The sequence below is a fragment of the Rahnella sp. JUb53 genome (assembly GCF_004346065.1).
Taxonomy (GTDB): Bacteria; Pseudomonadota; Gammaproteobacteria; order Enterobacterales; family Enterobacteriaceae; genus Rahnella; species Rahnella variigena.
The window spans coordinates 173,015-230,685 of record NZ_SLYT01000007.1 but is presented as its reverse complement, the minus strand read 5'-3'; the positions used below and the strand labels follow the sequence as shown (position 1 = coordinate 230,685).

Annotated in this window: 56 protein-coding genes and 1 other RNA gene (2 of these 57 running past the window's edge); 45 read left to right on the top strand and 12 right to left on the bottom strand. The window is 50.4% G+C overall.

What is annotated here, in order from left to right; all coding sequences use genetic code 11:
* Positions 1-826, top strand: the 3' portion of a protein-coding gene (locus EC840_RS17600; RefSeq protein WP_132966363.1) for a fimbrial protein. It extends 146 nt beyond the left edge of the window; only the last 826 of its 972 coding nucleotides appear in the window; the start codon falls outside the window, past its left edge; it ends in the stop codon at positions 824-826.
* Between the two features lie 66 nt (positions 827-892).
* Here the strand turns inward: EC840_RS17600 and EC840_RS17595 are convergent, their stop codons facing one another.
* Together EC840_RS17595 and EC840_RS17590 are read right to left on the bottom strand one after the other, a co-directional pair.
* Positions 893-1,918 carry a M48 family metallopeptidase gene (locus EC840_RS17595; RefSeq protein ID WP_132966361.1) on the bottom strand — a complete coding sequence of 342 codons (1,026 nt, stop codon included), beginning with the start codon at positions 1,916-1,918 and terminating at the stop codon, positions 893-895.
* A gap of 3 nt (positions 1,919-1,921) precedes the next feature.
* Positions 1,922-3,112: a DUF898 family protein gene (locus tag EC840_RS17590; protein WP_132966359.1), complete on the bottom strand. Its 1,191-nt coding sequence runs from the start codon at positions 3,110-3,112 to the stop codon at positions 1,922-1,924.
* A 257-nt stretch (positions 3,113-3,369) separates the two neighbouring features.
* On the opposite strand from EC840_RS17590, the gene EC840_RS17585 reads away from it, so the two are divergent.
* The 4 genes from EC840_RS17585 (at position 3,370) to EC840_RS17570 (ending at position 7,834) form a co-directional block, all read left to right on the top strand.
* Positions 3,370-3,873: a GNAT family N-acetyltransferase gene (locus EC840_RS17585; RefSeq protein ID WP_120162208.1), complete on the top strand. Its 504-nt coding sequence runs from the start codon at positions 3,370-3,372 to the stop codon at positions 3,871-3,873.
* 42 nt (positions 3,874-3,915) lie between these two features.
* Positions 3,916-4,656 carry a MurR/RpiR family transcriptional regulator gene (locus EC840_RS17580; RefSeq protein ID WP_112289436.1) on the top strand — a complete coding sequence of 247 codons (741 nt, stop codon included), beginning with the start codon at positions 3,916-3,918 and terminating at the stop codon, positions 4,654-4,656.
* A gap of 147 nt (positions 4,657-4,803) precedes the next feature.
* Positions 4,804-6,336, top strand: a complete 1,533-nt coding sequence (locus EC840_RS17575) for a PTS transporter subunit EIIC (protein ID WP_113876755.1) — start codon at positions 4,804-4,806, stop codon at positions 6,334-6,336.
* Between the two features lie 64 nt (positions 6,337-6,400).
* Positions 6,401-7,834 (top strand): 6-phospho-beta-glucosidase, encoded by a 1,434-nt coding sequence (locus EC840_RS17570; protein WP_113876754.1) that lies wholly within the window; start codon positions 6,401-6,403, stop codon positions 7,832-7,834.
* A gap of 117 nt (positions 7,835-7,951) precedes the next feature.
* Here the strand turns inward: EC840_RS17570 and rraB are convergent, their stop codons facing one another.
* Positions 7,952-8,371 carry a ribonuclease E inhibitor RraB gene (gene rraB / locus EC840_RS17565; RefSeq protein ID WP_132966357.1) on the bottom strand — a complete coding sequence of 140 codons (420 nt, stop codon included), beginning with the start codon at positions 8,369-8,371 and terminating at the stop codon, positions 7,952-7,954.
* 168 nt (positions 8,372-8,539) lie between these two features.
* Between rraB and argF (EC840_RS17560) the strand changes: the two genes are divergently transcribed.
* Entirely contained in the window at positions 8,540-9,547 is a 1,008-nt protein-coding gene (gene argF, locus EC840_RS17560; RefSeq protein WP_132966355.1) for an ornithine carbamoyltransferase, read from the top strand.
* A gap of 175 nt (positions 9,548-9,722) precedes the next feature.
* Positions 9,723-11,525, top strand: coding sequence for a sugar phosphorylase (locus tag EC840_RS17555; RefSeq protein WP_132966353.1), 1,803 nt, complete (start codon positions 9,723-9,725; stop codon positions 11,523-11,525).
* Here the strand turns inward: EC840_RS17555 and EC840_RS17550 are convergent.
* Positions 11,506-11,976 (bottom strand): YhcH/YjgK/YiaL family protein, encoded by a 471-nt coding sequence (locus tag EC840_RS17550; RefSeq protein WP_113876795.1) that lies wholly within the window; start codon positions 11,974-11,976, stop codon positions 11,506-11,508. The genes EC840_RS17555 and EC840_RS17550 overlap by 20 nt on opposite strands.
* A 714-nt stretch (positions 11,977-12,690) precedes the next feature.
* On the opposite strand from EC840_RS17550, the gene arcA reads away from it, so the two are divergent.
* The 12 genes from arcA (at position 12,691) to EC840_RS17490 (ending at position 24,163) form a co-directional block, all read left to right on the top strand.
* On the top strand, positions 12,691-13,911 hold the full coding sequence (gene arcA, locus EC840_RS17545) for an arginine deiminase (RefSeq protein WP_132966351.1): 1,221 nt from the start codon (positions 12,691-12,693) through the stop codon (positions 13,909-13,911).
* A 22-nt stretch (positions 13,912-13,933) separates the two neighbouring features.
* A complete protein-coding gene (gene arcC, locus EC840_RS17540; protein ID WP_132966349.1) occupies positions 13,934-14,845 on the top strand; it encodes a carbamate kinase in 912 nt (303 codons plus the stop codon).
* A 33-nt stretch (positions 14,846-14,878) separates the two neighbouring features.
* Positions 14,879-15,886 (top strand): ornithine carbamoyltransferase, encoded by a 1,008-nt coding sequence (gene argF / locus EC840_RS17535; RefSeq protein ID WP_132966347.1) that lies wholly within the window; start codon positions 14,879-14,881, stop codon positions 15,884-15,886.
* 53 nt (positions 15,887-15,939) lie between these two features.
* Positions 15,940-17,343 carry a YfcC family protein gene (locus EC840_RS17530; protein WP_132966345.1) on the top strand — a complete coding sequence of 468 codons (1,404 nt, stop codon included), beginning with the start codon at positions 15,940-15,942 and terminating at the stop codon, positions 17,341-17,343.
* A gap of 62 nt (positions 17,344-17,405) precedes the next feature.
* Positions 17,406-17,912, top strand: a complete 507-nt coding sequence (locus EC840_RS17525) for an ArgR family transcriptional regulator (protein ID WP_113876747.1) — start codon at positions 17,406-17,408, stop codon at positions 17,910-17,912.
* 245 nt (positions 17,913-18,157) lie between these two features.
* A complete protein-coding gene (pyrB, locus tag EC840_RS17520) occupies positions 18,158-19,093 on the top strand; it encodes an aspartate carbamoyltransferase (RefSeq protein ID WP_112288103.1) in 936 nt (311 codons plus the stop codon).
* 18 nt (positions 19,094-19,111) lie between these two features.
* Positions 19,112-19,576: an aspartate carbamoyltransferase regulatory subunit gene (gene pyrI, locus EC840_RS17515; RefSeq protein ID WP_013577172.1), complete on the top strand. Its 465-nt coding sequence runs from the start codon at positions 19,112-19,114 to the stop codon at positions 19,574-19,576.
* A 55-nt stretch (positions 19,577-19,631) separates the two neighbouring features.
* Positions 19,632-20,018 carry a 2-iminobutanoate/2-iminopropanoate deaminase gene (gene ridA / locus EC840_RS17510; RefSeq protein ID WP_056776488.1) on the top strand — a complete coding sequence of 129 codons (387 nt, stop codon included), beginning with the start codon at positions 19,632-19,634 and terminating at the stop codon, positions 20,016-20,018.
* A gap of 208 nt (positions 20,019-20,226) precedes the next feature.
* Entirely contained in the window at positions 20,227-21,678 is a 1,452-nt protein-coding gene (locus EC840_RS17505; protein ID WP_112288102.1) for a circularly permuted type 2 ATP-grasp protein, read from the top strand.
* Positions 21,672-22,613: an alpha-E domain-containing protein gene (locus EC840_RS17500; protein ID WP_132966343.1), complete on the top strand. Its 942-nt coding sequence runs from the start codon at positions 21,672-21,674 to the stop codon at positions 22,611-22,613. Before EC840_RS17505 ends, EC840_RS17500 begins: the two co-directional genes overlap by 7 nt.
* Entirely contained in the window at positions 22,613-23,407 is a 795-nt protein-coding gene (locus tag EC840_RS17495) for a transglutaminase family protein (RefSeq protein WP_132966341.1), read from the top strand. The genes EC840_RS17500 and EC840_RS17495 overlap by 1 nt, the downstream gene beginning before the upstream one ends.
* Before the next feature lie 24 nt (positions 23,408-23,431).
* The gene (locus EC840_RS17490; RefSeq protein WP_132966339.1) at positions 23,432-24,163 is read left to right on the top strand and encodes a proteasome-type protease; all 732 of its coding nucleotides are present in this window, start codon (positions 23,432-23,434) and stop codon (positions 24,161-24,163) included.
* 24 nt (positions 24,164-24,187) lie between these two features.
* Here EC840_RS17490 and EC840_RS17485 read toward each other — a convergent pair whose 3' ends face one another.
* From EC840_RS17485 to uxaC, 4 genes are all read right to left on the bottom strand, one after another.
* On the bottom strand, positions 24,188-24,751 hold the full coding sequence (locus EC840_RS17485) for a YgjV family protein (protein ID WP_112288098.1): 564 nt from the start codon (positions 24,749-24,751) through the stop codon (positions 24,188-24,190).
* Positions 24,752-24,847: 96 nt separating this feature from the next.
* Positions 24,848-26,338, bottom strand: coding sequence for an altronate dehydratase family protein (locus tag EC840_RS17480; protein WP_132966338.1), 1,491 nt, complete (start codon positions 26,336-26,338; stop codon positions 24,848-24,850).
* Between the two features lie 10 nt (positions 26,339-26,348).
* Positions 26,349-27,800 carry a tagaturonate reductase gene (locus EC840_RS17475; protein ID WP_112288096.1) on the bottom strand — a complete coding sequence of 484 codons (1,452 nt, stop codon included), beginning with the start codon at positions 27,798-27,800 and terminating at the stop codon, positions 26,349-26,351.
* A 168-nt stretch (positions 27,801-27,968) separates the two neighbouring features.
* Entirely contained in the window at positions 27,969-29,381 is a 1,413-nt protein-coding gene (uxaC, locus tag EC840_RS17470; RefSeq protein WP_129638100.1) for a glucuronate isomerase, read from the bottom strand.
* Between the two features lie 959 nt (positions 29,382-30,340).
* Here uxaC and EC840_RS17465 point away from each other — a divergent pair.
* From EC840_RS17465 to EC840_RS17420, 10 genes are all read left to right on the top strand, one after another.
* Positions 30,341-31,633: an MFS transporter gene (locus tag EC840_RS17465; protein WP_112288094.1), complete on the top strand. Its 1,293-nt coding sequence runs from the start codon at positions 30,341-30,343 to the stop codon at positions 31,631-31,633.
* A 189-nt stretch (positions 31,634-31,822) separates the two neighbouring features.
* Positions 31,823-32,599, top strand: coding sequence for a transcriptional regulator ExuR (exuR, locus tag EC840_RS17460; protein WP_112288093.1), 777 nt, complete (start codon positions 31,823-31,825; stop codon positions 32,597-32,599).
* A gap of 409 nt (positions 32,600-33,008) precedes the next feature.
* Positions 33,009-33,692, top strand: coding sequence for a DedA family protein (locus EC840_RS17455; RefSeq protein WP_132966336.1), 684 nt, complete (start codon positions 33,009-33,011; stop codon positions 33,690-33,692).
* Positions 33,689-34,072 (top strand): EnvZ/OmpR regulon moderator MzrA, encoded by a 384-nt coding sequence (gene mzrA, locus EC840_RS17450; RefSeq protein WP_132966334.1) that lies wholly within the window; start codon positions 33,689-33,691, stop codon positions 34,070-34,072. The genes EC840_RS17455 and mzrA overlap by 4 nt, the downstream gene beginning before the upstream one ends.
* Before the next feature lie 140 nt (positions 34,073-34,212).
* Complete coding sequence (locus EC840_RS17445) at positions 34,213-34,590, top strand: DUF1090 domain-containing protein (RefSeq protein WP_112288090.1); 378 nt, start codon at positions 34,213-34,215, stop codon at positions 34,588-34,590.
* Positions 34,591-34,748: 158 nt separating this feature from the next.
* Entirely contained in the window at positions 34,749-35,051 is a 303-nt protein-coding gene (locus EC840_RS17440; RefSeq protein ID WP_013577208.1) for a YqjD family protein, read from the top strand.
* Between the two features lie 2 nt (positions 35,052-35,053).
* Positions 35,054-35,461 carry a phage holin family protein gene (locus EC840_RS17435; RefSeq protein ID WP_112288089.1) on the top strand — a complete coding sequence of 136 codons (408 nt, stop codon included), beginning with the start codon at positions 35,054-35,056 and terminating at the stop codon, positions 35,459-35,461.
* Positions 35,458-35,742, top strand: a complete 285-nt coding sequence (locus EC840_RS17430; protein WP_113876740.1) for a YqjK-like family protein — start codon at positions 35,458-35,460, stop codon at positions 35,740-35,742. The genes EC840_RS17435 and EC840_RS17430 overlap by 4 nt, the downstream gene beginning before the upstream one ends.
* Before the next feature lie 238 nt (positions 35,743-35,980).
* A complete protein-coding gene (locus EC840_RS17425; protein ID WP_112288087.1) occupies positions 35,981-36,373 on the top strand; it encodes a DoxX family protein in 393 nt (130 codons plus the stop codon).
* A 165-nt stretch (positions 36,374-36,538) separates the two neighbouring features.
* Positions 36,539-37,522, top strand: coding sequence for a glutathione S-transferase family protein (locus EC840_RS17420; protein WP_132966332.1), 984 nt, complete (start codon positions 36,539-36,541; stop codon positions 37,520-37,522).
* 43 nt (positions 37,523-37,565) lie between these two features.
* On the opposite strand, the gene EC840_RS17415 is transcribed toward EC840_RS17420, so the two are convergent.
* A complete protein-coding gene (locus EC840_RS17415) occupies positions 37,566-38,471 on the bottom strand; it encodes a LysR family transcriptional regulator (protein ID WP_112288085.1) in 906 nt (301 codons plus the stop codon).
* Positions 38,472-38,581: 110 nt separating this feature from the next.
* Here EC840_RS17415 and EC840_RS17405 point away from each other — a divergent pair, with 110 nt between their 5' ends.
* From EC840_RS17405 to EC840_RS17345, 13 genes are all read left to right on the top strand, one after another.
* On the top strand, positions 38,582-39,286 hold the full coding sequence (locus EC840_RS17405) for a pirin family protein (RefSeq protein ID WP_129638097.1): 705 nt from the start codon (positions 38,582-38,584) through the stop codon (positions 39,284-39,286).
* Positions 39,287-39,884: 598 nt separating this feature from the next.
* On the top strand, positions 39,885-40,613 hold the full coding sequence (locus EC840_RS25685; RefSeq protein ID WP_132966330.1) for a type IV pilus major pilin: 729 nt from the start codon (positions 39,885-39,887) through the stop codon (positions 40,611-40,613).
* Between the two features lie 70 nt (positions 40,614-40,683).
* A complete protein-coding gene (locus tag EC840_RS17395; RefSeq protein WP_132966328.1) occupies positions 40,684-42,351 on the top strand; it encodes a prepilin-type N-terminal cleavage/methylation domain-containing protein in 1,668 nt (555 codons plus the stop codon).
* 55 nt (positions 42,352-42,406) lie between these two features.
* Positions 42,407-42,871, top strand: a complete 465-nt coding sequence (locus EC840_RS25545; RefSeq protein ID WP_232829847.1) for a TcpQ domain-containing protein — start codon at positions 42,407-42,409, stop codon at positions 42,869-42,871.
* A gap of 22 nt (positions 42,872-42,893) precedes the next feature.
* On the top strand, positions 42,894-44,342 hold the full coding sequence (locus EC840_RS17385) for a type II and III secretion system protein (protein WP_132966326.1): 1,449 nt from the start codon (positions 42,894-42,896) through the stop codon (positions 44,340-44,342).
* Between the two features lie 18 nt (positions 44,343-44,360).
* Positions 44,361-44,918, top strand: a complete 558-nt coding sequence (locus EC840_RS17380) for a pilus assembly protein (RefSeq protein ID WP_132966325.1) — start codon at positions 44,361-44,363, stop codon at positions 44,916-44,918.
* A gap of 4 nt (positions 44,919-44,922) precedes the next feature.
* Positions 44,923-45,771: a hypothetical protein gene (locus EC840_RS17375; RefSeq protein ID WP_132966323.1), complete on the top strand. Its 849-nt coding sequence runs from the start codon at positions 44,923-44,925 to the stop codon at positions 45,769-45,771.
* Entirely contained in the window at positions 45,753-46,253 is a 501-nt protein-coding gene (locus tag EC840_RS17370; protein ID WP_132966321.1) for a hypothetical protein, read from the top strand. Before EC840_RS17375 ends, EC840_RS17370 begins: the two co-directional genes overlap by 19 nt.
* Positions 46,250-47,779, top strand: coding sequence for an ATPase, T2SS/T4P/T4SS family (locus EC840_RS17365; RefSeq protein WP_132966319.1), 1,530 nt, complete (start codon positions 46,250-46,252; stop codon positions 47,777-47,779). Before EC840_RS17370 ends, EC840_RS17365 begins: the two co-directional genes overlap by 4 nt.
* Positions 47,763-48,809 carry a type II secretion system F family protein gene (locus EC840_RS17360; RefSeq protein ID WP_132966317.1) on the top strand — a complete coding sequence of 349 codons (1,047 nt, stop codon included), beginning with the start codon at positions 47,763-47,765 and terminating at the stop codon, positions 48,807-48,809. The genes EC840_RS17365 and EC840_RS17360 overlap by 17 nt, the downstream gene beginning before the upstream one ends.
* Positions 48,810-48,820: 11 nt before the next feature.
* On the top strand, positions 48,821-50,158 hold the full coding sequence (locus EC840_RS17355; protein ID WP_132966315.1) for a hypothetical protein: 1,338 nt from the start codon (positions 48,821-48,823) through the stop codon (positions 50,156-50,158).
* Positions 50,159-50,186: 28 nt separating this feature from the next.
* Complete coding sequence (locus EC840_RS17350; protein ID WP_132966313.1) at positions 50,187-51,017, top strand: A24 family peptidase; 831 nt, start codon at positions 50,187-50,189, stop codon at positions 51,015-51,017.
* 3 nt (positions 51,018-51,020) lie between these two features.
* Positions 51,021-51,830, top strand: coding sequence for a M23 family metallopeptidase (locus EC840_RS17345; protein ID WP_132966311.1), 810 nt, complete (start codon positions 51,021-51,023; stop codon positions 51,828-51,830).
* Between the two features lie 96 nt (positions 51,831-51,926).
* On the opposite strand, the gene EC840_RS17340 is transcribed toward EC840_RS17345, so the two are convergent.
* The 3 genes from EC840_RS17340 to rsmI form a co-directional block, all read right to left on the bottom strand.
* Entirely contained in the window at positions 51,927-53,558 is a 1,632-nt protein-coding gene (locus tag EC840_RS17340) for a methyl-accepting chemotaxis protein (protein WP_132966309.1), read from the bottom strand.
* A gap of 256 nt (positions 53,559-53,814) precedes the next feature.
* Positions 53,815-54,193: RNase P RNA component class A (gene rnpB, locus EC840_RS17335), an RNA gene on the bottom strand.
* Between the two features lie 25 nt (positions 54,194-54,218).
* The gene (gene rsmI, locus EC840_RS17330; protein WP_112288072.1) at positions 54,219-55,088 is read right to left on the bottom strand and encodes a 16S rRNA (cytidine(1402)-2'-O)-methyltransferase; all 870 of its coding nucleotides are present in this window, start codon (positions 55,086-55,088) and stop codon (positions 54,219-54,221) included.
* Between the two features lie 61 nt (positions 55,089-55,149).
* Here rsmI and EC840_RS17325 point away from each other — a divergent pair, with 61 nt between their 5' ends.
* From EC840_RS17325 to diaA, 3 genes are all read left to right on the top strand, one after another.
* On the top strand, positions 55,150-57,177 hold the full coding sequence (locus tag EC840_RS17325) for a penicillin-binding protein activator (protein ID WP_132966307.1): 2,028 nt from the start codon (positions 55,150-55,152) through the stop codon (positions 57,175-57,177).
* Positions 57,178-57,240: 63 nt separating this feature from the next.
* The gene (locus EC840_RS17320) at positions 57,241-57,609 is read left to right on the top strand and encodes a YraN family protein (protein ID WP_113876735.1); all 369 of its coding nucleotides are present in this window, start codon (positions 57,241-57,243) and stop codon (positions 57,607-57,609) included.
* A 30-nt stretch (positions 57,610-57,639) separates the two neighbouring features.
* Positions 57,640-57,671, top strand: partial view of a DnaA initiator-associating protein DiaA gene (diaA, locus tag EC840_RS17315; protein WP_013577230.1) — the 5' end (the start) only. It continues 559 nt past the right edge of the window; only the first 32 of its 591 coding nucleotides appear in the window; the start codon lies at positions 57,640-57,642; its stop codon lies beyond the right edge, outside the window.

The window sequence follows — 57,671 nt, the reverse complement described above, 5'->3', positions numbered from 1 at the left end:
GACCGTGGATCGCCAGATTACGGCCATACAAAGCCAGCCAGTAGGCACCATACTCGGAAGTTACACCTATAACCAGCAGGTTGTACTGGCCAACAACTGTGCCGGTGAATACAATAAAGCCAATATTGCAAATACCTCTGCTTATTTACCCTTATCAGATAGCATGACGTATGAAAGCGGGATCGAGGGGGTCGGAATACGAGTCGCAATAGATGGTTTGTCCGTTTTCCGAGGATTTATTTACAATACCGTTGAAGGGGATGGTACCTCGCCAATTTATCTTACTAACGTAAAAGTTGATTTCGTTAAAACGGGCAATATCGTTCCCGGCAACGCGATATCGGGTAACCTGGTTTATATTCGCATGCAGGACAGTAAAGGCGAAGAAACTGTCTTTGACGTGAACATTGGCACCGTCGTGGTTAAGCAGGCATCCTGCGAAATCACGGGCAACAGTGCGATCCCTGTACCGATGGGGATTGCGAAGAAAGAAGATTTTACGGGCAAAAATTCCACGCTCAAGCCGGTGAATGTACAGATCCCTTTGCAATGTTACGCTGACACCACGGTGAATATCAGTTTCGATGCGGCCTCGACACTGGGCAATGGCATTATTGATCTGACTAAAGGCGGGGCTGAAGGTGTAGGCATCCAACTTAAGATGAATGATAAAGTAGTCGTTTTCGATCAGAAAACCTTTGTCACCAAGACCACGCAAGAGGGGGCATTCAATATTCCACTGACCGCCGCCTATATACAAACCGCCGATGATATTGCACCTGGTCCAGCCAATGCGGTGGCTAACTTCACCGTAACCTACGAGTAAGCGTTACCGTCTGACGGGTTCTTTGCCCGAATCCGTCAGACACTTTTACGGACAACATCTACTTCTTCACTTCTTCTCAGCCTCCCTGATATGTTCTATTCGCGACGCCATAGCCGGATGCGTACTCAGCCAGTCTGGTAGATATTCATTCGCTTTCTCATTCTGCGCCTCTGCGGACAAACGACGGTAAATCTCAGCCATTTTTTCCAGCGAGCGCCCTTCCCGCTTCATTTCCACAATCGCCCAGTCATCCGCCTCACGCTCCATCCCGCGCGAAAACTGCAATTCATTCGCCAGCGATGCAGTCTGCAATAACGTATCCCCGATACCGCTGACATCACCGGTCATCCACAACAACGTCAGTGATACCAGCGAAGAACGCACCAGCATGCGCATCGGATGCCGGTAAGCGTGATGACCCATTTCGTGCAGCATAACACCCGCCAGGGCATCATCTCCGGGGCTCAATGTCACCAGTTTGTCGCTGAGGATCAGCGTGCCGTCCGCCAGCATAAACGCGTTGGCGACGTCCGGAATATTCATCAGTTTCAGTCTGACCGGGGTACGGTCATGGCGTAATGAAGGTGGCGTCACCTGTTGAAAGAGCTGCTGAAGGGCTTTCTGCTTTTCTTCAGGCAACGTCGAATCCTGGAAATCACTGGCTCTCAAAAGTGTCAGCGTGTGATGCCCGAGATTTTGTTCAATCGTCGTCGGTATTCGCTGCGCAATGACATTGCTTACCCACGGCAGCACGCCCCAGATATAAAAGGCCACCAGCACGCAGGTCGCTGCCAGTGTGAGAAGCACACCGCGTTTATGGCTTTCCATGCGGTATATCCAGCCCGGCCTGCGATGCTGCCGCAGCCAGCGCCGGAACACACTGTCATCGGCAGGCACAAAACGGCTTCCGTCGGGGAAAGTCAGAAACAGGGGAATGGAACCCAGCGCGTCAGAAACCTCGATATCGCGCAGAGAAAAAACCTGAATTGCAGGTGGCGCATCAAGAGTCAGACGCTGATCGTCGTCCAAAAAAAGGCGGGCAGCCTCACGTGCTGCCCGTCCCGCAGGCTGATAAAAGCCTTCGATGATCATGTTTTACATACCGATGCCGAGGTCAAACGCCTGCGCGACTTCTTCTGCTACCGCTGTATTGGCCGCGTCATGATGAGCGTTGATGTCAGGTAAGGACAGATCGCCTACCACCGCAGTGCGCTCCGCCATATATCGCGCCGCACGAACATGCGCCACCGGCGTTGCCAGACCCAGCGAGAAGACCACAATCAGCGCATTGGTGAAAAGCAGTCCCAGATAAGAGGCCGTTTTCATGGATGAACGCAGTTTTACGCGCTCACCGATTTGCGTCTGATTTAAGACATAATTGCGCACAGCGACCACCTGATAGCTGGCCACGACCAATGCACCGACGATAAGCACGACGAAAGCCATGAGGAAGCTGAACAAGTTACTTAACAGCATTGCACCGGCCATATCATCAGACATCGCCCCCATCGCAACCATCTGGTACATCGTGGTGAAGAACGAGCCCATCAGCCAGAACGCCACAATCAGGAAAGGCAGGAATAATACGATGGCTAATAAGCTGTACTTAATAAAGGTCGACTTTTTCAGCTCTGCGCGGAAAGCAGTATTTCCGAAAAAGTGATTATTGATGTACAAGTCATGCGTCATCGCGCTGATAATACCCTGAACCGCCGCAACGCCCGGAACCAATGCCACGACAACTATTACGACGCTTATTAATATGGCGCTAATACTGGCCATCTGAACTGCAATCAACACCACGGCAGTAATCGGAATATACAACGCCAGCATTAATAAAATCGGGCACAGATACATTGTCCAGTAAGCACGCCCCACTTTGCAGTGATAGTTGAAACGCACACCGCGGAAGCTGGTCATGATCGCGTTATAGCGCCAGCTGCGGATAACCACCCACGGCAGTAACGCCAGAAAAGCCAGCGCAATCAACAATGCTAACTGAGGGAGTATCGCCGCCAGAATATAGAAAACAATAATGCCGCCGATCACCAGCAGACGCCCTTTCAATATTTGAATGGGCTTTGCGTGATAGTCAAAACGATCTCCGTTAATTTCGGTATTACCTAAAAAATAACGGCGACGACGAACGGTCGCCCAGGCAGAATAAATCCCCAGAGTAATGATGGTTAATAATGCATTAACCAGCCATATTGCGAAATATTCCCCGCCCTTGCCATGAAAACGCACCTGATGCAGGTTATCGTTGTAGTGATTATTATCTGACATTTTTATCTTTCGTCCTGAAAGGAATGAGAAACACCCTCCTTAAAAAAAGAAGGTTGCGTAGCACAATATATAACGCCGAAGATTTAATCACGCCCCTGACCTTGCAGGCAACGAATTATTGCCTCTGCCAATGAAAAAAATTCTCATTTGAGATAAGTAAAATCAGCGGGACACGCCTGCGGCGTTGCATCGGCACGCCCTAAGATGGTATTAAAACGGTCTGTTTGATTATTCATTGTGGGAACTAAGTGAGCAACATGACGACCACCTTTCCTGTCAGCGTGCTGGTGCGCCCGATCCGTCCCGAAGATAATGCCGCCATCGCTAACGTAATCCGCCACGTATCAGCCGAATTTGGCCTGACTGCCGATAAAGGCTATACCGTCGCTGATCCGAATTTAGATCATCTGTATGAAAGCTACAGCCAGCCGCGTTGTGCTTACTGGGTGGTGGAACTGGATGGTGTGGTCGCCGGTGGCGGCGGTGTTGCTCCGCTCTCAGGCGCAGAACACGATTTGTGTGAATTACAGAAGATGTATTTCATGCCTTCCCTGCGCGGTCAGGGGCTGGCGAAACGTCTGGCGCTTCAGGCCATTGAACATGCGCGCTCACAGGGTTTTGCCCGCTGCTATCTGGAAACCACCGCCAGTCTTACACAGGCTATCGCGCTGTATGAGCGTCTGGGTTTTCAACACATTGACGGCGCAATGGGCAATACCGGCCATGTCGACTGTGAAGTGACGATGTTAAAACATCTCTGACACCGTTTCTTTCTTTATCAGCTCTTTGCAAACAGGCATCACATGTTCACACACAAAGCCATTTCAGCGTTAAACGAACTGGAACTGACGGTCTATAACTACATCGTCAAAAATGGCGATAAGGTCATGTACATGACCATACGTGAACTGGCTGATGCGGCGGGCGTCTCAACGACAACCGTTCTGCGCTTTTGCAAGAAAATGGATTGCGACGGTTACTCTGAGTTTCGTATCCGTTTTAAACTGTTTTTAGAACATGAAGAAAAGCCGCCTGTTTCATTTGGAATTAGCGAGATCATCAGCTATTTCAAAAGTATTAATAACAGCGAGTTCGATGAGTTATTAGATGAGGCGGCAAAACAAATAGCGAATGCCCAGCGTATTATATTTGTTGGCGTGGGAACATCCGGTTCACTGGGAAAATACAGCGCACGCTTTTTCTCGAATGTCGGGAAATTCAGCACTTTTATTGACGACCCTTATTTTCCGATCAACAGCGATATGTATAAAGATGCTATCGCCATTATTCTCTCTGTCTCCGGTGAAACGGAAGAAGTCCTGCGTTTTGCCACGCAGTTCAGCCAGCATAACTGCAAGATCATCAGCCTGACTAACAGCGAAACCTCAACGCTGGCGCGGATGGCAGACCTCAACATTTCCTACCACATGCCGCAAATCGTGCTCGAAGGGCAATATAATATTACTACTCAGATCCCCGTACTTTATATTATTGAAACCATCGGAAAGAAATTACCTTTAATAAAACGTGACTCAGCGCAATGAAAAAACAGGGTGTTTTTAAGATGTAACAAATCACCCGAATTGTTTTTTGTTATATCGTGACAATACCCTTTCTTTTGCTACACTCCTGCCAACGAGTAAAAAAACAAAAAAGCTCACCTCTGTATACCCGCAGGAGAATAATAAATAATGGCTATTGATTACGCTCAGACAGCTCAGGATATTGTTAAATATATTGGCGGCGATAATAATGTGATTAGCATCACACATTGCGCCACCCGCTTACGCTTTGTTCTGAAAGATAATAACGCCGTCGATAAAGAAGAATTAAAACGCGTGAAAGGCGTGATTACAGTTATCGAGGCCGGCGGCCAGATGCAGGTAGTGATCGGCAACCACGTGAGCGACGCGTATAAACAGGTTCTGAAACTGATTGAGATTGACGAAAACGCACCGGTTTCCGCGCCCAATGTGGGCATCGTCAGCCGCGTAATGGATGTTATCTCCAGCATCTTTACACCGTTTCTTTATCAGCTTGCGGCGTGCGGTATTTTGCAGGGAATTATCTCCTTCCTCGCTGCCGTCGGCATTATGGACGCGAACAGCGGCACCTACCGTATTCTCAACTTTGTGTCCTGGACAGCGTTTACCTTCCTGCCGGTGATGATTGCGTTTACCGCAGCCAAAAAATTCAACGTCAATCCGTTTACCGCAGTGATTACGGCCTGCGCGCTGATCAGCCCTGATTACATGAATATGGTGACGGCGTTTAAAATTACGTCGATCAACTCCGCCGATCCGGCCATGCAACAGCTGATGCGTGAAGCAGTCAGCAATCCTGATATGGCGAATATCCTGCAGAATGTAGTCGGTATTCCGGTTTCCGCACCGACGCTCGATTTCCTCGGCATTCCGGTGAAATACCTGAGCTATACCGCGTCTGTTATCCCGATCATTCTGATGGTCTGGGCAATGTCGTATATCGAGCACTTCTTTAATAAAGTGCTGCCGGTGGTGATCCGCAATCTGTTCACACCGATGTTCTGTATCGCGATTATGGTACCGATGACGCTGCTGGTGTTTGGCCCGGTCGGAAACCTGATTGGTGGCGCGATTGGCGGCGTTTATAACACCCTTTATCACCTCAGCCCGACCATTGCCGGTTTCGTGGTAGGTGCATTCTGGCAGCCGCTGGTAACGCTCGGCGTTCACTGGGGTATTACGCCGGTCACCGTCGGCAACTACGCTACGCTGGGTTATGACACCTTTACCGGTCTGCAGGCTTCCGCGGTCTTCGCGATGACCGGCAGTATGTTTGGCGTGTACCTGAAAACCCGCAGCCGCGAAATGAAAGGTATCTCGCTGTCCGCTGGCGTCACCGGCCTGTTTGGTATCACTGAACCTGCAATTTACGGTGTGGCGCTGCGCCTGAAAAAACCATTCCTGTGCAGCTGTGTCGCGGGCGGTATCGGCGGTGCGATCGCCGGTTCCTTTAACGCCGTGTCATGGAGCTACTGTCTGCCGGGTATCGCCGTACTGCCGGTGTTCTTCAAAGAAGGCCACATGCCGCAGTTCCTCGGTTTCCTGCTGTCGATTACCGTCGCCTTTGTGCTCGGTGCGCTGTTTACCTGGCTGGTCGGATTTAAAGATGAACCCGACGTTGCCGCGACCAAAAAAGTACAGGCAGAAACCCGACGTGCCACTCAGGCAGAAATGAATTAAATCTGACATTACGATCTACAGGGCAGAAGCAATCTGCCCTCAATAAGTATCCAGGGAGAATCAAATGAGTCATCAGTTACCGAAAGATTTCTTATGGGGCGGCGCAGTCGCAGCACATCAGGTGGAAGGCGGCTGGAACAAAGGCGGCAAAGGCATCAGCATCTGTGACGTCCTTTCCGGCGGCGCGCACGGCGTTGACCGTGTAATGACCGACGGCGTGCTTGACGGCTACAGCTATCCGAATCACGAAGCTGTCGATTTTTACTCGCATTACAAAGAAGACATCGCTCTGTTCGCAGAAATGGGCTTCAAATGTTTCCGTACCTCGATTGCCTGGACGCGCATCTTCCCGAATGGTGACGAATTACAGCCAAATGAAGCCGGTCTGCAATTCTATGACGACATGTTTGATGAACTGCTCAAACACAATATCGAGCCGGTGATCACCCTTTCCCACTTCGAAATGCCGTGGCATCTGGTGAAGGAATACGGTGGCTGGAAAAACCGCCAGGTAGTGGATTTCTTTGTACGTTTCAGCCAGGTGGTAATGGAACGCTACAAAGGCAAAGTGAAATACTGGATGACCTTCAACGAGATCAATAACCAGCGTAACTGGAAATATCCGTTGTTCGGTTATTGCTGCTCCGGTGTGGTATTTACCGGGGAGGAAAATCCGGAAGAAACGATGTATCAGGTGCTGCATCATCAGTTCGTTGCCAGCGCCAAAGTGGTCAGGCTCGGTCATGAAATCAACCCTGATTTCCAGATTGGCTGCATGATCGCCATGGTGCCGCTGTATCCGTTCTCCTGCCATCCGGACGATGTGATGTATTCCGTTGAGGCGATGCACGAACGCTTCCTGTTCAGCGATGTCCATATGCGCGGTTATTACCCGGCGTATGCCCTGAAAGAGTGGGAACGCCGTGGCTTCAACATCAAAATGGAAGACGGCGATTTGCAGGCGCTGCGCGACGGCTGTGCGGATTACATCGGCCTGAGCTATTACATGAGCAACGCGATCTCAGCGCACAATCCAAGTGATGATAACGGTTTGTCAGGTTTTGCGGGCAGCGTGCCGAATCCGCACGTGAAAGCGTCTGACTGGGGCTGGCAGATTGATCCGGTCGGACTGCGTTACACCCTGAATATTTTGTACGAGCGTTATCAGAAGCCGCTGTTTATTGTCGAGAATGGCTTTGGTGCTATCGACAAAGCGGGTGATGACGGCGTTATTCACGACGATTACCGTATCGCTTATCTGAAAGCACATATCGAGCAGATGAAAAAAGCCGTGCTGGAAGATGGTGTGGATCTGATGGGTTATACGCCGTGGGGCTGCATCGACTGCGTGTCGTTTACCACCGGTCAGTACAGCAAACGCTATGGCTTTATCCACGTGGATAAAAATGACGATGGCACCGGCACCATGGCTCGCTCGAAAAAAGAGAGCTTCGGCTGGTATCAGAAAGTGATTGAGAGCAACGGGGAAGTGCTTTAATTAACTCCTCCCCCTGCGAAGGGGGAGGTCGGGAGGGGGTTTAGCTGACAACATCAAATGTAGAGTTATCATCAATACCCCACCCCAGCCCTCCCCTTCGCAGGGGAGGGAGCCAGATTAATGACGTTTCCCGTCATCATCTTCATCAACGAAATCTTCGCCTTCTTCACCTTCTTCGTCGTCATCGCCTTCGAAGTAAGTGCCCCAGCCGTCGTAGTTAACGCCGTTGGCTTCAGCCAGGTTCATCAGCTGTTCAACCTGAGCGTCGATCAGTTCCGCTTTCAGCGCGATTTCGCTGATCACGTCACAGCACATCACAAGAGAACCGTCTTCTACTTCCAGTTCTTCAGGGTCAGTCACTTCGTAACCCAGCTTGAAAGCTTCGACTGCTGCTTTCTCCAGAACTTCAAACTTTTCTGAAGATAAGTGGTGTTCGATAGTGTAAAGCGCGTCAGGATCACTGCCATCATCCAGCAGTTCTTCGATGATTAAGCGAGTCTCTTCACGTTGTTCTTCCAGCAATTCACGGTTTGCCATATCTCTGTCCTCAATCAATGTGACGTTTGTACGCTATTTTCACACACCGCAGGGCGCGTCTCCACTATTAAAGAGAAAGTTTTCTCGGCGGGGTTGTAATTGCATATTCATCCAGTTAAATTGAATTTTAATTCAATCCGAAATGCTTACGCGCTATGGAGCGACATCATGAGTTTGTTGAGTAAACGTCATTTTCTCAGGTTACTGGATTTTACCCCGTCAGAGATTTCGTCACTGCTGAAACTCTCCGCAGAATTAAAAGCCGCTAAAAAGAACGGCACCGAAAAAGCCAGTCTGCAAGGCAAAAACATCGCGCTCATCTTCGAAAAAGACTCAACCCGCACCCGATGCTCTTTCGAAGTTGCCGCTTATGATCAGGGGGCGAAAGTCACCTATCTCGGCCCTAGTGGCAGCCAGATCGGCCATAAAGAATCGATGAAAGATACCGCCCGCGTCCTCGGCCGCATGTACGACGGTATTCAGTATCGCGGTTTCGGTCAGGATAAAGTCGAAATTCTGGCGCAATACGCCGGTGTGCCGGTCTGGAATGGCTTAACCAACGAATTCCATCCGACCCAGTTGCTGGCTGATCTGCTGACCATGCAGGAGCATTTACCGGGCCAGCCGCTGCAAGGTATGCGTCTGGCGTATCTGGGCGACACCCGTAACAATATGGGCAATTCACTGCTGGAAGCCGCCGCGTTAAGCGGTCTGGATTTGCGTCTGGTCGCGCCTTCAGCCTGCTGGCCGGAAGCTGAACTGGTCGCCACCTGCACGCATCTGGCACAAGAAAATGGCGGCAATATCACCCTGACCGAAGATATTGCGGCTGGCGTGAAAGACGCTGATTTCCTGTATACCGACGTGTGGGTTTCCATGGGCGAGCCAAAAGAAGTCTGGAAAGAGCGTATTAATTTGCTGCGCGCTTATCAGGTCAACAGCGCGATGCTGGCGCTGACCGGCAATCCGCAGGTGAAATTCCTGCATTGTCTGCCTGCATTCCATGACGACCAGACCACGCTCGGCAAGCAAATGGCGGAAGAATACGGCCTGCAAGGCGGCATGGAAGTCACGGATGACGTCTTTGAGTCCAGCCACAGCGTGGTGTTTGATCAGGCGGAAAACCGTCTGCACACCATCAAAGCGGTGATGGTCGCTACGCTCAGCAACGCCTGATTTATCCCCGACGTGCAGTAAGGATGAACTTTCTGCACGTCGCAATATTTACAACGTTTTGCACTTTATCCCGCCCGTTCCCGTCAGAAGACCTCATTTTCAACTACCCTTTTTAAAGCGCTTTGGTTTTAACCTGTTCAATAGAAAAACAGAAACGCAGTAAGAAGGAACCGATATGAGCTCAGTTAATCTTGAGTATGTCCTGCGGCTGGAAAGCCTGTTAAGCAGGATTTACCCCAGGGAACACATCGCCGACCTGCTGAAAAAAATCCTGCATCTCGCCGACAAATGGAATTACGGCAAGCACCGCACCACCGATTGGGTGGATGGCACCAACATTTATCTGATTACTTATGGCGACAATATTCGTCACGGCGAACAACCGCCGCTGGCGACGCTGAATCACTTCGCCAATACCTATCTGCGCGAGATTATCAGCGACATCCATATTCTGCCGATGTATCCGTACAGCTCTGACGACGGCTTCAGCGTCATCGACTACCGGCGTATCGACGAACATCTCGGCGGATGGTCGGATATTCATCACCTTTCCGCTAATTTCAACCTGATGTTTGACTGCGTGATCAACCATATCTCCCGCTCAAGCGAATGGATGAAAGGCTATCTGCATGACGATCCTTATTACAAAGATTACTTTATTGCCTCGAATCCTGCGCTGGATTACAGCCGCGTTGTGCGCCCCCGCGCCTCGCCGCTGCTGACGCCGTTTATCAAAGCCGACGGCAATGAGTTATACCTGTGGACCACGTTCAGTGAAGATCAGGTGGATATCAATTTCAAAAATCCGCAGGTTTTGCTGGAAAGTATTGATGTGCTGTTGCAGTACGCCGCCAGTGGCGGGCAGTCGATCCGCCTCGATGCGATTGGGTATATCTGGAAGGAGGCCGGGACGCGCTGCATTCACATGCCGCAGGCGCATAACATCATCAAAGTCTGGCGGACCATCCTTGATGAAGTGATCCCCGGCACGCGGATCATCACCGAAACCAACGTGCCGCATCACGAAAATATCAGTTATTTCGGAGAAGGCGATGAGGCACACATGGTGTATCAGTTCCCGCTGCCGCCGCTCACGCTGCACGCCTTTCTACGCCAGGACACCACCACGCTCACCCAGTGGGCGCAAAGCCTGAATGCCGAAGCACGTTACCCTGACACCACCTATTTCAACTTTTTAGCCAGTCACGACGGCATCGGTTTGCGTCCGACAGAAACCTTCCTCAGCGATGAGGAACGCAAATACATGGCGCAGGAAACCCTGCGTAAAGAAGGCCGCGTCTCTTATAAAGACAACGGCGATGGCACGCATTCGCCTTATGAACTGAACATTAATTACCTCAGCGCGCTGACCGAACCGGATGACGATACCGGACTGAAAGCGCGCAAATTTCTCGCCGCACAGGCGCTGTTGCTGTCGTTTATCGGCGTACCGGCGATTTATATCCATAGCCTGCTGGGCAGCGAGAACGATCTTGACGGTATGCATCAGTCCGGGATCAACCGCCGTATCAACCGTAAAAAGCTGGAGCTGGTAAAAGTTGAGGCAGAACTGGAGAAAAAGGACAGTCTGAGCGCCCGCGTATTTTACGGTTTACAGGCACTGATTAAGCACCGCCGCGAACATCCGGCATTTTCGCCCCAGGCGGGGCAACGGGTGTTTGATCTGGGTAAATCGCTGTTTGCGATGGAACGTTATGATCCTAAAACTGAGGATCGGATCAGCTGCGTATTCAATATCAGCGATCATTCGCAGGTATTGAAACTGGCAGTGGAAGGGAAAGATCTGATTAGCGGGGAAGCGTTTAACGGCCAGATGCGACTCCAGCCGTGGCAGGTGGTGTGGATCAAACACAAACTTAAAGCCCCGGAACGCCTCGGCAGACTGCGCCGCTGGCGGATGAAGCTGATCAAACGCACGAAGCGCTACACGATAAGCATTAAGCGGACAATGCGCTGACGTTCATCTTAACCACCGCTTTACGCACATGGGCCGGTTCGCCCACCGCGCACAGCGGTTTATGCACTTCACCCGGATAGAACACCACAAAATCGCCGGTCTGCATGATCATGGTTTTTTCCTGCTCACCAGCGGCCAGAAACGCGATGTCTTTATCTTCCAGCCAGTCAGTATCCACATAACCTGCCGGTAAGTTACTGAATGTCATGCCTTCGGTGCCGTTCAGCACAATCTGGATATCCAGATTACGGGCGTGGAATTCGGCACGGCGGTCGGCCTGTGGCGCGGTTGAATCATTGGAAATCAGCACAAACACATCGTCGCCACGGATATCGTGTTTGCCCAGCGGCGTGTCCGCCGTGATGTGTTGCTTAACGTATTCAATGGCCTCGCGCAATTCAGCGGGCAGATAAGGAACGAGATGCAGCGCGTGGATGTTTCCTGTGATCATCATAACCTCGGGTTTGTAATGCATGAGTGAAACAGCGTTTCATAAATACTAATCCTGTTTGCTGTCCGGTTGCCAGAGCGGGATCAAGATTTTAACTTCATGGGAAATATTTTTGCGGCTGAACGTCACCCTCAGCCGGGAAACAATGGTTATGCAGTCAGACTGCATAAACCCTGAGAACATATTCAGTATGCCGCTTTCATCCTGTTGGTCTTACGAGCTATTTCTAAAAACTCACCCGCCGGTCACATATTTAATTAAATCCAAAGCAGCAAAAACAGATAATAGTTATTTAGGATTTTTGAGAAGTTATAAATCTTTAATCACAAAAAAAGCCATTCTATGCAAATTCATAATAAATCCTTTATTTTTTAGCGAATTAGGATTGAATAAATATTATCTCATACGGTCACTCACTGTCAGAAGGAATAATTACTCTCATATTCCGGTGATTATTCACTTTACTGAATATGCTAATAAGTAAAACAATGATGTTTATCAATCAACAGGTAACCATCACCATCGGTTTATTCTGATGCGATCGAAGTCACATATTAAATGCCTGCGCGGAATATTATTCACTCCGTTCCGGGCGCACTTCCTTCCAGGCTGAATAACGCTTTTTATTCTCCACGGGATTTCTTTATCTGAAATTCAGCTGAAATTTAGCTGAAATTGACCGGAACATTATTTCGTCTTCTAAAAGGGATAAATATGAAACGGCATTATGTAGGATCCGAAATAGGCCAACTTCGCAGCGTGATGCTTCACCGGCCAAATTTAAGTTTGCAGCGACTGACCCCCTCCAACTGTCAGGAATTATTATTCGATGATGTGTTGTCTGTTGAGCGGGCCGGGAAAGAACATGACATTTTCAGCCAGACCCTGCGCCAGCAAGGCGTGGAAGTTTTATTGCTGACTGACCTGCTGACTGAAACCCTCGACAACCGCGAGGCCAAAGACTGGCTGCTCAGCCGGCAAATCTCGGATTACCGGCTGGGGCCACAATTTGCCCAAGAAATCCGCGGCTGGCTGGCAGATTTACCCCACCGGCAAACGGCCCGGTTTATGAGCGGCGGATTAACTTACAGCGAAATCCCCGATACTTTTCATAATATGGTCACGGATACACATCAGTTAAATGACTTTGTGATTAAGCCATTACCCAATCATTTATTTACCCGCGACACTTCCTGCTGGATATATAACGGCGTATCGGTGAATCCGATGGCAAAAGAGGCGCGTAAACGGGAAACCAATAATCTGCGAGCCATATATCGCTGGCATCCTCACTTTGCCGATAACGAATTTATTACTTACTTTGGCGATGATGAATTTAATTATGACCACGCGACACTGGAAGGCGGTGACGTATTAGTCATTGGTCGTGGCGCGGTATTAATTGGCTTATCCGAACGTACGACGCCGCAGGGTGTGGAGTTCCTCGCCCGTTCGCTGTTCAAACATCAGCAAGCCACCAAAGTGATTGCACTGGAATTACCCAAACATCGCTCCTGCATGCACCTCGATACCGTCATGACCCATATCGACTTCGACACCTTCTCCGTCTACCCGGAAGTCGTGCGCGACACCACCCAGTGCTGGACGCTGACCGACGACGGCCACGGCGGCCTGCGCCGCACCGAAGAACCGCAGTTCGTGCGGGCTATCGGTAAGGCGCTGGGCATTGATGACATCAAACTCATCACCACCGGCGGTGACAGTTTCGAGGCCGAACGCGAACAATGGAACGATGCCAATAACGTCCTGACCGTGCGCCCCGGCGTGGTGATCGGCTACGAGCGCAACACCTGGACTAACGAAAAATACGATAAAGCCGGGATCACCGTTCTCCCCATTCCGGGCGATGAACTGGGAAGAGGCCGCGGCGGCGCGCGCTGCATGAGCTGCCCGCTTGAACGCGACGACATCTGATCACTGACTCCGGGGAAATCTCATGAACAAACCTGTTCTGGTTGTCGCTCTGGGCGGCAACGCATTACTGCGCCGTGGCGAGCCGCTCGAGGCCGAACTGCAACGCAAAAACATCTGTGTGGCGGCAAAAACGCTGGCTGCGCTATGCCAGAAATGGCGGGTGGTGCTGGTACACGGCAACGGCCCGCAGGTCGGATTGCTGGCGCTGCAAAACAGCGCCTATCCGGCAGTCACGCCCTACCCGCTCGATATTCTGGTAGCACAAACTCAGGGGATGATCGGCTATCTGCTGCAACAGGCGCTGAAAAATTGTCTGCCGGAAAGTCGCGTCTGCACCCTGCTGACGCAGGTGGAAGTCAGCCTGCTCGATCCGGCCTTTGATAACCCGACGAAATACATCGGCCCGGTTTATACGCAGGCGCAATCGGAAAATCTGGCTGCCGAAAAAAACTGGGTGATGAAAGCCGACGGACAGCATTTTCGCCGCGTGGTCGCGTCCCCCCAACCACAGCGCATCCTCGAGATTGATGCCATTCGTTCCTTGCTGGATCAGCACTACCTGGTCATCTGCAATGGCGGCGGCGGCGTGCCGGTTCATCAGACCAATGACGGGCTGGAAGGCGTGGAAGCCGTCATCGACAAAGACCTTTCGGCGGCGCTGCTGGCGCGTCAGTTACAGGCCGACGCGCTGTTGATCCTGACCGATGCCGATGCGGTGTACCTCGACTGGGGCACGCCGGAGCAGCGGCCGCTGCATCACATCACGCCGCGGGATCTCGCCGCCATGACCTTCGATGCCGGATCCATGGGGCCGAAAGTCAATGCCGCCTGCCAGTTTGTCGATGCCTGTCACGGGCTGGCGGGGATCGGCGCACTGGAAGATGGCGAAGCCATTCTGGCCGGTCTCAAAGGCACCTGTATCCGCGCGGAATAACCCGCTCCCATTTCATTATTTCAGGATGATTTTATGACTACTACATTGAAAAACCGTCATTTCCTTAAGCTTCTTGATTTCACGCCGGAAGAAATTCAGCAACTGATCACCCTGGCGCTGGCGCTGAAAGACGATAAGAAATCGGGTCATGAACGCCCCTGCCTGCGCGGAAAAAATATTGCGCTGATTTTTGAGAAAACCTCCACCCGCACCCGCTGTGCATTTGAAGTCGCCGCGTTTGATCAGGGCGCACACGTGACCTATCTCGGTCCTGGCGGCAGCCAGATCGGACACAAGGAGTCAATGAAAGATACCGCCCGTGTGCTGGGCAGAATGTACGACGGCATCGAATACCGGGGTTTTGCGCAGAAGATTGTGGAAGAGCTGGCGGAATTCTCCGGCGTACCGGTATGGAACGGGCTGACCGACGAGTTTCATCCGACCCAAATCCTGGCCGACCTGATGACCATGCTTGAACACTCGCCGGGCAAAGAACTCAGTCAGATCAGCTTCGCTTATCTGGGCGATGCCCGAAACAATATGGGCAATTCCCTGATGGTCGGCGCGGCGAAAATGGGGATGGACATCCGTCTGGTCGCGCCAAAAGCCTTCTGGCCGGAAGAGACGCTGGTCGCTGTCTGCCGCGATATTGCCCGCACTACCGGCGCAAGGATCCTGCTGACAGAACACGTTGATGAAGGTGTACAGGGCGTCGATTTTCTTTACACCGATGTCTGGGTGTCGATGGGCGAAGCCAAAACCGCCTGGGCAGAACGTATCAGCCTGATGACCCCGTATCAGGTTAACGCTGCGGTGCTTAACGCCACCGGCAATCCTGACGTCAAATTTATGCATTGCCTGCCCGCTTTCCATAACGAAGAAACCACGCTCGGAAAGGAGCTGGAAATCGCTTACGGCATGAAAGGGCTGGAAGTGACGGATGACGTTTTTGAGTCCCCGCATTCCATCGTTTTTGATGAAGCCGAAAACCGTATGCACACCATAAAAGCGGTCATGGTCGCCACGCTTGGCGACGACTAAGCCCCTTGCGTGAAGGCGTTTTGCCTTCACGCCTTTTTTTAAGGATTACGTTTATGCGTACATTCAAATTCCCTTCTGCCTACACCATTTTATTTGTGCTTATCGCGCTGGTTGCAGGCCTGAGCTGGATTATCCCCGCCGGTCAGTACGACATGGCGATGAATGCCGGACTGGGTAAAGAAGTCCCCGTCTCAGGCACCTATCACGCCGTGACCGGCAATCCGCAGGGGCTGGTGGATATTTTCCTCGCGCCCATTGATGGCCTGTACAACCACACCACCGGTCAGGCCGGCGCGATTGATGTCGCCTTATTTATTCTGATCATCGGCGGTTTTCTGGGCATCGTGACCAAAACCGGAGCCATCGACGCCGGAATAGAGCGGGTTACCGTCCGGCTGAAGGGCAAAGAAGAGTGGATGATCCCCATTCTGATGGCGCTGTTTGCCGCCGGTGGCACCATTTACGGCATGGCCGAAGAGTCATTGCCGTTTTATACCCTGCTGGTGCCGGTGATGATGGCGGCACGTTTCGATCCGCTGGTGGCTGCGGCTACCGTGCTGCTCGGTGCAGGCATCGGCACGCTCGGTTCGACGATCAATCCCTTCGCGACGGTGATTGCCGCCAACGCCGCCGGGATCCCCTTCACCAGCGGGATCGGCCTGCGCGTGGCGATCCTGATCGTCGGCTGGCTGATCTGCGTGATCTGGGTAATGCGCTATGCCCGTAAAGTACGCCGCGATCCCTCACTCTCCATCGTGGCGGATCAGCAGGAAAGCAACCGCGCCCACTTTCTCGGTAACCGCAGTGATGAACTGCTGCCCTTTACCGGCGTGCGCAAAATCATCCTGCTGATCTTCGCACTGGCTTTTGTGGTGATGATTTATGGCGTATCGGTACAAGGCTGGTGGATGGGGGAAATCTCCGGCGTTTTCCTGGCTGCGGCGATCCTGGTGGGGCTGGTTGCGCGGATGAGTGAAGAGGAGCTGACTTCCACCTTTATCGATGGCGCACGCGACCTGCTCGGCGTGGCGCTGATCATCGGTATTGCCCGTGGCATTGTGGTGATCATGGACAACGGCATGATTACCCACACTATTTTGCACAGCGCCGAAGGCATCGTTTCCGGATTATCCAACGTGATCTTCATCAACGTCATGTTCCTGCTCGAAGTGGTGCTGTCTTTTCTGGTGCCCTCTTCTTCCGGTCTGGCGGTGATGACCATGCCGATTATGGCGCCGCTGGCCGATTTCGCGCATATCGGCCGTGAACTGGTGGTCACTGCGTATCAGTCCGCCTCCGGCCTGGTCAATCTGGTCACACCGACCTCCGCCGTGGTGATGGGCGGTCTGGCCATCGCGCGGGTGCCTTATGTCCGCTGGCTGAAATGGGTCGCACCTTTACTGGGGATATTACTGGTATTACTGATGTTAGCGTTAAGTCTCGGTTCTTTGATTTAAGTCTTTGTAGAAAATGATTTTTTTGCCATGTTGACGTCCTTTTATTTACCGGGAATATAACCATGAAAAGAACGTTGTCTGCACTTGAAAAAGAACACCAGCAACTGATCCTCTGCCATCAGCTGATTGCCAGCCGGAGTTTTTCATCACAGGAAGAATTGCGGCAGGAGTTCCAGCGGGCGGGATACCGGAATATCGGCCAGTCCACCATTTCACAATTACTGAAAACGCTGGGTGTGATGAAGGTGCAGAATGCCAAAGGCAAAAAGATTTATGCCCTGAATGAGCAGTCTCAGCTTGTTCCTGATGCCCTGAGGTCAGTAAGTGAAATGGTCACCGATGTGGATCACAACCCTCAGTTTGTGGTGGTCCATGTCATGTCGGGCTATGGCCGCGCCGTGGGACGGATTATCGATCAGCACCGTTTGCCGGAGGTGCTCGGGGTGATCGCGTCGAGCACTTCCGTGCTGGTAGCACCACGGGAAACGACAGCGCTGGACAGAGTTTGCAGGACAATCAGGCGGATACTGGCGATAAAGGAAAACCACAGCAGCAACCGTTTGCCCTAGGCCATTTTTCCGCTTGACGCCGTCAGTGAGCCGCCTATAATGCGCCACAATTTGCCGGGAGAACCCATGAACAATCGCCACGTTTTGTGCTCAGATGATCGACCAAACGCCGTGCCATCAGGCAGCCCGCTGCCGTTGTTCTTCCGTGGTATTACCGTTTTATTGAAAGCCCCTCATTGAGGGGCTTTTTTTTGTCCGGAATTTGAGTGCCCCACTTTTTACGCGTAAAGAACAGGAGAATGACTATGGCCAATCCGCTGTATCAGAAAGACATCATTTCGATCAACGATCTCAGTCGCGAAGAGCTGGAGCTGGTTCTCGATACCGCTGCCAGCCTGAAAGCCAACCCGCAGCCTGAATTGCTGAAACACAAAGTGATCGCCAGTTGTTTCTTCGAAGCCTCAACCCGCACCCGCTTGTCGTTTGAAACCTCAATGCATCGTCTGGGTGCCTCGGTGGTCGGTTTCTCCGACAGCAGCAACACGTCGCTGGGTAAAAAAGGCGAGACGCTGGCCGACACCATTTCGGTCATCAGCACGTATGTCGATGCGATTGTGATGCGTCACCCGCAGGAAGGCGCGGCACGTCTGGCAACCGAATTCTCCGGCGGTATTCCGGTGCTCAACGCCGGTGACGGCGCGAACCAGCATCCGACCCAAACCCTGCTGGATTTGTTCACCATTCAGGAAACGCAGGGGCGTCTCGACAACATCAAAATCGCCATGGTCGGTGACCTGAAATATGGCCGCACGGTACATTCCCTGGCGCAGGCGCTGGCGAAATTTAACGGTAACCGCTTCTACTTTATCGCCCCGGATGCGCTGGCAATGCCGGGCTATATCCTGAGCCTGCTGGAAGAGAAAGGCATCGAATACAGCCTGCACAGCAGCATTGATGAAGTGGTTTCTGAAATCGACATCCTGTACATGACCCGCGTACAGAAAGAGCGTCTGGATCCGTCGGAATATGCCAACGTGAAAGCCCAGTTTGTGCTGCGCGCCGCCGACCTGACGAATGCCCAACCGCACCTGAAAGTGCTGCATCCGCTGCCGCGTATCGATGAAATCACGCCGGATGTGGATAAGACGCCATACGCCTGGTATTTCCAGCAGGCCGGAAACGGGATTTTTGCGCGTCAGGCTTTGCTGGCGCTGGTTCTGAACGCAGACACTGCACAGTAAACTTGAGGAGAAAACTTTATGACGCACGACAATAAACTTCAGGTTGAAGCGATCAAATGCGGTACCGTTATCGACCATATTCCGGCACAGGTCGGGTTTAAATTGCTGTCTCTGTTCAAGTTCACCCAGACTGAACAACGTGTGACCGTCGGCCTGAACCTGCCGTCCGGCGAACTTGGCCGCAAAGACATTATCAAAATCGAAAACACCTTCCTGACCGACGAACAGGTCAATCAGCTGGCGGTATATGCCCCGCGTGCGACGGTGAACCGCATCGACAATTACGACGTGGTGAAGAAGCTGATGCCGACGCTGCCGGACCGTATTGTCGGCGTGCTGCGCTGCCCGAACGGCAATTGCATCAGCCGTTTTGAACCGGTGGATTCCAGCTTTGCAGTCAAGCAGCGTGCGGACGGCGTGCACCTGAAATGCAAATACTGCGAGAAAGAGTTTGAGCATCAGGTGGTGCTGAACAATGATTAACCCTTTATACTGAGGGATAATTTTTTATTCACTTTAACTCAAATCAGGAGACATTATGTCCCGCGAAATCAGCACTGAAAACGCCCCTGCCGCTATCGGTCCTTACGTTCAGGGCGTGGATCTGGGCAGCATGATCATCACTTCCGGCCAGATCCCTGTGGATCCTAAAACCGGCGCGGTCGCCGACGACATCGCTGCGCAGGCACGTCAGTCACTGGAAAACGTGCAGGCGATCGTTGAAGCCGCTGGCCTGAAAGTTTCAGACATCGTGAAAACCACCGTTTTCGTGAAAGATCTGAATGACTTCGCCACCGTTAACGCCACGTACGAAGCGTTCTTCACTGAACACAACGCTCCGTTCCCGGCGCGTTCTTGCGTTGAAGTTGCCCGTCTGCCAAAAGACGTAAAAATCGAAATCGAAGCCATCGCCGTCCGCCGTTAATTCGCGCCAGCCATGCACCAGACCAGCCTGCGGGCTGGTTTTTTTTGCCCCATTTTCAGGCAAGGAAACCCTTTCACGCTCTATAATTAAGCAGTCCCGTCTGTTTTCCCCCGATTTTCAGCCCGTTTTGCACGCTGGCACACTTTATGCCTGATCTTCATTGTTATTGAACGATTCAATTGCAGCCTGTCCAGTTTGTGAGGTGATGATGATCAAGATTGACCTTTCCGATTCACCCTTTTTTGATGAGATGTTAATGGCGGATGGCAAACATCGCAGCCATTATCAGGCCTACTGGCAGTGGTTGCAGCAAGCTGATCAACAGGCAGTCCAGCGCAAAAAAGAGGAAGCTGCGCTGTTATTCCATCGGGTGGGAATTACCTTTAACGTTTACGGCGAAGATGATGGTGCGGAACGGCTGATCCCGTTCGACAGCGTGCCGCGCATTATTCCGGCCAGCGAATGGCAAATGCTCGATCGCGGGATCTGCCAGCGGGTTCAGGCGCTGAATGCTTTTCTGCACGATATTTACCACGACCAGAAGATCCTCAAAGCAGGGATCGTCCCGGCGGAACAGGTGCTGGCCAACGATCAGTATCAGCCGTGCATGCAGGGCATTGATCTTCATCGCGATACCTACGCCCACATTGCCGGAACCGACATGGTGCGCGGCGGTGATGGCGAATATTACGTGCTGGAGGACAACCTGCGTACGCCGTCCGGCGTGTCGTACATGATGGAAAACCGCAAGATGATGATGCGGTTATACCCCGAACTGTTTGCAGAACAGCGTATCGCGCCGGTGTCCCGCTACCCATCCCACTTACTGCAAACCCTGCGCGAAAGCACGCCTGTCAACGATCCGACCGTTGTGGTACTGACGCCGGGCCGCTTTAACAGCGCCTATTTCGAGCACAGTTTCCTCGCCCAGCAAATGGGCGTTGAACTGGTGGAAAGCGTCGATTTGTTCGTCAAAGACGGCGCGGTGTTTATGCGCACCACCGCCGGCCCCTGCAAAATTGACGTGATTTACCGGCGTATCGACGATGCGTTCCTCGATCCGCTGGCCTTCCGCGCCGATTCCATGCTCGGCGTTCCCGGCCTGCTTTCAGTTTATCGATCCGGTGGCGTGGTGCTGGCGAATGCGATCGGCACCGGCGTAGCGGATGACAAATCGATCTACCCGTATGTGCCGGAGATGATCCGCTACTATCTCGCGGAAGATCCGATCCTCAATAACGTGCCGACCTGGCAATGCCGCAAGGAAAGCGATCTGTCTTTCGTGCTGGCGAATCTGGAAAAAATGGTGGTGAAGGAGGTTCATGGCGCAGGCGGTTACGGCATGCTGATTGGCCCGACCGCCAGCAAGGCGGAAATTGAACGCTTCCGCGATTTACTGCGTACCCGCCCGGAAAACTACATCGCCCAGGAAACACTGGCGCTTTCCACCTGCCCGACGTTTGTCGGCAACGGACTGGCACCGCGACATATCGACCTGCGGCCTTTTGCCCTGACCGGCGCGGAAATCCGTCTGGTACCGGGCGGTTTAACCCGCGTGGCGCTGGCAGAAGGTTCGCTGGTGGTGAACTCATCACAGGGCGGCGGCACCAAAGACACCTGGGTGCTGGAAGAAAATCCAACGGAGGATGACGCATGCTAAGCAGAACAGCCAGCGAACTGTACTGGATGGCGCGTTATCTGGAACGCGCCGAAAATATCGCACGCCTGCTGGACGTGACCAATAAGCTGTCGATGATGTCGATCCGTGACGTCAACGCCCGCGATGAAAACAATGATCTGCTGGTGCCGCTGACCATGACCGGCACGCGCACGTTATTCAGTGAACATTATCCGCAGGAGACGATGAGCAATCTGCTCAACTTTTTCGCACTGGACAGTTTCAACCACAGCAGCATTTTCAGTTGCCTGCAAATGGCCTGGAACAATGCGCATGCCGTGCGCGGCAGCCTGTCGTCTGAAGTCTGGGAAAGCATCAATGCCACCTGGATTGAGATGAAACTGATCCGCCGTCAGGGCGTCGGTTCTGCCGGTGCAGACTCTTTCTTCGACTGGGTTAAGGAACGCTCACATCTGTTTCGCGGCGCGATGTTCGGTACCTTACTGCGCAGTGATGCGATGAACTTTATCCGCCTCGGCACCATGCTGGAACGCGCAGACAGCACCGCGCGCCTGCTTGATGCCAAAAATCAGTTGCTGAATGCCGATGAAGATCCGGTGCGCGAATACTACCGGATGGACACGTTGCTGCGTGCCGTCAGCGCCCGCGAAGCGTTCCACACGTTATACAAGCAACAACTCAGCCAGAAGCACATTGCCGAACTGCTGGTGCTGCGCCGCGAGCTACCACGCTCACTGCTTTCCTGTGTCGAAATCATGGCCGAACAGCTGGAGGAAATCGGTGGCACGGCGGGTAATCTGCCCCGCCGCCGTGTTCATACCCTTCACGCTCAGCTGCGTTTCACCGAAATGGATGAAATTGTTGAGATGGGCCTCAGTCCCTGGTTAATGCAATTCCTTGACCAGACCAATGCCATCGCTGAGAGCATTCATCAAACCTATCTGGAGGCTCAATAATGAAACTGAATGTCACGCATCAGACGCATTACACCTATGCGCAACAGGTTAAACACAGCACGCAATATCTGCGCCTGACCCCGCAGGATTCCAGCCATCAGAAGATTTTGTCATGGGATCTGACGTTACCGGAATACGCCACCCGCACGCTGGATGCCTACGGCAATGTGTTGCATGTCCTGACACTGGATCAGCCGCATCAGGCGATCACCATCGTCGCCAACGGCGTGGTCGAGATTGAAGACAATACGGAGGATGACAACTGCGGGCATCTTTCGCCGCTGGTATTTTTACGCACCAGCCCGCTGACGCTGGCTGACGGCGCGATCCGCGATTTCGCCAGCCGTTATTACCGTCCGCAGGCGCAGCACGAAAGTCTGTGCAGTCTGATGGGCGAACTGCTGCTGAAAATGCCTTACAACCCGGGCACCACCACGGTCAAAGACAGCGCCTCGCAGGCGTTTTCGGCGCAAACCGGCGTGTGTCAGGATCACACCCACGTGTTCCTCGCCTGTTGCCGCAGTCTGGGCATTCCGGCGCGCTACGTCAGCGGCTATCTTTACTCGGAAGATTCGACACACGTGGCCATGCACGCCTGGGCAGAAGCCTGGCTGGATGACCGCTGGCAGAGCTTTGATGTCACCAATAACACCTGTAAACCGAATCAGCATTTGAAACTGGCTATCGGCATAGATTATCTTGATGCATGCCCGGTCCGCGGTATCCGGTTGGGTGGAGGAAGCGAAGACATGCGCACTGTCGCGGCCGTTGCCATGCTCGACGTACCACAATAAACCTGACGCCTGAGGAAAATTTTTATGACTTACTGTGTGGCCATGCGCTTGTCCTCAGGCCTGGTGTTTGTGTCAGACTCACGCACCAATGCCGGAGTGGACCATATTTCCACCTTCCGTAAACTGCATGTTTTTCATCAAAGTGATGAACGTGTGCTGGTGATCCAGAGCGCCGGAAATCTGGCGACCACGCAAAGCATTATCAGCCTGCTGCATCGCCGCTGCTTAGACGATGAGCGGGAAAACCTGCTGAACGTGGCGTCGCTGTACGATGCCGCCAGCCTGCTGGGTGAAACGGTACGTGAAGTGATTGCACGGGACAGCGGCGCGAATCAGGGCGGCAACACGGATTTCAGCTGCAACCTGCTGCTCGGCGGCCAGATTAAGGGCGAAGGCCTGCGGCTGTTCCACATTTATCCGCAGGGGAATTTCATCGAAGCCACACACGACACGCCGTATTTTCAGATCGGTGAAAGTAAGTACGGCAAGCCGATTATTGATCGCGTGCTGAGCTACGACACCGCGCTGGATCAGGCGATGCAATGTGCGCTGATTTCGATGGATTCGACGCTGCGCAGTAATCTTTCCGTCGGCCTGCCACTGGATGTGATGACCTACCAGACCGACAGCTTCAGCGCCGCGCAACAGCACCGCATCACCGAAACGCACCCGTATTTCGACATGATCCGCAAAGGCTGGGGCGAAGGGCTGCTGAGCATTTTTGGTCAGTTACCGCCGCTGAAACTGGAAGAATAAATCCGCTTCTGGCGGAGTGATATCTCACTCCGCTGCTTTATTTTCATCCATCTTCTGAACTATCTTCTTCTCGACCTCGAACGGGTCGATACCGCGCAGTTGCAGGCGGCGGAAGCGGATGATGTTAAAGCCGTTCATGACCAGAAAACTGCCTTCGATAAGCGATCCGCCAATCGAACCGAGCCAGATGTTGTGCACTACCCAGCAGCAGGTTGAGCACCACATAATGCAGCGCGTGGTCAGCCCGCTGGTGCGAAACAGCGCCCAGGTACTGACCACTGTCGCGCCGACCGGCAATAATTCTACCCAGTGATGTGCGCGGCTAAGCCCTAACACCAGCGTCAGCACAATGAAAACTACCATGATCCACTGGTTACGGGTGCGCAGTGAAATCAGCGTGCGCAGGGAATTCAGTAAGGCGCTCATGCCTGCGGGGGCTGCGCCCATCATCAGGAAATGCACGCCGATAATGGCGCTGTAGGCAGAAAGCTGTTGTTTGAAGCGTCGGTCGCTGCGGTTGAAAAACATCGTGATGCCGACCACGAAGGCCACAACACCAACTGACTGGGCAAACCAGTAATACGTCATTTGTCAGGAGTCTCATACGTGGAGGTCTTGCGCTGCAAAAGCAAACGGCGCTTCATAACTGAAACGCCGTTTCATCCTAACGATAAACCTGAGCGGTTACAATGTGACACCGCTTTTAAAGATGGCTAATTCACGGAAATCATTGAGTTCGTTTTTGGCTTTGCGGCCATCGGCGATCGCCACGATCAGATCCACAAATTCACCCAGCAGCTGATCCATGCTCACATCGTGGATCAGTTGTCCGGCATCGAAATCGATCCAGTGCGGTTTTTTCGCCGCCAGTTCGCTGTTGGTTGCCAGTTTCACCGTCGGAACAAAACCACCGTATGGCGTACCGCGGCCGGTACTAAACAGCACCATATGGCAACCGGCACCCGCCAGCGCACTGGTGGCAACGGCATCGTTACCCGGCGCACTCAGCAGGTTCAGGCCTGGCGTGGAGAGACGTTCGCCGTATTTCAGCACGTCCATCACCGGGCTTTGACCGGCTTTCTGCGTACAGCCCAGCGATTTTTCTTCCAGCGTGGTGATACCACCGGCTTTGTTACCCGGAGACGGATTCTCGTAAATTGGCTGATTGTGTTCGATGAAGTACTGTTTGAAATCATTCACCATGTGAACGGTTTTCTCAAACGTACCTTCATCGCGGCAACGGCTCATCAGAATGCGTTCCGCACCAAACATTTCAGGCACTTCTGTCAGCACGGAAGTCCCGCCGTTGGCGATCACGTAATCAGAGAAACGTCCCAGCAGCGGGTTAGCGGTGATGCCTGACAAGCCGTCAGAACCGCCGCATTCCAGGCCAAATTTCAGCTCGCTGAGTTTGCCCGGCTCGCGTTTATCGTCACGCATCACGGCATACAACTCGCGCAGACGTTCCAGTCCGGCTTCCACTTCGTCGTCGAATTTTTGCAGCGTCATGAAACGCACACGCTCTTCGTCAACGTCGCCCAGCGTTTCACGGAACACATCCACCTGATTGTTTTCACAACCGAGGCCGATCACCAGCACTGCGCCCGCATTCGGGTGGCGCACCATGTTTTGCAGCATGGTACGGGTGTTCACATGGTCGTCGCCCAGTTGCGAGCAACCAAACGGATGTGTAAACAGGTAAACACCGTCGGTGCCTTCCGCATCATTGGTTTCTTTCAGGAAACGTGTCTGGATCTGACGGGCGATCCCGTTGACGCAACCAACGGTCGGGATCAGCCACAGTTCATTACGGATCCCGACCTGACCGTTTTTACGGCGGTAGATCTGCACATCACGATCCGCCATCTGTTCAGGTACAGTGGCGAAATCAGGCTGATACTGGTATTCGTCCAGATCGCTGAGATTGGTTTTGCCATTTTGCGAGTGAATATGCACACCCGCCCCGATGTCCGCCAGCGCATGCCCGATCGGCAAACCGTATTTAACAATGTTTTCCCCGGCCGCAATCGGGCGCAGGGCAAACTTATGACCACGCGCCACAGGCTGAGCCAGAACAACAGAATACCCGCCCGCTTCAACCTGCTCGCCCGCGTCGATATCGCGTAAGGCCACAGCGACATTATCAGCGGTATGAATTTGAATGATACTTTGCATAGTTGCTCTCTTAGCTGTAAGCCGCCAACGCATCACGCATGCCGCGATCATCAATCGCCTGCAATTGCTCGGTCACTTTTGCCGTCAGACCCGGCACGGTATTCAGGTCACGTCCCCAGTGTTCTTCATCCGCCAGCACAGTTTCGACCAGCCCGATCAGCGGCAGGCTGCCGTTACGCACATCACTCCACAGGCCGGAGAAACGGCTCAGCCAGTGTGCATCGTCCTGCAGCGGATAAACTTCACCGTTACGCTCACCCCGGTAAAACGCCAGTAACGCCGCCAGCGCAAAGGTCAGCCGCGGAGGCAGAAGCTGATTCTTTTCCTGACTCGCCAGCAGTTGCGGCAAAATACGGGTGCGGTATTTGGTCATGCCATTCAGGGCAATCGACAGCAACTGATGCTGAATGAACGGATTGCGGAAACGGCTGAGCACCGCCTGTGCAAACGACGTCAGTTCATCCTGCGGCAGGTCCAGCACCGGCGAGATTTCCTCGGCGATCGCCAGTTCGACGAAGCGGCTGATTTGCGCGTCATTCATCGACTCGCCCACAGTATTCAGTCCTGCCAGGAAGGCCACCGGCACCAGCGCAGTGTGCGCGCCGTTGAGGATCGCCACTTTGCGTTCTTTATACGGTTTGATGTCATCAACCAGACGGATATTCAGCGGCAGTTTGTCCAGACGCAGTTCCTGAGCCAGACTTTTTGGCCCCTGAATGACGAACAGGTAGAAGTGCTCCGCGCTGTCAAAGAAGCTGTCCTGATAGCCCAGTTCTTCCTGCAGGCTGTCGACCTCACTGCGTGGATAACCGGTGACGATGCGGTCAACCAGCGTTGAGCAGAATGTATTGCTGTTTTCCAGCCACTGGGTGAATGCCGCCGGAAGCGACCATTGTTGCGCGTAACGCAGCACCAGTTCCTGCAATGCCTCGCCGTTGTAGTCGATCAGTTCGCAAGGCAGCAGAACCCAGCCTTTATCAGCCGCACCGGAGAAATGCGTGAAACGCTCGAACAGCAAACGGGTCAGCTTGGCCGGGAAACTTGCCGGAGGCGCGTCTTCCAGACGATCGCTCTCGACATAGCTGATACCGGCTTCGGTGGTGTTGGAGAACACGAAGCGGATATTCGGGTCGCGGGCCAGCGCCAGATATTCATCAAACTGATGGTAGATATTAATTTCGCGGTTAACGGAACGGATGATGCGGGTATCACGCACTGTTTCACCCTGCTCGTTCAAACCGCTGATGATGGTCGTATACAAACCATCCTGAGTGCTCAGTGAAGGCGGGAAATCAGTATCAATCGGGCGCACCACTACGATACCGGCATCGAGATCAGTATGTTCATTCAGCAGGTCGATTTGCCAGTCAACAAACGCACGTAAGAAGTTACCTTCACCAAATTGAATAATTTTGTCCGGGTGCTGACGGCCAGGGAAGTCACGGCGATTTAACCTTTGCATCTCACATTCACCTTAATTTGCTCAGACTCCGGTCTTTGAGGGCGGAAAAATTGCCCCGTGGCCGTCGTTCTTTGTTGGGATAATTATTTGTTATTTATGATTTTGTTTCAGGAGCGCAGGGATCTGCGCTCCGTTACTGTTTAGTGATGACTGCTTAGTTCATGCAGATCAGTTCAGTTCGATCTGGAAATACTGTTTGGCGTTGTCGAAGCAGATGTTTTTCACCATATTGCCCAGCAGTTCGATGTCTGCCGGTGCTTCGCCATCTTCCACCCAGCGACCGATCATCTGGCACAGGATGCGGCGGAAATATTCATGACGCGTATAGGACAGGAAGCTGCGGCTGTCGGTCAGCATGCCGACAAAGCGGCTCAGTAAGCCCAGGTTGGCAAGCTGTGTCATCTGACGTTGCATGCCGTCTTTCTGGTCGTTAAACCACCAGCCGGAACCGAATTGCATTTTGCCCGGCATCCCTTCGCCCTGGAAGTTACCGACCATGGTGCCAATCACTTCGTTATCACGCGGGTTCAGACAGTACAGAATGGTTTTAGGCAGGCCACCGGCCAGACCCTGCGCGCCCAGCAGTTTTGACAGCGGTTCTGCCAGCGGCTGGTCGTTAATGGAGTCGAAACCGACATCTGCGCCAATCAGCTGGAACATACGGGTGTTGTTATTGCGCAGCGCGCCAATGTGATACTGCTGTACCCATTCACGACGCTGATATTCAGAAGCGAGATACAGCAAAACACCGGTTTTGAACTGAGCAATTTCTTGCGCTGTCGGCGTTTCACCGTTCAGACGACGGGACAAAATACCGTCCAGCGTCGCGTCGTCCGCTTCGCCGTAAACGACTACGTCCAGCGCATGGTCAGAGACTTTGCAACCGTGCGCCGCAAAGTGATCCATTCGTTTTTTCAGGGCATCACGCAGATCGCTGAAACGGGTAATGGAGACATCTGCCGCCGCTTCCAGTTTCTTCATGTAATCGACGAACGTGCCCGCTTCAATGTTGAAGGCTTTGTCCGGGCGCCAGCTTGGCAGCACTTTGACATCAAAGCTGGAATCTTGTGCCACCGCTTTATGATGTTCCAGAGAATCGATCGGGTCATCGGTAGTGCCGACCATTTTCACGTTCATCTGTTTCATGATGCCGCGGGCGGAGAAGTCATCCTGCGCCAGCAGTTCGTTACCGCGTTCCCAGATTTCACCCGCGGTAGACGGGGAAAGCAGTTTGCCGGTGATACCAAACGGACGGCGCAATTCAAGGTGCGTCCAGTGGTAAAGCGGGTTACCGATAGTGTGAGGAACCGTTGCAGCCCAGGCGTCAAATTTCTCGCGATCGCTGGCATCACCTGTACACATACGCTCAGGCACACCGTTGGTACGCATCGCGCGCCATTTGTAGTGATCGCCTTTCAGCCAAATGTCATACAGGTTTTTAAATTTGTAGTCCTGTGCAATCAGCTCAGGCGGCAAATGGCAGTGGTAGTCGAAAATTGGCTCATCTTTCGCATAGTCGTGATACAGGCGACGTGCGAATTCTGTGTCGAGAAGGAAGTCTTCCGTTAAAAACTGCGCCATCTTAGGTTCCTCATCATGAATTCTGTAGAGTTATCACTCAATGGTGCGAAGTTATCACACCAATTTAGATTGTCGTCCAGCTCTTTTTAGGGGGTTAACCCTGCAGAAGCGGGCGATCCGAGACCATAAAAACCCACTAACTCTCTGTAAAATAAAAGCGTTAAAGCTATAAACCGCTGTGACCTATTATCCTCACAATCAGAGTGTCATTTTGTGATGTCACTCAAACTTTAAATCTGTATGACAAGTTAATTCTTACCGGATGTGACAAATCAGCGTTTTGCCCCTTACTCATTTCCCGTCTGCGCTTCATATCGCACCAGAAGCCTGCTGCTCAGGGCTTTGTTAATGCATTTTTACTCTTACCGACAACTTATCAGTCATTTTGGAAAAACAATCCTGTTCATTAACTGTTCAGATTAAATGTGATCATTCGGTAAAGTTGTTACACCAATTTCGTTTCGATAATTTCGATATCTTTGTTAATCACTTTCTGAAAAATGTGAAGCTCATCATGTTAAATGCACTTTTCATTGTAAAATCAAGTAAATAACTCTGTAGTTAAAAAAGTTAAGTAACCACACAATATAAATGTGGTTTTGTGATGTCATTCAAATTTTAAATCTGTATGACAAGTTATCTTTGCTTCGCCCGGACAAGAGCGTCAGAGATTACCTGCCACGTCCTTTCGCTGTTGCCCGGGCAAATCACTTCCCGGGCTCAATCAGACCATGGCGAAGCAATCTTTCTGGTGTCCAGGACGTTCATCGGATCCAAACGCACAAATAACAATAAAGCAGTGCGTTAAGCATCGGGCAGCTCCCAGTGAAATCTTCTGGCGGCGTGGTACCCGGAAAACGTTAAGGAAAGCCAGAACCCCACGCTTATTCAGGTGGTGCGAAAAACGCCCTGACAGCCTGTCGCTGTCATCGCCGGATTATTTACTGGGAGAGAGTTAAATGGCTAAGATTAAAGGGTTACGCTGGTACATGATCGCGCTGGTTACCTGCGGCACGATACTGGGTTATCTGACACGTAACGCTATTGCCGCCGCAGCACCTACGCTGATGAGCCAGTTGAACATCAGCACACAGCAATATTCTTATATTATCGCCGCCTATTCCGCCTGTTATACCCTGATGCAGCCGGTGGCGGGTTACGTGCTCGACGTAATGGGCACCAAAGTCGGTTACGCGATGTTCGCTATCATGTGGGCCATCTTCTGTATGGCAACGGCGCTGGCAAGCAGCTGGGGTGGCCTGGCTATCGCCCGTGGTGCGGTCGGTATGGCCGAAGCCGCCATGATCCCTGCCGGTCTGAAAGCCAGCAGCGAATGGTTCCCGGCCAAAGAGCGTTCAATTGCCGTCGGTTACTTCAACGTCGGTTCCTCAATCGGCGGGATGATTGCGCCACCACTGGTCGTCTGGTGTATCGTGATGCACAGCTGGCAGCTGGCCTTCATCATTACCGGTGCGTTAAGCCTGGTCTGGGCACTGGGCTGGCTGGTGTTTTATAAGCATCCTAAAGATCAGAAGAAACTCAGCACTGAAGAACGTGATTACATTCTGGAAGGTCAGGAAGCACAGCATCAGACTGACAACGGCAAGAAAATGTCTGCCATGCAGATCCTGCGTAACCGTCAGTTCTGGGGCATCGCGCTGCCACGTTTCCTGGCTGAACCCGCCTGGGGGACATTCAACGCCTGGATCCCGCTGTTCATGTTCAAAGTGTATGGCTTCAACCTGAAAGAAATCGCGATGTTTGCCTGGATGCCGATGCTGTTTGCTGACCTCGGCTGTATCCTGGGCGGCTATCTGCCACCGTTATTCCAGAAATACTTCAAAGTTAACCTGATCGTTTCCCGTAAAATGGTGGTCACCATGGGTGCGGTTCTGATGATTGGCCCTGGCATGATCGGCCTGTTCACCAGCCCTTACGCAGCCATCGCTTTACTGTGTATCGGTGGATTTGCTCACCAGTCACTGTCCGGTGCGCTGATCACCTTGTCTTCTGACGTGTTCGGTCGTAACGAAGTGGCGACAGCCAACGGCCTGACCGGGATGGCGGCCTGGATGGCAAGTACCATGTTCGCTCTGGTGGTGGGTGCGCTGGCCGATACCATTGGTTTCAGCCCGCTGTTTGCAGCGCTCGCGGTCTTTGACCTGCTCGGTGCAATCATCATCTGGACTGTTCTGCAAAACCGCTCAGCAGCAGAAGTGGCTCCGGCTCCGCTCAAAACCGCAAAAGCCTGATCCATCGAATTAAAGCCCGGTAATGCTTTTACCGGGCTTTGCTGTTTTCTGACATTTCTCCAAAGCCTTTATGCCCAATGCACGGTGCAACAGCCTTTCGTAAATCGTATACTGGCACTTGTATAATAAGTTCTCAGGTCTGTCCGACACTTACTTCTTACAGGTTTCACTACTTTAAAGAGCACTCATATGGAATCCACAGACACCAGACGCCTTTATCAACAACTGGCTGCTACGCTCAAGGAACGCATCGAAACAGGTTTGTACCCGGTTGGTGAGAAGTTACCGGCCGAACGACTGATTTCCGATGAAATGGATGTCAGCCGCACCGTGGTGCGTGAAGCGATTATCATGCTCGAAGTTGAAGGTTACGTGGAAGTGCGTAAAGGGTCGGGCATTCATGTCATGTCAAACCAGCAGCGCCATCTGGTGGTGCCGGATTGTGGTAGTGAGTTTGGAACCTCCGGTCCGTTTGAGCTTTTACAGGCGCGTCAGCTGATAGAAAGTAACATCGCTGAATTCGCCGCGACTCAGGTGACGAAACAAGACATCATGCGTCTGATGGAAATTCAGGAACATGCGCGGCAGGAAGACCGTTTTCGTGATTCTGAGTGGGACTTGAAATTCCATGTGCAGGTTGCACAGGCGACACAAAACAGCGCACTGGCGACCATTGTTGAGAAGATGTGGAGCCAGCGGTTACACAATCCTTACTGGCGCAAACTGCATGAGCATATCGACGAGAAGTCGATTGAAAGCTGGTGCGAAGATCATGACCTGATCCTGAAAGCGCTGATCCGCCGTGATCCGCACGCGGCGAAACTGGCGATGTGGCAGCATCTGGAAAACACTAAGCAAATGCTTTTCCGCGCCACAAGTGATGATTTCGAGTTCAACGTAGACCGTTATCTGTACTCAGAAAATCCGGTCGTGCATCTCGATCCGCCTTTGCTCAACACCAAATAATTCCCTTTAAGGCAGGTTAATTCCCCCAACCTGCCGTTTTACACTTTCTCCCCGCTCGCCCGCAGAACCTGTCAGACACTGTCGAGTAGTGTCAGCCAATGTAAAACCCTTTCCCAAACGCGCTTCAGACTTAAATGATCGGCCTCAACGCGCTATATTTACCTGTCTGAGCTATTGGTATTTTGTTACAGTTAGACCACTTTTTTTACCCGTTTGGGTCACGTTTCAGAAAGCAAAATGGCGCGTAAATACAATGCCATCAAAACTAATGGGATCAGAAACAACGGCATCAGAACAAATAACCCGCCAGGGACTTGGCTACCCTATCAGCCAGGCAGGCAGCGTCGAGACATTTTCTCCGCTGATGCTTTTGCTGACTCACTGAAAATGATGGAGTTTCACAAGACAGATGGAAATTATCACCTCACTCATCGATGCCCTCTGGCAACAAGATTATAAAACCCTCGCGGACCCTTCATTGGTCTGGGCGCTGTACCTGATTTTATTCATGATCATTTTTTTGGAAAACGGCCTGCTTCCTGCGGCTTTTTTGCCCGGTGACAGCCTGCTGATCCTGGTCGGTGTTCTGATAGCCAAAGACGCGATGAATTTCCCGTTAACGCTGTTCCTGCTCACCAGTGCGGCGAGTCTGGGTTGCTGGCTCAGTTACGCGCAGGGAAAATGGCTGGGGAATACGCGAATAGTACAAAGCTGGCTGACACATCTCCCCGTGCATTATCACGAACGCGCGCATGCTCTTTTCCATAAGCACGGCCTTTCGGCGCTGTTAGTGGGCCGTTTTCTGGCCTTTGTCCGCACACTCTTGCCAACGATTGCCGGCCTGTCAGGACTGAGCAACAGTCGTTTTCAGTTTTTCAACTGGGTCAGCGGCTTGTTGTGGATCCTGATCCTGACCTCGCTGGGATATTTCCTCGGTAAAACGCCGCTGTTCCTCAAGTATGAAGATCAGGTCATGAATTGCCTGATGCTGTTACCAGTGCTGTTGTTAATCGGCGGACTGGTAGGATCAATCGTCGTGTTGTGGCGGAAAAAACATGCAGACCGTCAGAACAAAGGTAAGAGCGCATCATGAGCCAGAGGCTGAAAAGCCGGTCATTCATCTGGCCGGGGATGCTGATGCTGGTCGCGATTGTGGCCATGTTCGGACTGGCATTATGGCACCTGCCGGTGCCTGCCAGCGCACTGCAAATTCGCCCTGCCAGAACCGGGACGTCACTGCCTGACGGCTTTTATGTTTACCAGAGCCTCAGTCAGCGGGGCATCCATATCAAAAGCATTACGCCGCTCAATGACGGGCTGGTGGTTCAGCTTGATTCTTCATCTGAGCGCAAACTGGCAGAAGAAGCCTTGCAGGATATTCTGCCGCCGGGATTTATGATTCAGTACTTCGAACAGCCGACCGCAAAAGCGTGGATCCATAAACTGGATCACGACCGTCTGAAATTTGGATAATTCCCTTAGCGACAAAAGGGGATTCATCTGATATCACCGCCCATTCAGCGGTGATATCATTCAAAGCGAGTTATTCACTCAACTAATCATTTAGGAAATTAAGTGCCACACTCACTTAATCATTAAAAGGAAGCTACAAGATGAAACTGACATTAACCGCCCTCGTTTTCGCCCCTGCCCTGTTGTTCACCACGGCCAGCTTTGCGGCATCGCAGCCAGAAACCTGCGCCACTAAGCAAAACGAAATCCAGAAGCAAATCGACGAAGCTCGTGCGCACAACAATCAGAACCGTGTAGACGGACTGGAAAAAGCGCTGCGCGAGAATAAAGAACATTGCACCGAGGCCGGTCTGCAAGCTGAAAAGCAGAAAAAAATTGAAGAAAAACGTGAAAAAGTCGCGGAACGTGAGCAGGAGCTGAAAGAAGCTCAGGCGAAAGGCGATCATGACAAAGTCATCAAAAAACAGCATAAACTGGACGAAGCGAAGTCTGAACTGAAAGAAGCTGAAGCGAAGTAATCCTTTCTGCCAGAGTCGATTTCCGTAGTTCGATTTACCGCGATATAGCGGATTTTTCAGGGTTTCTGTGGGTGTTAACAGATAATTCGTATTTGCGATAACCTGAATATCCGCTATGTTAAAAGTTCGAATCAGTTAACGTATGGAGTGACTTACACATGGCTAGTAATACATCAGAACAACTGCGCGCTGAACTCAAGTCATTGGCAGATACGCTGGAAGAAGTTCTTCAGACCTCTACCGATAAGCCGAAAGCTGAACTCGATAAACTGCGTGGCAAAGCAGAATCCCTGCTTAAAGATACCCGCGAACGTCTGAGCGATACGGGCGATAAGATTGCCTATCAGACTAAAGAAATTGCCGGTAAAGCTGACGATTACGTACATGAAAAACCCTGGACTGGCGTTGGTATTGGTGCCGCAGTCGGCGTTGTCATCGGCGTTCTGTTAGCCCGCCGCTAATTATGGCTGAGCCAATTAAACCTGCACCACAAGGACCAGGAAAAGGGTTGTTTGACATCGTTTCACGCATCGCTACTGTCATGGTGAGCATTGTTGAATCGCGTGTCAGACTGGCCGTTATCGAGCTGGAAGAGGAAAAGGCCAATATTTTCCAATTACTGCTCATGGTCGGGATTACCCTGATACTTACCGCTTTTGGTCTGATGAGTTTGCTGGTGGTGTTGTTCTGGGCCATCGATCCGGCCTATCGTCTTACGGCGATAGCCACGACGACGGGCGTATTGCTGCTTCTGGCAGTGATCCTTGGCGCAATGACGCTGGCGAAAGCCAAACGCTCCACGTTGCTCAGCCTCACCCGCAAGCAACTGGACGTTGATCGCGCCCTGCTGGAAAAGGATGACGAGCAATGAGTATTCCGGACCGCGCTATCGAAAAAGTCAGACTGCTGCGCAAAATCGAGCGTCAGCGTGGCGAGCTTTCTCAGGCCGGTTCTGACTGGCTGGAGGCCACCGCGAAAGTAGATCATTACTGGGTAAAACTGGTAGATATGCGTAAATATCTGGTCGTGGGCTCAAGCCTGCTGGCAGTTTATGGTATCCGCCATCCCAGTGCGGTCGTCCGCTGGTCACGGCGTGCTTTTGGCATCTGGGGCACCGTCAGGTTGTTCCGTAAAACCATCGGCAACAAATAGCCTCAACCTCCTCCTGTTAAAAGGGCTGATTGGAAAACAATCAGCCCTTTTCTTTTTGAATAACAATCTCTCAGCTGTTCAATTTATTTGAAGCATTCCAACAGTTTTACTTGCTAACAAAGCGTAACCATCCGACTTATTATCTCGTCATCAACTGATGCGGTAACGGCATGAAACATTTTCTGACCGGACCGGTAACATTTTAGCCCGCCTTGGGCATATTAATCTGGAGTAGAAAATGAACAAGTTACAAGACACTGCTTTGCTGGTTGCCCGTATTCTGATGCCAATCCTGTTCATCGTTGCAGGCTGGGGAAAAATCAACGGTTACACCGCGACTGCGGGTTACATGACGTCTATGGGCGTGCCAAGCTTCTTCCTGCCACTGACTATCCTGCTTGAATTCGGCGGCGGTCTGGCGATTCTGTTTGGTTTCTTCACCCGTACTACGGCGCTGATCACTGCAATCTTCACCATTCTGACTGCACTGATTTTCCACACTGATTTCGCACAGGGCGTGAACCAGATGATGTTCATGAAAAACCTGTCCATCGCCGGTGGTTTCTTCGTACTGTTCGCTTCCGGCCCGGGCGCATTCAGCATCGACCGTCTGATCAAGAAAAACTGGTAATTGCCCCGGCACCAGGGAGCAACATCCACGCTATAATTAAATAAGACAAAAGAGTGACCTGCAGGGCGATGTGATTTATCACCTCGCCCTTTTTTATTAGTTATCTGTAAATCTCGCCTGAATCATTCGGGTTACGGCTCGAAGGATGACGGGGAAGGAGGAAATATGGGACAACTCGTCAATGGCGTTTGGCAGGACACCTGGTACGACACCAAGTCGACCGGCGGTCATTTCAAACGTTCAGCAGCACAGTTTCGCAACTGGATAACGCCGGATGGCACTCCTGGCGAGCACGGCGTGGGCGGTTTTGCCGCAGAGCGCGACCGCTACCATTTGTATGTTTCACTGGCCTGTCCGTGGGCGCACCGCACATTATTGATGCGTACGCTGAAAGGGCTGGAAGAGTTTATTCCGGTTTCTGTCGTTCATCCGCTGATGCTGGAACATGGCTGGACTTTCGGCACTGATTTCCCGGCGGCAACCGGCGATGATTTGTATCATCTCAACTATGCCTATGAGATCTATCTGCGGGCGCAGAATGATTATACGGGTCGCGTTACCGTGCCAATCCTGTGGGATAAAAAACAGCAAACCATCGTCAGCAATGAGTCCGCCGATATCATCCGCATGTTTAACAGCGCGTTTGATGCCGTGGGTGCAAAAGCCGGAGATTATTATCCCGGGGCGTTACGTCCGGCGATTGATGAGATTAATGAGTGGGTCTATCCGCAGATCAACAATGGTGTGTATAAGGCGGGTTTTGCGACGTCTCAGGACGCTTACGATGAAGCGGTTGACGGTGTTTTCGCGGCGCTGGAACGGGCCGAGGAACTGCTGAGTAAACACCGTTATCTGACCGGTAATCAGCTGACTGAAGCCGATCTCCGTTTGTGGACCACGCTGGTGCGGTTTGATCCGGTGTACGTCACGCACTTCAAGTGTGACCGCTACCGGATCAGCGATTACCCGAATCTGTACGGTTTCCTGCGCGATATCTACCAGATGCCGGGCATTCGTGACACGGTGGATTTTTCCCATATCCGTAATCACTATTACCGCAGCCACGCGACCATCAATCCTTACGGCATAATCTCAACCGGACCGGCACAGGATTTAGAGTCTGAACACGGCCGCGATACGCGTTTTTGATTGAGTTCTGCGCCTTCCCCTTTCACAAAAGGGGAAGGAAAATTTACTTCACTTCCCGCGTCGCCAGTAACTTTGGAATTTCACGCAGGAACCAGGCTTTTGCCTCGCCCATGCTGTCACGGCGCCACGCCATGATGATATCCGTCTCACGGTTATATTCCGCGCTGACCACCCGCAGACGCCCTTCCTCGATGTCTTTCTCGACCATCGGATAAGGCATCGTCGCCACGCCTAATCCTGCCAGCAAGGCTTTGCGTTTCTCTTCGATGGTACTGACGGTCAGGCGCTGCTGTTTATCCAGCAACTGAACGGTTAACACCGGACGTTCACGGGCGGTATCCGCCACGGCAATGCCACGGTATTTCACCCGGCTGACGTCAGATAATGGCTCGGCTTCGAGATGGATCGGATGGTCCGGCGCAGCAACATACACGCTGACCAGTTTGTAGAGCTTGCGGCTGTTAATTTCAGTGGAAGAGCGGAAATGCATATCGGGCGCGATAACGATATCCGCACGCCCCTGCTCGAGACGCTCCCAGGCACCAGCCAGCACTTCCGTTATCAATGACACCTGCGTATTGGCTTTCAGCGCCAGCTTTTCAATCAGCGGGAACAATTGCGCAGCAGGCGATAAAGCCTCACACACGATGGTGATGTGAGTTTCCCAGCCGCGCGCTAAGGCTTCGGCATCGACGGTCAGCTTGTCGGCCGCTTCCAGTAACACACGTCCGCGTTCGAGCAGCATCCGGCCAACGTTGGTGAATTTTGTCCGATGACCTGAACGGTCAAACAGCACCACATCCAGCTCCTCTTCCAGCTTTTGCATGGTATAGCTTAATGCAGACGGGACGCGGCCCAGCTCGTCGGCGGCAGCAGCAAAACTGCCCCGGCGGTCAATGGCGTCCATGACCCGTAAGGCTTCCAGTGTGAGTGCGCGATCCTTAGCCATTCTCTTCTCTTTCAGGAAATTTGAATATAGCGACCAGATTAACTGGCTAACAATCACACGTCCAGACGCTTACCATTTATACATCGAAATTTTTAAGAGAGGCGACCGCCATGATCACCAGCAGAACGGCAAAAGAGTGCGGTACCGCTGACTTTGGCTGGCTCCAGGCACGGTATACATTTTCCTTTGGCCATTACTTTGATCCGAAGCTCATGGGCTATGCGTCATTGCGCGTCCTGAACCAGGAAGTGCTGGCGCCGGGTGCCAGTTTCCAGCCACGTACCTATCCGCGAGTTGATGTGCTGAATATTATCCTGCAAGGCGCAGCGGAATATCGCGACAGCGCAGGCAACAGTGTCCGGGCGCAAGCCGGGGAAGCGGCATTATTATCGGCCCAGCCCAATGTCAGTTACAGCGAACTGAACACCAGCGCCAGTCAGCCGCTAACGCGAATGCAGTTGTGGCTGGATGCCTGTCCTGAGCATGAAAACGCACTCACCCAGAAAATGACGCTGCCAGAAACCACGCATTTCCTGCTCGCCTCACCGGACGGTGAAAAGGGCAGCCTGCAACTGCGGCAAAATGTGTGGATCCATCATCTGGATTTAGGAGCGGGTGAACAAATCACGCTGCCGTTACGCGGACCGCGCGCCTATTTGCAATCGATTCACGGGAAGATAGATGCACAGGGTTCGGCCAGCCGCGAGCTACAAAAACTGGCCTGTGGTGATGGCGCATTTATCCATCAGGAAAACAGTCTGACGGTTTCCGCCATTACACCGTTACGCGCACTGCTAATTGATATGCCGGTATGAATTTTGAGGAACACGAAGAAAATAAAACGCCGCGCAGGGCAACCTGTCCGGCGTTTTTTAAATGCTCAAATAACATTATTCCATAAAAAGAGTGATGAAAATACGTAATAAATGAGTCATCTGACAGCAGTCGTTACCCGATAGACTCACTCGTTCAAACGGAATGAGAAAACGAATCAAAAAACCTCTATCCCATTGATAATACCGCACAAAAAACACCTTCTCCTCATGTGAAAGTCAACCCTGAATGATCACTCAAATTTATATTTTAAAGTCAGGCAATGACTATAGATATAATATTCATAAAAATGATCTTATTATTAACACCTCCTAATAGTTCATATGAATTACATTTAATTCGTTTGATCTGATTTATTATCTATACGCATTCTTTTTTTTGCTCTATGATTTCCGGCGCTGGTTAATGGGATTGATTTTTTATAAAGGGAATGGCCATGAACTACTGCCTTTAAAACGTTAGTAATAACATTAAGACGTTAGTCTATATATTTCTTATTTATAAGAATCTTGCTCTTTTCCAGCGGGATCGTATTACTACGTGATTTATAAAATTTATTTCAAGCCTAAGGATTAAGGTATGAAAAATGCAATTACTGCATTAAAGCGTAAAGCAAATCAGTATCAGGAACTTAAAAAACAGCGTGGTGTTACCTTACTGGAAATCATCATCGTTCTGGGCATTATCGGTATTATTGCAGCCGGTGTAGTTGTGTTGGCTCAACGTGCGTTCTTCACTCAGGATATTACCGACCTGAGTGATAACACCAATACTATCCATGTATCCGTCGTCGATGCATTTGGGAAAGATGGGGTTTACCCAGTAGGTGGCGCAGCTGCTTTAGCTTTTGCGAATGAAAACGCACTGAAGACTGATGCTACAGGCGATATTCTTTCTACACTCTATAAGTTGGGTAAAATTTCGAATGGCGAAGCCCGAAATGGTATTTCTGGTGACTATTTCGAAATCCGCGGCGTAGCAACATCCACTACTACTGGAGCGCCTTTGAAAGGTTTCTATGTATCCGTGAATGGGCTTGATATGCAAGAGTGCCGTGCCTTTGTAAGCCAGGTTGCTGCTGATTGGGAATATGTTGAAATCAGTTCTGCAGCAGCAGGGGCATCACCTGCTGCTCCAACGAGTCTTGCTTCTCCTGCCATCTCAACACGTCCAGTGACTACAAACATGGTGGGTATTCTGAAAAGCCTCGACGTACCAACAACTCCACCTGCTGATCTGACGACTGCTGATTATTCTATGGTTTGTGCTAATAGCAGCACAAACGCAGTGATCCTGGGTAGCCGTTAATTTATCAATAACTAACTCCTCCTCTTTTTAGGAGGAGTTATTTTATATACAGAACCACATGGTAAGTAAAATGTCCGCGACGAGTAATAACAAAGGCTTCACACTTTTAGAAATGATTATCGTCATGGGGATTATGGGGATTATCCTCGCTACTTTTACTGTGTATAAAAGAAAACAGATTGAAGCAATTGCTCGGGAAAACCTGACTAATATTATTGTGAGTGAAATATTTGGTGTATTGAAGTTTGCAAATGAAGATTATATTTATGTTGATGAAGGTAAAGATGGTGAAGCTGACGTTGGAACTTTCGAAAACCCACTTTACAATAAAAATTATGTAACATCTGGCGATCAAAAAAATAAAACTTATAGCCAGCGCACATCAAACATGAAAATTACAGACACATTAAATACTGATTATTACATGCAGTGGGATAACAGCAAGTCTCGCGGCTATTTTACCAGTAAGGGATGCGGAAGTCCTGCTGGCAGAACTGCGGATGCCACTTTCTTCAAAGAATATATTCCTTGTAATCAACCAGGAGGCAGCGCTGATCGCAATTTAGTCCTTGAAAGGGTTGATTTAGTCGGCGATGACATCACACATACAATCAATCGTATTGATTTTATTGTGGCTTATAACCCCGGACATAGTGAAAAGAAGGATATTGATAAGTTTTCAATAGAAAATTTCTCTTCAGCGTTTAGCGAATCATTTTCTCATTATGGACTGGTCTATTCCCATGGCGAACTGATTTACCGCTCCTCAGCTAAAAGCAGCACAGCGAATAATTATGGTAGTGGCTGGGAGTTACTAAAGGTTACCGGGGCATCAGCAACAGATAATGCAGTTCCTTTCGGTAGCCTGGGTACTTATATACAGGATATTCCTAATAATATAGAGCAACTTGGCATACGGTTTAGTTTTGAGGCTGGAGTCGGGAAGTATCTGAAAGCCGATGGTTCAGTGGGTGCAAAAAAATTATGTTGGAACTACAAAGAGAATTTGATGGCACATTGCCTCGAGACTGAGAATGGCTCAGGACGCAATCAGGATGAGGGTGTGATGCATCTGACGGCTAAAAACGCGAATAATCAGATTGTCACAGGTACGTTGATGGCCAATGTCATTTTTGAAGGTGAGGCATTTGACCCGGAAAAAGGTAATGTCGTCGCCTTAATGACCAGTCCGGTGGTTTCCTACCAATCCTTTGGCAATAAAAAGGACACCGGTACCAATGATGTCATTGTTAATGACCCGGATAATTACAATAAAAAAGTCACTGATGAACCAGGCCACATCAAGCTTCCCGTACAAACTTGCCCTCAGGCTCCGCCCGATCCTGCTGACCCGCAGAAAGTGCCGCGACAGCTTTACCCAAGAATGGCTGCCGCCATTTCTTCTATCGCGGCTGATGTGGGTAAGCTGGAAACATCAGAAGGCGAAGATGAAGACGGTGGAGACTTCACCGACTTTTCCAATAGTGAAAATAACCGGAGAACCACTACAGGTGTAGTAGATCATTTAAGTGGCGTCGCCGTGCAAGTGAATCTTATTAAAGATGATGCCAACGGCGATTACTGGGTGATCAGTGCAACCAGCGGTGTTTTTGACAATGTGACGGGGCAAGGTGTTAGCGTTATTAATCCGAGTTCACTTTCCGTTGTACTGACCTCATGGTGTAGTTCGATAAAACAACCAGAGTTAAATGATTCCATACCCATGCCGCCAAATTGATTGCATATCGCCAACGGGTTGTAAGTATATTTTTGAAAATTTCAGGATGAAGAAAATGAAAATTAGATTACTGGGATGGTTTATTACTTTATTACTGTCCCTCGGGCAATTTGCTCAGGCAGCGGTTAATGCGGACTTAAACCTGACGCCCGTTCCCGCAAATATCTCGCCTGAGACACCACACAATCCTTTCTCTGGTGGAGAGAATGCCGCTGCCAAAGCCACTTCAACGACTACTACAACGATGTTGTCGCCCGCACCGGTTCCATTGACATTTCCTCTGACACTCAACAGTGGTGAACTTTTGAGTCAGGGAATTAAAAGATGGGCAGACAGTCTGGGATATAAGCTTCTCTGGCAGAGCAAAAATGATTATTTGATTTATAGCCACATCATTCTCGCCGGTAAAGATGATGACGAAGTACTGACAGAGCTAGGCAAGCTATTTTCTTCTGAAAACTATGGATTGATTATAAAAAACTATCAGAAGAATCGCGTACTAATTATTGATGATATGTAACTGAAAAGTTCAGGATAGGGATATGAAAACCAAAATTGGATTTATGATATTGACTCTTCTTTTGCAGGGCTGCGCGGGAAGTTTTAATAAACATTTTTCACGCGGCAATGTTAAAGATGCCTTGCCGGGTGCGACGTCCGCAGATGAAATGAAGGTCAAACCGTATATTAAATATGACACAGCTTATTTAGGAAAGAAAGTTGACTACAGTTCAACACGTCAGCACTTGCTTGCTAAAAAAGTCGCCATAAACTCTTATGAACCTACAGACCTGAACACCGTTCTGGATGTTTTATTGGCACAAACAGGAGTCAGCCATCGTGTTAATTTAGACATCCCGGGTGTAAAAGGTGCCGATGCCGGAAAAGTCAATATTGAAGCGCATAGCATTAATTTCACTGGCACCTTTGAGGAATTTATGCGCTATATCTCTGCCCTTTATGACGTTAAAACCAATCTGGATGAGAATAATATTCTCAAGATTGATGCGTTTAGTGTTTATGCTATTAAGCTTGATTTTTACGGCGAAAATAACAAATTCGAAGCCAGCCTGGACTTATCCAATGATGCAGTCAGTAGTGGCGGCCTGGCAGGGAAATCTGAAACTAAATTTGAATCCTCTTTTTGGGATGACGTTGAGAACATGGCAGAAAAATATGTTTCAAGCGGCATGTACAGCGTCTTTAAGGATGCTTCAATCGTTACGCTGACCGGTCGCCCATCAGAATATAAGATATTGAGTGATGTATTAAAAAAATACCAGGATGACAATAACCGTCAATTCGTCGTTACTTACAAAATCTTCACTCTTAATAAAGAAAAAATGGAAGAATATGGTGCCGGCCTGAATATGTCATACGTGGATGGGGGGAGCAGCGTCATTATCGATACAGCAATGATGGATATGCTGGGAGGGGGCATGACTATCGCGGGCGGGGCTGACCGCGCACTGAGCATCGACGCTAAACTTAACGCACTGTATTCCCTTACCGGGAGCAAAGTGTTGCAGAGTGGTTCATTTGTGACACGTAATAACACCCCAATTCCGCTCAATATGACCAATTCTCAGCACTATGTCTCCGGACGTACACGGACGGTGAATAAAGACAGCGGTGATGAAGATGTCGAGATCGAAACAGCTGAAATAATCACCGGCACCAGTTTTATTATCACTCCGCGTGTCATGACGGATGGCCGTGTGGAAGTCACCAGTGGATTTACCAAGAGCCAGTTAAACTCGATAGATGTATTTGATACCGTACAGTTACCTAATGTGACAACGACGGAAATGTTTAACTCCACGGCGGTTAACCCTGGCAGTTTACTCATGGTTGCAAAATATGAAATGAACGAACTGAATAAAAATAAACAGTACCAGATGTTGGGTTATGGACAAAGTGCTGAGGACAATGAACATACCGTTGTCATGGTCGTAGGAATTGACTATTACCGTGCGCCTTTAAATCGTTAATTTATTGAGATGGCTATCATGTTAAATACATTGTCACGTAATAATATATTGACAGGGTTAATCTGGGAACCATCCGGTCACGACAATATGGATGCCGGTTATATGAGGTGGATGGTGAATATACGGCGAAGTCACCGCATGTATGTTTACCGCGTACAGGATGAAGCTAATACAAATGAACTGATTGGCTATTCTGTAAAGACAGCACCAGGCTGTGAATCTTTTGCAGTTCATCTCCGAAACCTTTACGGCGATGGTATTTATCATTTCGATGCAGGTGATCATAAAACTTATCTATTAATAATTATGGATGGCATCATCATTAGTGGAAGCGACAGCATCATTACAGAGAATTTTTTTACTGAAATCGTGGAAACCTTACCTACATCGAAATACTCACGACTACAGGTATCGGAAATCACGCCGGCACAACTGGACTGCATTGCTGAATCATGCAAAGAAAACCAACTAATTTATAAAAGAAGACAAAGGCTGTTCTGGTCGGGTGTTGCCTGTGGCGTATTAATTCTACTCATTGCATCTTCAATATTTTTGTACAGTATAATTTCTGGATGACGATATGATAAAGGGACTTAAATTACGCAAAAATTCCCGGCCAGTTTCCCGCAGAATCAAAGCTGGAATTGCCATCGGAGTGCTATTACTCCTCATTGCCGGCGGTATTGCAGGCTGGTATTTTTTTGCTTATGAACCCGCGCAACAACGAGATGAGATAAAACGTCGCGAAGCGCAGCAGTTAGCTAATGACATAAGTACGGTTGATAAATTCTATTTGAGTAATTTGTCAGGCGGGAGCATTTCCAAATTTACAACATTAGCTGCAGAGATTTCCAAAAGTCAGCGTATTCTGTCTGATTTTAATTACGTCAATGAAGTCTATACCTGCGATGCAAAGAATTGTTCATTCAGTTATCAATTAAAAAAAGGTAGCGTGTTTACGCTCGCACAAAAAATATTTTTTGATGAAGTTTACACTGCCAGTTTTTCAGATACTTCCATTGATTTCACAGGAATTAAATCAGGGCTGGATGACAACCCGATATTGTCTGCATACAAGAGTAAAAAGGATATTTACCCGCCCTCTTGCGGTGATGTGCTGAACTATCTTTATTCTTATAACTCAGTATCTGACCCCAGGGAAATAGTGAAGATCGTCTCGCCACCAGGCTCTGCTGTACAGGCTATCGAAAATAAAATAGCAGCAAAAGGGAGGGGGAAAAATTATGGGATTAATGTACTGAGTTGGGAAATGGAAATCCCTAAACAGTCTAAAAACTATATGGCGCTATTGTACACCGCCAGCCTGTTAGAGAGACAAGCTTTCAGGGATGCTTTCATCATCCAGAAAATAGACAGCGTTAAGGATAATAAAATTACAGGAGTTATGGTATGCAAAACCGGAAATTAATAATAACTGCACTGATGACTTTGTTCTCTTCTGGCAGTTTTGCCGATGACATTCAAGCCACTGGCGAGAATGCCGGGGGACTTCCTGCGCCCATTCAGGATCATATATCGAGGTTGATGGAAGATGACGTAGCGTTTAATCAGGCAGAGCATCAGCTGTCACAGCAGCTGACTCTCGCCAAGTTGCGCCTCGAAATGGCAAAAATAAAAAGTGAGGCGGCCGACCTGACACAAGGGCCGATCCTCAATATGAATAATGAATCTGCGGACAAAGATATTCAACCCACACCGTTACCTGCCGCCGCAGAGCCCAGAGTTATGATGTTATCGCAGATTGCGGGCATCACCCAAGCCGCAGTAGCTGTAGGTTCAAAAACCGTATTTGTACGTATTGGCGAAATTTTTACGGCGAACGGTAAGCGCTATGCTGTCCATCAGGGCAGTAACGCACAGCAGTCATTTGTAAGGGAAGTCTCCCGGTGATCCTGGATTTCATACGGCTTACGGAGGATTCCATTCACAGTGGCGAATGGATTTTTGCTGAAATTGAAGATCGTATGCTGATTGCCCGCTCGGGTACGCAAGAGTATCTCGTTTCTCAGCGTTCATTAATCGAAGAGCTGCATATTCTGCAGTATGAAGTTCGTAAGATGAATGATATCCATCATCATAAGATTGCCGGGATCGGTGGGGTCACCGAGGCCGTGTATTTCAAAATCTATGAACTGGTTTCTTTGCAGAAACTGAGTCGTGTCGCGCTGGATATTAGTGAAACGCAGAAAGAACTCGAAGCCATACTGATTGAAGCCGTGAATATGGGGGCCAGTGACCTTCACATCACACGCAATGATATTCTTGCGCAACTGGAGGTTCGGGTTAACGGTATGCTGTTGCCCATGATGCAGATGCCTGCCAGCAAATGTGATGAGCTGGTGTTCGTCCTGTACAACGTACAAGCCAGTACCCGCGATACCACCTGGAACCGCACTATTCCGCAAAGTGCCAATATTCTCTATACGCTGAACGCATTAAGCTTTCGCTTCCGCTATGCCCACTTTCCGATTTTTGGTGAAACGAACGATTGTTACCACGCGGTGCTGCGAATTATTCCTTCCGGATTGTCAAAAAGTGCAGTCGCCAATCTTAATAAACTGGGCATATCGAACGAAGAATTAGACGATCTCAAAAAGATCCTCAGCAACCCTTATGGTGCCTATTTTATTGCAGGAACCACGGGGTCGGGGAAATCCACAACATTGAAGAACCTGATGGAGTGGTTACAAATCAATCGTTATGGCAACAAAGGGTGCTTTCTCACGGTTGAGGATCCTGTCGAATATCAGATATACGGAGCGAAACAAAGCTCAGTGGTCAGTGTTGAAGGAGGCGGCTTCCATTCAGCCATCAAATCCGCATTGCGACGTGATCCAGATGTTCTGATGGTCGGCGAAATCCGCGACACCATATCTGCCAACGCTCTGGCCGGGGCTGTGGAAAGTGGTCACTATTGTTTCACTACAGTTCATGCGGGGAATATTGTCTCCTTATTACAACGCTTATCTGCCATGGGTATCACCAGCGATAAGCTTTCCACGCCAGGGTTCATTGCCGGACTGCAATGTCAAAAACTTGTCCCCGTTATTTGCTCCCATTGTCATCGCCCTGTCGATATATCATTCGGTGGGGAGTTGATGTCTCTGTACGAGCAATATGAGGATGGCTGTGAGAGATGCAAATATACCGGCATCGGTGGCAGGCAACTGGTGATGGAGTATATGCGACCAACCTACGATGAGCTGGCCGCAATATCTAAGCAAGAGTGGTTGCAAGTCTACACGCTATGGCGGGAAAAGCGCCTTTCGGCACCAGGAATGAGCGAAGGCTTTGAAATAAAAGAAAAAGTATTTGCTGAGGTTCTGCGAGGCCGGGTGTGTGCGACATGGTTCAACATGGAATTTGGCGATGTAGATAAAGATAATAGGGAGATTATCCATGGCAAAGTTCGGTAAAAAACAAAGGCTTTTTCTTTATAAGTTCTGTGCTGACATGATCAGCACAGAACTGCCACTTTACGACTCATTGGTCAAACTTCAAGTTGAGGGAAAAAGCCTCCTGGGTTCAGCATTTGCGAAGAATATTGGCGTATTAACTAACAATATGAAAGCCGGTCTTACAGGGGCTTCTATCGCCGTAATGTTTAAAGGACTTGTTCCGCAGAGTGAACTGAGTGTAATTAATGCAGCCGAACAAAGCGGAAGCCTTGCTGATGGATTTATGACGTTAGTTAATGTCATAAACTATAACAGCGAATTGAAGAGTAAACTCATCTCGGCAGTGCTTTTTCCGGTCATTATGATAATTTTGTCTCTTATTGTTATTGCGGGGTACTCAATGAAAGTATTCCCTGCGTTCGAAGGTGTGGTTCCTGTCAGCAAATGGCCGGGGATCACACAATCATTGTATTCATTCGGAAATGCTTTAGTCGCGGGCTTGTGGATTTATATACTCATTGTTATTTCAGCAATCGTTTTTTTTATAAAGATGGTCATCTCAAACGTTAGCGGCAAACTTAGAAATCAGGTGCTCGACCGGATACTGCCTTTCTCAACGTATAAACAAATTGTGGGATCTATTTTTTTAAACAATCTGGCACTAATGTTGAAAAATGGCATCCCTTTAAATGATGGTCTCGGGATTATTTTATTAAACTCTAACCGATGGTTAAAGCACCATATAAACATTATGCGCGAGAATATGGCAACCGGACTCGGTTACGGTGAAGCGCTGAACACCGGATTATTTGGACCTGAAACGCTGCTGAATATTAGTTTGTACGCCGAATTACCATCATTTAATGAAGTACTGAGTTCCGTCTCGGCTAAATCCCGTGAACATGTTCAGGAATATATAAAAAGCTTATCCGGGGTATTGAAGTCACTCTCCACGTTGATACTGGGAGGATGTGTAATTTGGGTTTTTGCTGCCCTTTTCGCTCTGTCGGACACGCTGGGAAAAATGGGTTCGAGCGGCTCTTTTTAAAGGATTATACCATGAGAAAAATAACGCTTATTTTCGCAACACTCTGTTTGCTGCCGATCAGTGCATTCTCTGCAACGATACCTCAGGGTGGCGTTTTCAAATTTACTGAACCTGATGGGGGTGGCGGAGCCGCACAACCCCTGGACATGCCGCTGGCATTGCCTGTTGCCAATTTTTTTGGTTATGCCGTGAGTGGCAATTCTTATTATTACGATGAAAAAAGTTCCTCTCCGATCGCTGTTAATATTATGTATATCGAATCAGATGACATGCAAATCCCAGCATCACGCTTGCCAGAGATCACCGATGACAATTATGATTTTTCACAACATTATCTTCATTATGCGTCAGGTGATAAATACAGTTGGGTCAGCGGAGGTAAGGAAGGCGACTGGGGATTGCCCGTCATTAATGCAAAACCCTATACAAAAAATGATCCGTTTCCGGCGATTACCGCCTGTTCCGGAACACCGGCAACACTTAAAGAACAGCGTTACAAATGTAAGCCAGGCATGACTTCAGGGTCGCGCACACTTTCATTATATGATGAACTTCTTGATGTAGCGACAAAACAAAATAAGACCTTGTGGGTTGGCACGCTGGTTTTTCCACGCGCTTCTGCAGGTCCCGAAGGTTCTACCAGTAGTATCGGTACAGGTGGTGAGGGGCATGAATTAGTGGTTTATCTTCCGCACCGACATATGTCACTGATCCATCTGGAGGCGATATTACTGGAAGGAACGTCGGGTATGCATCAGGTACTCACTGCATGGACATTAGAAAGCAATGACGGCGAAAGCTTCACCTATTATAAAGGGCCTGAGGGTAACAGTCAGAGCCATTATCCCGCTCCAGCACTTGTCTCAACCGGAAACCCTGATGCGTATAATGGTTTCATGGGCATAGGATTACTGAACAAATACGAGAATGAATCTGTGCCTGTTATTGAAGTTGCTGCGATTCATACACGTATTGGAGGAGGTTTGAAATGGACAAGTCTTTGGTATGACGCATTGGGATGGGCACGTGGAGGAGATATTTTCATGTGTATGAACGGCGTGAAAGGTAAAAACTCAATAGATGATTATACTAATTTAGTGAAATTTGAAGATCCGGCTTCTTTTAAAAAAATCATAAAGCAGGGAAAAACCTATTCCCTTCCAGAGGGAAGGAAAGGATTTACTTTTGAAGAAATGTTTGACAAAAAACCGACATCTAATAATGCCTATATTTGTGACACCAACGGCACTCAATTATTTTCTTCACGTCTTACGGTCAATACGCCCGATGGCGGGCCTACTACGCAAACAGACTTTATGGAATTACATACTGACGTCACACCGCGATAAATAATTATCGAAATAGCATGAGATTATTATGATTACATTTTATCTGTGGTTTTATCCGTTCATGGCATTAATTTTCGGCCTGTTTATCGGCAGTTTTATTAATGTGTTAATTTACCGGTTACCGTTAATGATTTTTGCACAATGCGGCACTGAGCCTGATGCTGTCAAAGTCAGTCTCTGGTGGCCCCCCTCTCATTGCCCGGCATGTGGTGCGCGGGTTTTGAAGCGTGACAATATTCCAGTTCTGAGCTGGTTATGGCTTAAGGGAAAATGTCGCCATTGCGAAAGTGCAATTTCCGCACAGTATTTGATTTCCGAGGTCCTGTGCGCAATCGTCTTCACCGGCCTGGCAATTATTGCCCTGCCGCAGTTCACAGAAATTCAGATTTGCAGTTTCTTTCTGTATTTCTGTTTGCTCTACAGCTTGTCGGTGATTGATTTTCAGCATCTGATTTTGCCAGACAGTCTGGTGTCTTTACTGCTATGGAGTGGCTTACTCTGTTCAGTATCCGGTATCACCGATATCGAACCCCGCTCTGCTATTTTTGGCGCGGTGGCAGCATGGCTATTACTTTATGTCGTGATGGCGGCATATGAGAAATTGCGCGGGCGTGAAGGGCTGGGCTATGGCGATGTCAAACTGTTAGCTGCAATCACCGCCTGGCTGGGAATGGAAAAAATCCCGGAACTGATTATCGGGTCGGCGGCCTCAGGAATGATGGTGTATCTGCTCTGTACACTGCTGAACCAGCGCCGATCGCTGAATGAAGATAATCCCACCGCTGAAAAGCATTACATCCCTTTCGGCCCTTCAATCTGCATGGCCGGACTGGTGATATTTTTTATTGAGCAACTTTAAACTATGCACCGGACACTGCCTTTCCTGCTGCTCATTCCGTTGTTTGCACAGGCTGCTGGCAATGCAGCTGTCACGCTGGCATTGATTCATGCTACGCGTTCCGATTTGGAGGTGAATAATGATCATTTTTCTCCGACGACGCTGCTTACGACCAGAGAAGAGAAAACATCAGAAGCAAGTAAGCTGAACACTAGAAGCTCACCGATTCGCTACCCGCATTTTCTCTCGCCAATGAATATTCCTTTGCGGGTCACTTCCGCATTCAGTCTGCGCTGGCATCCCATCATGCAGCGTCTCTCCCGGCATGAAGGTACTGATTATGCAGCCCCGCTTTTAACACCGGTATTCGCCACGGAAAAAGGGATTGTCGTGGAAGCGATGTATCATCCCACCGCCGGAAATTACGTGGTAGTAAGCCACCCGCAGGGGTGGAGAAGCCGCTACCTGCATCTGACCAAACTAAAGGTTATCGCCGGACAGAAGATAGCACGTGGCGATATCCTTGCTTATTCAGGTAATACCGGACGCAGCACGGGGCCACATTTGCATTTTGAGTTGATATATCAGGGACAGGCAATGGACGCGGCGAAGCTGCTTTCATCTTCCGATGTTTCATACAGGCAAGCTGCCGACGTCAGTGTTTCGACAATTTCCGTACCGAAAATCATGCTGGTGACTGAAATAGCCGGTCAGGAAAAAGTGATGGTGAGGTATAACGGAAAAACAGTCTATGCCAGTACTGATCAGAGAGTTTTCGGCAATTATAAGGTGATCCTGAAGAATGGCAGGTACCGGTTACAAAAAATGTCCTGAAGAGAAAAAGGGGGCCAGCTCAAAGGAATGGACCCAACCATTGTTTTCACTGGAGTGGCGTTAATCGTTAAGATTCCCCGCCAATCCACACGGCATTTAAACAGATGCCGGAAGTATCACCGGCGTGTCCACGATTCTGTCTCTGAGCTGGTTGAATTCAGCTGCACTCTCAGACTGCGTGTTGATGACAAATACCGATACAGCCTCTGTCAGGCTCATTGCCTGCTCTTCAAGTGACACCGCGGCGGTCGCCGATTCCTGCACCAGCAGTGAGTTTTGCTGCGTCACTCCATCCATTTCTGTTACGGCAATGCCTATCTGATCAATACCGCGGCTTTGTTCATCAGATGCTGAGGCAATTTCCGACATAATGTCAGTCACCCGGGTAACGGCACGCACAATCTCATGCATAGTTTCACCCGCACTTTCCACCAGCTCAGAACCCGTGCCCACTTTATCAACTGAATCAATGATCAGCGTTTTAATTTGTTTCGCTGCTTCTGCACTGCGCTGGGCCAGATTTCGTACTTCACCCGCCACCACGGCAAATCCTCTCCCTTCTTCTCCTGCGCGCGCCGCTTCAACTGCGGCATTCAGCGCGAGAATATTGGTCTGAAACGCAATACTGTCGATAATATTGGTGATATCAGCAATTTTCTGCGAACTGCTGGCGATCTCCCCCATCGTCAGAACAACGTTATCCACTAATTTACCGCCGTGGCTGGCAATATCCGATGCATTGAGTGCAAGCTTGCTGGCCTGTGAAGCATTTTCGGCATTCTGTTTTACCGTTGCTGACAGCTCAACCATGCTGGCCGCCGTTTCTTCCAGAGCGACAGCCTGTTGTTCAGTACGTGATGAGAGGTCTTTGTTCCCCGTAGAAATATCAACCGCACCGCTGAGGATCACGCTAGCACTTGTACGCACATTGCCGACGGTTCGGGACAGCTCATCCTGCATATGACGAATTGTACTGACAAGCTGGTTTATTTCATTCGCGCAGTGAATGTCTATCGGGGTGTTTAGCTTCCCTGAGGCGATCAGACGGAGGCAATCAATCGCTTTATTCAGGGGTACAATGAGCGCGTTTTGGATGCCTTTCCAGACAACGACGGATATCGCGAGAACTACCACCAGTACACTCAGCGTAATCCAAATAGCTGTGTGGTATGACTGGTGACTATCCACCATTGCGTTTGCGAAATTGCTGTCGATTTGCGCGAGATATTGATCATATTCATCGCTAAATTCTTTCTGATATTTCCCTGTGGGCTGATTATTGGCGGCGGTAATATTCCCCTCTTTCATATAACCGAGAAGTTCAATCAAAGCACTGTGGAAGGCTTCATACTTTTGTTGAATTTCTGCCGAATTATTTCCGGCTCCCTTAGACTGTAATAAGTAGGAATTCCAATTATTTTCTGCGTCTTTAAGCGAATTACTGGCCAGATTAAGGACATCATCCACATCAATATCAGCATCGCCTTTTTGCCCATCCACAAGATATTGGATCGCGGCAATGCTGATACTACTCCGCGCATCCAAAAGGGCCACCCAGGTGTTGTTCAGAGAAGACTGCTGCTGACGGATAGTTTGTAAAGCGTTGAAATTTTCATTGTCATGCTTCAGCGACTTTAAGAACAACCCGGCAGACGTTAATTGCAGAAATCCAAATAAACAAACAATAACCATCAAACTCGTTACAATTTTCATGCGACTTAATAACATGTCCTCTTTCTTCCCTAATAAAAGAATCAATAAGAACAATATCGGTTTATTTCGATAAAACTTTTGCCGAATCTGATTTATTTAACTGAACATGACAAAACTTTGCAAAATTCTTAGGCAGGATTTAATCGTGATAAGTCTCTAAACCCGGCTGAACGCAAAATACCAGTGATATTTATATATAGATGGGAGTTTAAATGATGACGGGAAAAAGACGAAAGCCCGCGTAGTGTAAACTACGCGGGCTTTCTTTTGACGAGGGAGTTGACCGTTAAGCCGGGTTCTGTCGTGGACAGTCATTCGTCTAGGCCAGCAATCGCTCACTGGCTCAAGCAGCCTACCCGGGTTCAGTACGGGCCGTACCATGTGAACCCCTATTTGGCCTTGCTCCGGGTGGAGTTTACCATGCCACGAACTGTTGCCAGCCGCGCGGTGCGCTCTTACCGCACCCTTTCACCCTTACCTGATCCCACTTGCGCGGGCCATCGGCGGTTTGCTCTCTGTTGCACTTGTCGTAAGCTCGCGCTTCCCAGGCGTTACCTGGCACCCTGCCCTATGGAGCCCGGACTTTCCTCCCCTCCTTCTGTCTCCCCCGAAAGGGACGGCAAAGAAGCGGCGACTGTCTGGTCAACTCCGCGGCGGATAATAGGGTATTACGCCCTATTTGTCACCCTCTTGCTCATCAAGCGCGTATTTATACAACGCATTCTTTTTCACGCCGTGGATTTCCGCGGCCAGCGCGGCGGCTTTTTTCAGTGGCAGTTCTTTTTGCAGTAACGCCAGTGTGCGTAAGGCTTCCGCCGGTAACGCTTCGGTATCGAGTTTATGGCCTTCAACAATCAGCACCATTTCACCGCGTCTGCGCGTTTCAACTTCCTGTACCCAGGCCAGCAGTTCGCCCACAGGCGCACCGTGAATATTTTCCCAGGTTTTAGTCAGTTCGCGCGCCAGCACCACATAACGCTGCGGCCCCCACACTTCCACCATATCCTGTAAACTGTCGATCAGACGGTGAGTCGATTCGTAGAAAATCAACGTGCGCGGCTCTTCGATTAATGCCTGCAACGTATCTTTACGTGATTTGGTTTTGGCCGGCAGAAATCCTTCGTAACAGAAACGGTCAGAAGGCAAACCTGCGGCACATAATGCGGTGATCGCCGCACAGGCACCCGGTAACGGCACCACACGGATACCTGCCTCACGACAACGACGCACCAGATGGTAACCGGGATCGTTGATAAGTGGCGTACCGGCATCGGACACCAGCGCAATGGTCTGGCCTTCCTGCAATTTTGACAGCAAATGCTCGGCTTTCTGCTGTTCATTATGATCGTGCAGCGGGAACATTTTGGCGGTGATCGCGAAATGTTGCAGCAGCAATCCGGTATGGCGGGTGTCTTCTGCGGCAATCAAATCTACACTGTTCAGTACGGCCAGCGCGCGTTGGGTAATATCCCCTAAATTGCCAATTGGCGTCGGTACGATATACAGCGTTGAGGCAGAAATATCTGCTTGATCGTCTTGATTCATTGTTTCATCCGGATTGCCGATTTAATATTGAGCATCTTGAAAAAACATCACTGGAAACTGAATGCCTTCCTCAATGACCTTTCGTACCCGTTCGGGACGTTTACTCCCTGCCATTATCGTGGCTATGCTTCTCGCCAGCTGTTCCGGTCAGGCACCACAGGCGCCGACAGAAAGTGTCCAGGGTGCAGCGTCCGGCAGCTCTGACTATTATCTGCAACAGGCACAGCAAAGCGGTGATGATAACAAGGCTGACTGGCAATTGCTTGCAGTGCGTGCCCTGATACGTGAAGGCAAAGTGCCGCAGGCCGCTGAACAACTGGCAAAAGTACCGCAAAATCTGACCGCCGCACAAACTCTCGAGCAACAACTGACCAGCGCGGAAGTACAGGTTGCGCAGAAAAACGTTCAGGCCGCGGCCACCAGCCTGAGCAAGATAGACCCGACCAATCTGACCAACGATCAGAAAGCGCGTTACTACCAGGCGCAAATTGATGCCAGCCAGGGACGCACCAGTCTCGGACTGATCCGCGCATATATCGCACAGGAACCGCTGTTGCAGGGCAAACTGCATCAGGACAATATTGACGAGAGCTGGACCGCGCTGACGCAAATGTCCGCGCAGGACGTCAACAGTATTGTGATTAATGCTGATGAAAACACGTTGCAGGGATGGCTGGATTTACTGAGCGTCTGGCAGAGTAACAAGCAGGATCCTGATCTGCTGAAAGCCGGAATCAAAGACTGGCAGCGTCGTTATCCGGTAAATCCGGCAGCGAAAACCCTGCCGACTCAGCTGAATAATGTGCTGAGCTTCCAGCCAGCCTCTACCGGCAAAATTGCGCTTTTCCTGCCGATGAGCGGTCCGGCGCAGGTTTACGGGAATGCGATTTCGCAAGGTTTCAACGCGGCAATGAACGGTCAGTTGAGCCAGCCAGTACCGCAAGCCGCGCCGGCTGATCCGAATGCACAGACACAACCACCGGCAGACCCGAACGCCGCGGTGAGTACTTCCGCGCCGGATGCCAGCCAGCCGCAAACCGATGCTGCTCAGGCTCAGCCGGCTGCAACACCAGCTGCGCCAGCGCCTGTTGCCAGCAGCAATGCGCAGGTGAAAGTCTATGACACCAACGGTCAGCCCCTGGCAGCGCTTCTGACACAGGCTCAGCAGGATGGCGCCACACTGGTTGTCGGACCGCTGCTCAAAGATCAGGTCAACGAACTCTCTTCAGATCAGACTCCGCTGAATGTTTTAGCGCTTAATCAGCCAGAAACTGAGAAAAACAGCCCGAATATCTGTTACTTTGCGCTCTCGCCGGAAGACGAGGCACAGGATGCTGCACGCCACATGTGGTCTGAGCAGAAACGGTTGCCGTTGTTACTGGTTCCGCGTGGCAACTTCGGCGACCGTATCGCACAGGCTTTTGCTAACGAGTGGCAGAAACTGGGCGGCGGCACCGTTCTGAAACAAGGTCTCGGTTCAGGCAGCGAATTGCGTTCTTCTATCGGCAGCGGTATCCGTCTGACCGGTACACCGGTCATCGCCACTGATGCCGCCGCGCCGGCACAAGCGCAGGGCGTGACGATTGGTGGCATTACCATCCCGGCTCCGCCGACAGATGCCCAGATTACGCAAGGCAGCACCGGTGGCAGCGTGGATTCCGTTTACGTGGTGGCGACGCAGAGCGAACTGACGCTGATTAAACCGATGCTGGATCTGGCCGTAAATGGTCGCGTACATCCTTCCGTATACGCAAGTTCCCGCAGCTATCAGGCAGGTGCCGGCCCGGACTATCGTCTGGAAATGGAAGGCGTGCAGTTCAGCGATATTCCATTGCTGGCGGGCGGTAACCCGGCGCTGATGCAGCAGGCCACCGCAAAATTTGGTAATGACTATTCGCTGGTTCGCCTCTACGCGATGGGGATTGATGCCTGGAGTCTGGCAAATCATTTCTCGCAGATGCGCACCCTGCCTGGCTTCCAGGTTTCCGGCAGCACCGGCGACCTGAGTGCCAATGAGAATTGTGTTATCCATCGCAAACTGCCTTGGCTGCAATACCGTCAGGGCTCGCTGGTGCCGGTTTCTTCATAAAAGAAACCCGGCCGCGCCGCTGAGACGGGAACGTCCAGCCATAACAAGTACAAGGACGTACTGATGAACTCTTTTTTATCTAAAACGCGGGCATGCGGCGATAAGTACGAAGCCTTTGCCCGTCGTTATCTTGAAAGAGCCGGGTTAATCTTCGTGGCGGCCAACGTGGCCTGCCGTGCAGGTGAGATTGACCTCATCATGCGTGACCAGCAGACCTGGGTGTTTGTAGAAGTCCGCTACCGGCGTAACGCTGATTTTGGCGGTGCGGCGGCCAGCGTGACCGTTCCAAAACAGCAGCGCCTGTTACGCGCGGCGTCTTTCTGGCTTGCAGGAAAGAATGCAAGCTTTGACACATCATCTTGCCGTTTTGATGTTTTTGCCATCACCGGCAGCCAGGTAGAATGGCTGCGTGATGCATTCAATGCGGAATAAATATTACGACGACTGACTGGACGAAAACCCGTGCTGGATAGAATCAAAGTCTGCTTTACAGA

Coding starts and splice junctions, on each gene's coding strand:
- EC840_RS17595 (WP_132966361.1), bottom strand. CDS start 1,918: ATGATCATCGAAGGCTTTTATCAGCCTGCGGGACGGGCAGCACGTGAG.
- EC840_RS17590 (WP_132966359.1), bottom strand. CDS start 3,112: ATGTCAGATAATAATCACTACAACGATAACCTGCATCAGGTGCGTTTT.
- EC840_RS17585 (WP_120162208.1), top strand. CDS start 3,370: ATGACGACCACCTTTCCTGTCAGCGTGCTGGTGCGCCCGATCCGTCCC.
- EC840_RS17580 (WP_112289436.1), top strand. CDS start 3,916: ATGTTCACACACAAAGCCATTTCAGCGTTAAACGAACTGGAACTGACG.
- EC840_RS17575 (WP_113876755.1), top strand. CDS start 4,804: ATGGCTATTGATTACGCTCAGACAGCTCAGGATATTGTTAAATATATT.
- EC840_RS17570 (WP_113876754.1), top strand. CDS start 6,401: ATGAGTCATCAGTTACCGAAAGATTTCTTATGGGGCGGCGCAGTCGCA.
- rraB (WP_132966357.1), bottom strand. CDS start 8,371: ATGGCAAACCGTGAATTGCTGGAAGAACAACGTGAAGAGACTCGCTTA.
- argF (WP_132966355.1), top strand. CDS start 8,540: ATGAGTTTGTTGAGTAAACGTCATTTTCTCAGGTTACTGGATTTTACC.
- EC840_RS17555 (WP_132966353.1), top strand. CDS start 9,723: ATGAGCTCAGTTAATCTTGAGTATGTCCTGCGGCTGGAAAGCCTGTTA.
- EC840_RS17550 (WP_113876795.1), bottom strand. CDS start 11,976: ATGATCACAGGAAACATCCACGCGCTGCATCTCGTTCCTTATCTGCCC.
- arcA (WP_132966351.1), top strand. CDS start 12,691: ATGAAACGGCATTATGTAGGATCCGAAATAGGCCAACTTCGCAGCGTG.
- arcC (WP_132966349.1), top strand. CDS start 13,934: ATGAACAAACCTGTTCTGGTTGTCGCTCTGGGCGGCAACGCATTACTG.
- argF (WP_132966347.1), top strand. CDS start 14,879: ATGACTACTACATTGAAAAACCGTCATTTCCTTAAGCTTCTTGATTTC.
- EC840_RS17530 (WP_132966345.1), top strand. CDS start 15,940: ATGCGTACATTCAAATTCCCTTCTGCCTACACCATTTTATTTGTGCTT.
- EC840_RS17525 (WP_113876747.1), top strand. CDS start 17,406: ATGAAAAGAACGTTGTCTGCACTTGAAAAAGAACACCAGCAACTGATC.
- pyrB (WP_112288103.1), top strand. CDS start 18,158: ATGGCCAATCCGCTGTATCAGAAAGACATCATTTCGATCAACGATCTC.
- pyrI (WP_013577172.1), top strand. CDS start 19,112: ATGACGCACGACAATAAACTTCAGGTTGAAGCGATCAAATGCGGTACC.
- ridA (WP_056776488.1), top strand. CDS start 19,632: ATGTCCCGCGAAATCAGCACTGAAAACGCCCCTGCCGCTATCGGTCCT.
- EC840_RS17505 (WP_112288102.1), top strand. CDS start 20,227: ATGATCAAGATTGACCTTTCCGATTCACCCTTTTTTGATGAGATGTTA.
- EC840_RS17500 (WP_132966343.1), top strand. CDS start 21,672: ATGCTAAGCAGAACAGCCAGCGAACTGTACTGGATGGCGCGTTATCTG.
- EC840_RS17495 (WP_132966341.1), top strand. CDS start 22,613: ATGAAACTGAATGTCACGCATCAGACGCATTACACCTATGCGCAACAG.
- EC840_RS17490 (WP_132966339.1), top strand. CDS start 23,432: ATGACTTACTGTGTGGCCATGCGCTTGTCCTCAGGCCTGGTGTTTGTG.
- EC840_RS17485 (WP_112288098.1), bottom strand. CDS start 24,751: ATGACGTATTACTGGTTTGCCCAGTCAGTTGGTGTTGTGGCCTTCGTG.
- EC840_RS17480 (WP_132966338.1), bottom strand. CDS start 26,338: ATGCAAAGTATCATTCAAATTCATACCGCTGATAATGTCGCTGTGGCC.
- EC840_RS17475 (WP_112288096.1), bottom strand. CDS start 27,800: ATGCAAAGGTTAAATCGCCGTGACTTCCCTGGCCGTCAGCACCCGGAC.
- uxaC (WP_129638100.1), bottom strand. CDS start 29,381: ATGGCGCAGTTTTTAACGGAAGACTTCCTTCTCGACACAGAATTCGCA.
- EC840_RS17465 (WP_112288094.1), top strand. CDS start 30,341: ATGGCTAAGATTAAAGGGTTACGCTGGTACATGATCGCGCTGGTTACC.
- exuR (WP_112288093.1), top strand. CDS start 31,823: ATGGAATCCACAGACACCAGACGCCTTTATCAACAACTGGCTGCTACG.
- EC840_RS17455 (WP_132966336.1), top strand. CDS start 33,009: ATGGAAATTATCACCTCACTCATCGATGCCCTCTGGCAACAAGATTAT.
- mzrA (WP_132966334.1), top strand. CDS start 33,689: ATGAGCCAGAGGCTGAAAAGCCGGTCATTCATCTGGCCGGGGATGCTG.
- EC840_RS17445 (WP_112288090.1), top strand. CDS start 34,213: ATGAAACTGACATTAACCGCCCTCGTTTTCGCCCCTGCCCTGTTGTTC.
- EC840_RS17440 (WP_013577208.1), top strand. CDS start 34,749: ATGGCTAGTAATACATCAGAACAACTGCGCGCTGAACTCAAGTCATTG.
- EC840_RS17435 (WP_112288089.1), top strand. CDS start 35,054: ATGGCTGAGCCAATTAAACCTGCACCACAAGGACCAGGAAAAGGGTTG.
- EC840_RS17430 (WP_113876740.1), top strand. CDS start 35,458: ATGAGTATTCCGGACCGCGCTATCGAAAAAGTCAGACTGCTGCGCAAA.
- EC840_RS17425 (WP_112288087.1), top strand. CDS start 35,981: ATGAACAAGTTACAAGACACTGCTTTGCTGGTTGCCCGTATTCTGATG.
- EC840_RS17420 (WP_132966332.1), top strand. CDS start 36,539: ATGGGACAACTCGTCAATGGCGTTTGGCAGGACACCTGGTACGACACC.
- EC840_RS17415 (WP_112288085.1), bottom strand. CDS start 38,471: ATGGCTAAGGATCGCGCACTCACACTGGAAGCCTTACGGGTCATGGAC.
- EC840_RS17405 (WP_129638097.1), top strand. CDS start 38,582: ATGATCACCAGCAGAACGGCAAAAGAGTGCGGTACCGCTGACTTTGGC.
- EC840_RS25685 (WP_132966330.1), top strand. CDS start 39,885: ATGAAAAATGCAATTACTGCATTAAAGCGTAAAGCAAATCAGTATCAG.
- EC840_RS17395 (WP_132966328.1), top strand. CDS start 40,684: ATGTCCGCGACGAGTAATAACAAAGGCTTCACACTTTTAGAAATGATT.
- EC840_RS25545 (WP_232829847.1), top strand. CDS start 42,407: ATGAAAATTAGATTACTGGGATGGTTTATTACTTTATTACTGTCCCTC.
- EC840_RS17385 (WP_132966326.1), top strand. CDS start 42,894: ATGAAAACCAAAATTGGATTTATGATATTGACTCTTCTTTTGCAGGGC.
- EC840_RS17380 (WP_132966325.1), top strand. CDS start 44,361: ATGTTAAATACATTGTCACGTAATAATATATTGACAGGGTTAATCTGG.
- EC840_RS17375 (WP_132966323.1), top strand. CDS start 44,923: ATGATAAAGGGACTTAAATTACGCAAAAATTCCCGGCCAGTTTCCCGC.
- EC840_RS17370 (WP_132966321.1), top strand. CDS start 45,753: ATGCAAAACCGGAAATTAATAATAACTGCACTGATGACTTTGTTCTCT.
- EC840_RS17360 (WP_132966317.1), top strand. CDS start 47,763: ATGGCAAAGTTCGGTAAAAAACAAAGGCTTTTTCTTTATAAGTTCTGT.
- EC840_RS17355 (WP_132966315.1), top strand. CDS start 48,821: ATGAGAAAAATAACGCTTATTTTCGCAACACTCTGTTTGCTGCCGATC.
- EC840_RS17350 (WP_132966313.1), top strand. CDS start 50,187: ATGATTACATTTTATCTGTGGTTTTATCCGTTCATGGCATTAATTTTC.
- EC840_RS17345 (WP_132966311.1), top strand. CDS start 51,021: ATGCACCGGACACTGCCTTTCCTGCTGCTCATTCCGTTGTTTGCACAG.
- EC840_RS17340 (WP_132966309.1), bottom strand. CDS start 53,558: ATGTTATTAAGTCGCATGAAAATTGTAACGAGTTTGATGGTTATTGTT.
- rsmI (WP_112288072.1), bottom strand. CDS start 55,088: ATGAATCAAGACGATCAAGCAGATATTTCTGCCTCAACGCTGTATATC.
- EC840_RS17325 (WP_132966307.1), top strand. CDS start 55,150: ATGCCTTCCTCAATGACCTTTCGTACCCGTTCGGGACGTTTACTCCCT.
- EC840_RS17320 (WP_113876735.1), top strand. CDS start 57,241: ATGAACTCTTTTTTATCTAAAACGCGGGCATGCGGCGATAAGTACGAA.